Genomic DNA, 57671 nt, shown 5'->3' with positions numbered 1-57671 from the left:
TTGCGTCCAGTAAGTCGAGATAACCTCGCACAGAATTCTATAGCATCATTCCAACTTACTTGCTCAACAGGTAAATCATCACCTTTAAAATTAGAAGGATTAGCCTTGAGGTCAATCTTGACTTTTGGAAAACCGGCCACAGCACGCCATTGAGCCTGAGTCACCTCATATTTTCCCATCAAAAAAGCGGCGACATTAACAGTACGCTGTGGTCCTTCATTCTTCTCTCGTCTTGGTTCCGTATCGGGGGAACCCATGACGAAACTACCCCCAGGAATTGCCATCATGTCTAAAGTTATGCCATTGGCGATAGTTTCAGTAAAAACCTGTGCTTGACTTTGGCTGCGCTTGGTGATTTCCCCCTTTGAATTCACTGTCACCGTTTCAAATTGAACTGTTTTTAGGGTATTTGACGATACTTTTGGCGCTGGAGTTTTTGGTGGTGGTGGTTCTAGTTGTCGGATTTCTGAAGGTGGCAAAGGAGATGGTGTATCATTGCGTAATCTCGGTGACGATGGCTGAACCGTTGGAGTTTGAGAGGAGTTGTTTAGCAAGTTTTGAATCACAACTGAACCGACAAGTCCTACTCCAGCAAAACCGACTAATTGTAAAAAACCTCGCCTTGTCGGTGGCGGTGGTGGCGGTGGTGGCGGTGGTGGCGGTGGCGGCGGGGAAGACTGCGACAAAGATAAAATTGCCTGGAATGCTTCATCTGCATTTTGATAACGCTGACTGAAATTGTCGCGCACCATTTTATCTAAAACATTAGCTAAATTATTACTCACTTGAGCCTGATTTCGCCAAATTACCTCTCCTGTCCGCGTATCTTCTCGTAAGTTAAAAGGATGTTCACCAGTCAATGCTTGAATTCCAATCATCCCCACTGCATGAATATCACTGGCAAATCTAGGTTTGCCCTTCGCTTGTTCGCTCGGCATATAACCAGGAGTACCAATTGCAATAGTTAAGCTAGTTTGCTTTTGAGCATTTACAACTATTGTGCTAATTTCCTTGACAGCGCCAAAGTCAATCAAGACAATTTTACCATCTTGGCGACGCATTAAATTATCAGGTTTAAGATCGCGATGAATCACCTTTTGCTGATGAACAATTGCTAATATTTCTAAGATATTGTGCAATAATGTAATAGTATATGATTCGCTTAATTTTTTACCGGGAATCAGTTCTTTCGTAAGGTCATGTCCGGCGATAAAATTTTGCACCAAATAAAATTCCCCATTTTCCTCAAAGTGGGCGGAAAGCTTGGGGATTTGGTCGTGTAGACTACCCAATTTATACAGAGTTTGGGCTTCCGTCTCGAATAAGCGTTTGGCCATTAGCAAAAGGCCAGGGTCAGCGTTTTTCGGTTTAAGATGTTTGACAACGCACTGGGGATGTCCGGGTAAGTCTAAATCTTTGGCAAGGTAGGTGTGGCCAAAACCGCCTTTCCCCAAGAATTTGATAATTTGATAATGATTGCGGAGGGTACGACCCAGCATAGTTTTCAGGGAATGCAGTGGAAGTTAGGATATATTGTCGCACAAAAAGTAATGAGATGCTTAAACTCAGAATCGTTTCCACAATTGTACTGCTAGTTAGTGCCAGTTGTTCATCTCCCGCACAGGCGCAAAATCCTGCACAAATAAAGCCAAATAATTCTTTAGTTCAAGTCCAGCCAACCCGCGAACAAATCCTCAATGCTTGCGTGCTCAATCGTGCGGAAACTCTGCCAAATCCTTTTACCGATGTGCCATCAAATCACTGGGCTTACAAAGCTGTTTTGACGATGTATTATTGCGGCGCTTACCGAGAAGCAACCCCGCCTGCTTTAATTCAAGAATTGCTGGAATCAACACCAACAAATTGACTATCCCGCATTTCATCTGCGTTAATCCGCGTTCATCTGCGGTTAAAAAAACAAAAACCGCAGATTTCAGGCAGATAAACACAGATAAACGCAGATTATTTCAAGATTATTTGGGAATGAGTGCAAGAGGTTTATTCTCAAAATTCAGCCCGAACCGTAAACGAATAATCGCCGCCCGGTTCAAGCTGATAATCCCATTTCTCTAAAAAACGGTGCAGCGGTTCCTGAATCAATGCCCTACCCTGAGAAGGTTCCAGAATTAGTGTTTTTTCTTCCCGAAAACGCCATTGAAAGTGCCACTCAAAACTGCCGGCAGTCACTTCACCTTCAAGCGTGCCTTTTAGCCAAGATTGACCCGTAACTCGGACATGGGCTGTAGTTTCAGGCAAACGTCTCGAACTCACCTTTTTGTTTCCGCGTTTGTTTCTATAATGGTACGATTGTTGTAGAGACTCATGCTTTTTTCTATTCCTTGTTGCAGACTTAGCTCGATCGCCTCTACAACCAATTTCAGCATCTTCTCTACTAACTGACTTTCCTCTGAGGAAAATTTTCCTAATACGAAGGAAATCGTATCTTTATCATTTTTAGCAGGATCGCTTTGAGGTTTGCCGATGCCAATCCGCAATCGGGGAAATTTGTCTGTCCCCAAATGAGAAATTGTGGATTTCATGCCGTTGTGCCCGCCCGCTGAACCGGCTAGGCGCATTCTCATTTTCCCGATCGGCAAATCCATATCGTCGTACACTACTAACACAGCAGGCGCAGGTATTTTGTACCAATCCGCAGCCGCCCGAATCGATTGGCCCGACAGATTCATGTACGTCAGCGGTTTCAGCAAGCGAATTTTCTGTCCGCGCGGCCGATTTCCCTCGCCGAATATGCCTTGAAATTTGCGATTTTCCGACAGCGAAATCTGCCAAGCTTGAGCCAAAGCATCTACTGCATTAAAGCCGATATTGTGTCGCGTGCGATCGTACTTTGGTTCTGGATTCCCCAAACCTACAATTAGCTGGGGAATCACCAACTCTGCTGGAGTTTCCGACTTCTGAGTGTTGTTCATTTAAATGTCTGTGCTATCTTCCTTAACAGCCGCGAGTTTTTCCGGTTCCGGCTTTTTGATTGCGACTGCTTCTTCTAACTGCTTCGTTTCCCGCGTAAACTCCGACTCAAAATCCCGCGAAGCATCCTGAAAACTCCGCAGTGCTTTCCCGAAACTACGACCAATTTCTGGTAACTTTTTCGGACCGAATACCAACAGGGCGATAGTGAAAATTACTGCCATTTCCGGCAAGCCAATGCCAAAAATATTCATTTTGTTTCTCCTGCAATTTGTTTAATTAGTTAGAATTTAATTCCGACGCACTAACGGGAAAGGGCAAGGGGAAATGGGAAAACTTAGCTTTTACCCTTTCTCCTCTACCCTCAGCTTTTACTGTTAGTCTTAAATTTCGCTGCTCAAAGTTTAGCGGCCGAGACTCGACCAATCAACGTCCACATTCTCCAGAATCAGAGAAGAGTTGTAGATTTGCAAAATAATCAACAAGAACACGAAAAACAGTCCAATGAAAACGCTCATCAATAGGGTGGTTCCCCAACCGGGGGCTACCTTGCCGTATTCTGAGTTAAGGGGTTTGAGTCTGTCTCCCAACCAAGTCCGTTGTGCCATAAGTCACCTGCAATGAATCTCTACAGAAAAGTTTGACATATTTCCACCGCTAATTGCGATCGCAATTTCTCAGATCCCCCACTCGGACACTCTCCCCCTCTCCCTGTCCCACTCAGAGGCTGCCATACCGTACCGCGCCTCAAATTACTAGACTTTTAGACGAATTGTTATTTTTTGTAATATTATAGAGGGGATCACTCATAATCGCTCCTCAATATGGAACCAGCAGCAGTTCTCGGCATTTCTCTCGGTATGTGTCTGGTGGCAATCACCGGTTTCTCGATCTACACGGCTTTCGGCCCTCCTGCTAAGGAATTGAGAGATCCTTTTGAAGAACACGAAGATTAGAAATGAAGGAAGAAGGAAGAGGGAAGAAGGAAGATTTTCCCTCTCTCCCCATCTCCCCCTCCCCCCTCTCTCCCCATCTCCCCCTCTCCCCCTTTCCCAATTTTCCCCCTCCCCGCTGCGATCGAACTTCTGCGTTGCGCGAATCACCGTCTCCTGCTGCTCAATGCTATATTCTTTAAAATACGCTAAATCTATATTTGAGAAATCTATCTTCCAGTTAAAGTAAAAATTATTAAGTTTCAGGGAAAAGCATTATGGGCAATAGCTTTGGGCATCTATTTCGGATATCGACATTTGGGGAATCTCACGGCGGGGGTGTGGGAGTGGTAATTGACGGTTGCCCGCCTCTGGTGTCGATCGACCCATCGGAAATTCAAGCGGAACTCGATCGCCGCCGCCCCGGACAAAGCAAAATTACCACACCCCGCAAAGAAGCAGATACCTGCGAAATTCTGTCGGGTGTGTTTGAAGGCAAAACTCTGGGAACGCCGATCGCCATTTTAGTCCGCAATCAAGACACTCGTCCCCAAGATTATGGCGAAATGGCCACAACTTACCGTCCTTCCCATGCTGATGCTACCTACGATGCTAAGTACGGAATTCGCAACTGGCAAGGCGGAGGTCGATCGTCGGCGAGAGAAACAATTGGTAGAGTAGCAGCAGGGGCGATCGCCAAAAAAATTCTCCAACAAGCAGCAGGCGTAGAAATAGTCGGCTACGTCAAACGCATCAAAGACTTAGAATGCGTCGCCGACCCGGACACTGTTACCTTAGAACAAGTAGAAAGCAACATCGTTCGCTGTCCCGATGCCGAATGCGCCATTAAAATGATTGAACTGATCGAAAAAGTTCGCGACAGTGGAGATTCGATCGGCGGCGTAGTCGAATGCGTCGCCCGCAACGTACCCAAAGGTCTGGGAATGCCGGTATTCGACAAACTCGAAGCCGATTTGGCCAAAGCGATTATGTCATTACCCGCCAGCAAAGGCTTTGAAATTGGTTCGGGCTTTGCGGGGACTCTGCTTTTGGGCAGCGAACATAATGATGAATACTATACTGATGAACAAGGAGAAATTCGTACAGTCACGAATCGCTCCGGTGGAATTCAGGGTGGCATTGCTAACGGTGAAAATATCATTCTGCGCGCGGCTTTCAAGCCAACTGCAACAATTCGCCAGCAACAGCGCACAGTCACCCGAGAGGGGGAAGCAACGCTGCTGGCGGCAAAAGGAAGGCACGACCCTTGCGTTTTACCAAGAGCTGTGCCAATGGTCGAAGCAATGGTAGCTTTAGTGTTGTGCGACCATCTGCTGCGCCATCACGGACAATGTGGAACCTTAAAGTCTGAATTTTAAAATGGAAATCAGCTTGTCCTCTGTAGTGGCAAATCCCGTTGATTGCCCTCAACCCTCCGAAGCAATAAAAGGTATAGATGATTTTGTAGTACAGTTCTGGGGCGTGCGGGGCAGTGTTCCGACACCCGGATCGGAAACTGTTCGCTACGGTGGCAATACTTCTTGTTTGGAAATGCGAGTCGGTGGAAAACGCTTGATTTTTGACGGCGGAACTGGCTTGCGGATGCTGGGAGACCAGTTGCTGCAAGAAATGCCCGTGCAAGCTTATATGTTTTTTACTCACTATCACTGGGATCACATTCAAGGGTTCCCAATGTTCGCCCCAGCTTTCATTCGCGGCAATAGCTTTGATATTTATGGGGCAATTCCCCCCGATGGAGATTGCCTGAAACGGCACTTCGTCGAACGGGTTTTGCACTCCAATTCGCCGGTACCGCTGATGGGTTTGCCGGCAGATCTGACTTTTCACGAGATCGATCACAACCAGACGATGATGCTGGACGATATTGAGATTAGAACTGGTTCTCTGAATCACCCGAATACTGCTATGGGATATCGGGTGACTTGGCAGGGACGTTCAGTTGTTTACTGTTCGGATACGGAACATTTTCCCGATCGAATAGATGAAAATGTGTACAATTTAGCCCTCGACGCTGACGTGCTGATCTACGATGCGATGTACACCGACGAGGAATATCACAACCCCAAGTCTCCGAAGGTGGGTTGGGGACACTCGACTTGGCAGGAAGCGGTGAGAATGGCTAAGGAGGCCCGGGTGAAACGGGTGGTGATTTTTCACCACGATCCGGCTCATACTGACGATTTTCTCGATCGCATCGCCGAAGACGTGCAAATCGCTTTTCCCAAGGCTGTTATGGCCCGCGAGGGTCTTATTTTGCCGATCGGCTTCTGAACTTTCGTCGGTACGGTCGATCGTATCCTTTGTCAAATCATCATGATGATGATGATGATGATGTGGAGTAGGTCTCGCGGCCTGCTCCACAACTTTTTTATGTGTAGCAAAGAGTCTTGGTACGTGGTATAATTCTGACTTGGTAACTTTTTAGGAAGAATATTTAAGGTTTTTTTCATTGTTTGACAGGCTCTTATTTGAGAAAATCGAACAAAATTGGCAGTTTGTTATTCAAAGCGGGAGTTTAGCTGCTCAAGTCTGTAGACCCGATTACTGGACTTTCTGTGACTGTGATGGGTAGAAATATGCCGACCGGAAAAAATATCTAGTGCAAGCAAGGTCTCAGACTTTCGCCAAATGCCACGACAGAACTAACGTCGCCCCTAAACCAAAGCAAAAATTTATTGCGACGTGCTATTATTTGCGATCGAGTAACGACGCATCTGGCCCGATCGCTTCCGCAAAATGCACAGCAAGAAGTAAAATAACTGGAGGATTGCCAGAGGCGAAAAGGTCAACGTTTTGAGTGCCAACAAACACGGCAAAGCTCGTGAGAGCAGACTCTCGCGATGAGCGGCTGGTGGCAGCAAACTTCCCAAATCCCGATCGCCCAGTAATTTTCTGAGAATTCCTAAAGATAAAAGCTGAGGTTAGATTTACGAAAAAATACAGCATTGCGATGCTTTTTTCCGAACATGAATATTGGCAACTCTGAAAAGCCGATTTGAGAGCTTTTCGTTACAATCTGAGGAATTTTTCAGCAGTCAATTTCACTCAAAAGAAAGAGACTATCGCTCTTTGGTTTGGGACTAGCTGCAAGCAAAGTGAAAGTTATGACTTGACTATCAAAATGGGAAATTTACGTTTTAGATCTTCAGCAAATCAGTACAGATGGATTGCCTTAGGCAGTTTCGCTGTAATTATGGGTATTTCAGGGGCCCTTGCCTACCGCCTAGCTCCGCCACCCGGATTCATGGCCCAAGGCACTCTCACTTCTAACAATCCGCCAGTCAAATTTTCGAGCACGGGCACGACAATTCTCAAGCAGGGAGAGCAACTGACTCCGGATGTTCTACTGGCAGATAATGTTGTCAAAGCCGTGGCAGATGCAGTTAAACTGTCGCCGCAGCAAGTTCGACAAAATGCTAGCGTCCAGATTTCTAAGCCGGAACAACCGCTAGAGATTGCTGTTGGGTATCGCTCGCTCGATCAGCAGCAAGCAATCAAAACAGCGGATATGTTGATGAAGGGCATGGTTGAAAAAAGCCGGCTGATTAACAGATATCGCTGGCAATCAGTCAATCAGACGCTCAACCAACGCTTGGCACAAGTCACTCAAGACCTGAAACAAGCTCAGCAAAAACTCGACCAATACGAAAGAGAGCGCGCTCGCCTGTTGCAGCAAATGAAGCTTCAGCAAGACGTTTACAACAAAACTCAGCTTGCGATGGCGGATACGCAAGCCTCGGAAAAAGAAATGGTGAGCAGTTTGGCCGCCGCTACAGCGCCACAAATTGTGGCGACGCCCACGAGCGATCCAACTGTGCCTCTGATTGTGGGAGTTGGCCTGCTGTTAGCGATTTTGGTAAGTCGCGGTTTGATTCCTTCAGTGGCGGATTGGAGGAACAAAGCAGCTTTTCAGCGAGAAGAGAGCGAAAGGCTCCAAAGTGCTTTGTACCGACTGATCAAGGAAGGCAGCGGCGAAATCACTCTGGTACGGTTTGCGATGGAGACGCGGCTGTCGCCGGATGTCGCCCAGCGTTTTTTGAACCAACAAGCTGAAGTCTTTAATGCCAACTGTGAAATTAAAGACGACGGCAGCATTTTGTATCATTTCCACATTTAAAGGGCTGCGGGCGCGAGCCCTCCACAGAAGAGTTTAGCCGATCGAGCCACTGCTCGATCGGCTTGCTTTTTTGGGGCGAGCAGATGTTCCAGGAAGAAGGTTTCAGAGATACCTCACTTTTCGCGAGCAAAGATATATATGAAAAAAGGGAAAAAATAATAGCAATGGTTGCAGCTAGTTTTGGCGATCGGGCGGTCTTAACAGAACTTAATTAAGTTATATAAAAACACGGAAAAGCAATAAGAATAAGGGTTTTAGCAATTGACCACTCCTGATCGGCTGGCATTTGTGTTGATACTGGCTGGCATTTGTGTTGATTTGGTAAACTTTTTGGATTTGGTGTTCCGCTCACTTAAATATCTATATAATAAAAAATAAGTAAATGTACGGTTGATTTTACCTAAGTTTCCGGATAAAGGACTACTCGATCGTTAAATATTGTTGAGAGGGTTAACAAGCTCAGTAGAAATACTGTAATCTCAAGCAATAACTTGTTGAGGGAAGTTAGATAGTTTCACATAAGAGACTCGATCTAGCAAGAGCCAAGAATCAAACTCCCAGCCTGAAAGCGTGTGTTTTTACCTTCCACTTTTGCAATGACCTGTTGAGGCTAGACTTATGATGTTTGGAATAATTTGTTCTTCTTGCGTAGTATACTTTTTGCTAATGTCGATCGCCAATTACGGTGACACAGGAATGTAAATTATTGAAGGCACTCAGGCACTCTCGACAGAAGGCAGCAGACAAAAAAACAGTTTGACAACTTCGGTGAAGTCTCAGAAGCTGACTTGTGTGTCGTGGATTTGCTAGGAATAAAAATAGATGGATGAAGGAGTCGTTAAGTACCGCTGCGAATGGCAAGAGGCAAATCCTTTAGCTGCCGAGAACATAGCAGATTTGATGGACTGGCGCGATCGACTCCACTCTTGGGGACTAATAGGCGTCTACGAAAATAGTATTGGTTTTGGTAACATCAGTATCAGAATTGGCAATTCTTGTCAGTTCATTATTTCAGGCACCCAGACGGCACACTTGCCAAATCTGGGGCCTGAATTTTATTGTACTGTTACCGAATTTAACTTAGAACAAAATTTCCTCGGCTGTCGCGGCCCCGTACCAGCTTCGTCGGAGTCTCTAACTCACGCTGCACTGTACCTTCGCAGAGATGATGTGCGTGCGATAATTCACGTTCACAATCCTCAACTATGGCAGCAACTGCTGTTTAAAATTCCTACTACTAGAAAAGAGATACCCTATGGCACTCCTCAAATGGCGCTAGAAATGTTTAGACTTTTTGACGAGGAGAATTTGGCCGATCGCAAAATTCTGGCCATGGCCGGTCACGAGGACGGAATTATCTGTTTTGGCGGCACCTTGGATGAAGCTGGCAAAGTGCTCTCGGCGGCGATCGGGTAAACTGGAGATCTCGCACTCTTGCCAGAAAAAGCTCATCGTGATATGTAGTTAGAAACCAGGTTTCTACCAATTTTGCGACAGGGATAAGAAATCTACGCAGAAACCTGGTTTCTGAGGTAAGCGAGGCCACACAGATGAACTTGTCTCTCAAAAGCGGTTTTTTTAACCAAATATTTGACTCAAACCGCAATCATGCAACTGTAGGTGTGCGCTTCAATCCCTTATAAAATCTAAAATCTAAAATCTAAAATCGGCTGATGTTGGTGCCGATCGGGGTTAAACTGGGCTTGGTCGTTGATTTGTCACCGATCGCTCTAGCGACTGCGGGTTCAAAACTTTTCAAGTGCCTCTTGCCTCTGAGGTAAGGTAAAGATATTTTAAAGAAATATATAATGTAAAAACTGAGGGCCATTGTGAATCAGACGAAACTTGTAAGCTCAAAAGAACTGCAATCAGAGGTATCTCGTCTCACCGAAGAGCTGCAAATGCGCGACCAATTGGTGCAGCAGTTATCTCAAGAACTTTTCAGACTGGTCAAGGGAAATTCGAGTTTTGTCCCGGCGCCGGAAGTTTCCGATCGCCACCAAGCTCAAATGCAGGCGATGCGAGAACAATTGCAAGCCGTGGAAGAGCAAGTTGGTTTTTATCAAGAACAAATCGCCGAGCGCGATGCTGAGGTTTACCAACTGCGACAGTCGGTGCAAGAATTGACCGATCGCTCTAGAATGCTCGAACAGGTGGTTCAGGAATTGCCGGGAGTTTACCGCCAGAAGTTTGCCGAGCGGATCGAGCCGATTAAGGAAAAGTTGCAGCAACTGCAAAAGGAAAACAACCAGTTGCACACTGAGTTACAGAGCGTGACTTACCGTCTGGCGGTACGCAACCGCAAGGCTAAGGGCCTGGATCTGCCCAGCGTCGATCCTGAGGACGATCGCGGTATTCAAATGCCGAGCTTTGGCAATGCCTAAAGTTGTGATTGTAACAGGCTACGAACAAGGCTCGGCCGATCGCCTCAAGGCTGCGATCGCTCAATCCGATCCTTTAACTGAAGTCGAGATATGTGCGATTTCTGAACTCAATTCTGGCGCGATCGCTCTTTCGGGGGCGATCGTTTGCCCTTTGACGCTGGATGTTCCGTCCAATCTGGTTTTTCCGGGTCAAGATGTGTTTCGATTTGGCGCTAATGTTGCGGCGGCGCGCGATCGAGTGGCTCGGGAACTACAAGTGTCCGTCGGCGATGGCAATTTTTGGCTGCCGGTGGTGTTGACGGCAAAGGGGCCGCTGTATGCTGAGGCGATCGCTGGGGAATCTGACAAGTTGTCGAGCGAGTTGAGTTACTCTCAACCGCTGCATTTGTCTGATGTTTGGCGGCAGCAGTTGTACGAGTTGGCTTTCCGCTTGCTCGTGGATCTTTTAAATGCGCCGCCGGCGACTTATTTGATGCAGTTCGGGTTCGTTGGGGACAGGATTTGTTTCGATCGACTTTTGCCTTTTCCGGCTGCACCTGCGATCGCTTCTGTCGGCGTTCAAGTACCGGATTTATTTGTCTGTTATTGGTATTGCTTGACAAATAAGCCTATTTACGATATGCAAATTACTTCTTTATGTTCGTAGTGAGGACTTTAGTCCTTTCTTGATGAATCAATTAGGACTCTTCGTCCTTACTACGAACCTAATTATGGGTAATTAACGGGAGATAGTAGAATTTTTATTAAGCAACTAAAGCGGGAGTTTGTATTGAAATAACTTGCTCGAAAGTGTCAAAAATTTCAAATAGTTGGTCGAGTTGAGTAATTTCAAAAATGAGCCTGACTGTAACTGAGAGGTTGCAAATAACCAGGCGGCATCCCCGGTGGCGGGCGGCGTTGAGCCCGCCGACTAAAGCGCACAGCCCCGAACTGTCGATGAAATCGACGCTAGTCATGTCAATTACCCACAGATTGTGGCGATCGGGCAAAATTTCTGCTAGCTGTTGTTGCAGGAGACTACCGGCTTGGGAGTCGAGGCAGTTTTGAGGCTGAAGCACGATGTGTTGGTGGAAGTTGGGAAATTGCATAACTGTTACCCTAAGATTGTAAAATGCGACTAAGTAAATTGATTTGCTGCTTCTGTCAAAAGACAGAATAATTTCAGCTAAAGTTTCAAGAGGCGATCGGGCTGACTAAATAATCGGAGGCGATCGCACTTGTGGTAGATTAAGTAAGATGACTGGCTTTCGATCGGAATGCAAGCGCAACAATTCCTGATTAATTGATTATCTCTGAAAGGTTAGTTTTTGCTTGAGCGGGCGATCGCAAGTGTAGTGTGTTTTTCATCACAGCGAAAGATTGCACTATTGGCCGAATCGAGCCAATATATAAAAGTATTGAGCTTTGCAAAAGTTTACGAAGGCAATATCGAAATGTCTTTTGAGTTTTTATCGTTAGAGACTATTCAGCAATTGGCGCGAGATTACGGCTACTGGGCTGTATTTTTCGGGATTTTGCTAGAAAATCTGGGAGTCCCTCTTCCAGGCGAGACAATTACGATTGCTGGCGGATTTTTGGCTGGCAGCGGGGAACTGAATTACTGGTACGTGCTCGGAAGTGCGATCGCCGGTGCGACTGTGGGGGGAAATTTCGGTTATGCGATCGGCAGATACGGCGGCTGGCCCCTGCTGCTGAAGCTGGGAAAAATCTTCCGCTTTCGGGAAGAACAACTGTTTGACTTAAAAGAAAAGTTTAGCGAAAATGCAGCTAAAGCCGTATTTTTGGGCCGTTTCATCGCACTGCTGCGAATTTTTGCCAGCCCCCTAGCGGGAATTGCAGAAATGCCCTTTTTGCAATTTTCATTCTTCAATATTTTGGGTGCCGCAAGCTGGGCATCCGTAATGGTAAGTTTGTCATACTTCTTAGGACAGGTTGTGTCTTTAGAGAAGTTAGTAGGTTGGGCTGCTCAATTTGCGGTAGTTGCTTTGCTATTAACAGTTGCTTGGATTGCAATTCCTATTTGGTTGGAGTCGCGGAATTTGGACAAGACTAAGTAGGGTTGGAGACTCTTCTCAAAAAGACTCAATCTTCTTGTGGAACGGGCATCTTGCCCGTTCTTAAAATAGTGTAACATCTGAGGTTAAACTTATATTTTACACCAATGTCAGGAACAGGCTAGAAGCCCGTTCCACAAACAATAAAACTTATTCTGAGGTAGACTTCGATATCTCTACATTTATAATAGATAGAAATCATGGGATACACTACAATCTTTGAAGGCACATTTCATTTAAATCAGCGGTTATTGGATAGCGAAACTCTTTATTTATTAGAGTTTTCTCGGACGAGGCGAATGAAGCGAAATCCTGAAATTTTGCAAGATGTTCCCGATGCGGCGAGAACAGCCGTGGGTTTGCCTGTGGGCGAAGAAGGCTGCTATTTTGTCAATGAAAAGTGGGATGAAGAGTCGGAATTGTCGATCGTAAATTACAACCGCCCGCCGAAGACTCAGCCCGGATTGTGGTGTCAGTGGATTCCGACTGCTGACGGCGGGGGGATTCAGTGGAATGGCATGGAAAAGTTTTATGATTATGTGGAATGGTTGCAGTATCTGATTGACAATTTTATCGAACCTTGGGGTTATGTTTTGAGAGGCGAGGTGAATTGGCAAGGGGAAAGGGAAGAGGATGTGGGTATGATTTGGGTTGAGAATAATGTCATTATTTCACCCGAGGATGCACAGGAATTGCTGAGGTATGCGGTATCGCCGGTATCAGTGCCAAAGGTGGTTTGGGATTATTTGCAAGCGGTGGAAGCGACGGGGAAGCCTCTGACACATTGGCATGAATTAGTCGATCGGGCGGTGGAGTTGGGACACGGGGAAGCGGCGCTGTGGTTCAAGCCTAATATGGATAAGTATTTGGATGGTTGGGAGAGGGGTTTTGAGTTTGAGGGGAAGGTAATTAAAATGAAAGATAGTGAACTGTAAGCGGTTGTTTTGATTGCGGATAATCCGGTTATAATTGTTAGTACGATCGCAGGAGGATGTAGTATGACGGCATCAACAGAAATTCGCGAAGAAGTAATTGAGAGTAAGCCACAACCTTATTACACTCCAGCCGAGTATTTTGCTTTAGAAGAAGCAGCAGAGGACAAAAGTGAATATTGTCGCGGTCAAATATTACCAATGCCTGCGAATTCCGCCAACCACAATATGATAGTAGGTGATATTATTACTCCTTTGAATTTTGCTTTTAAAGGACAGAAACATTATCATTTATTTGCTTTGGGCTTGCGTTTGTGGATACCACAAAAGCAATTTTGTACTTATCCTGATGTGATGGTGGTTGCGGGTAAGCTGGAGTTTGCGGAGGGGAGGAAAGATGCGATTACTAATGTGGTGATGGTGGCTGAGGTTTTATCGAAATCGACAGCAAATTACGATCGAGGTGAAAAATTTAAACTTTTGCGATCGATTCCCACTTTGAGGGAGTATATTTTGATCGATCAGTACGAGATGCACGTCGAACAGTTTTCTAAGACGGATGACAATAAGTGGGTTTTGTCTGAGTATGATGGTGCTGAAGCGGTTCTGGTGTTGAGCTCGGTGCAGTTTGAGATGTCTTTGGGCGAAATGTACGATCGCGTGGATTTTGAGTCGGAGTCTGATTAGTAGCCATAAAAAACATGATTAAGTAAGATCGAATTAAGCGAGTAAATTTAATCATAAAAATCGAGGAAAACGTAATGATTGCCAGCAAAAATCATCCTGACGTTTCAGTTAAAGACTATTTAGAAGGTGAACTGGTAAGTCCCATCAAGCATGAATACAGGAACGGACAAATCTATGCAATGGCCGGCGCAAGTAATCCCCATGTTTTGATTTGTCTAAATTTAGCAACTCTGCTGAGAAATCATCTGCGCGGGACTGGTTGCCTGGTTTTTATGGCCGATACAAAAGTAAGATTTGAGACAATTAATACTTTTTATTATCCAGATGTAGCTGTATCTTGCGATGAACGAGATACTACTTCTGTTGCCGATTTTATCTGCTATCCTTCGCTAATTGTGGAAGTCCTATCTCCAACAACTGAGGCGTTTGACAGAGGAGATAAATTTGCGGATTATCGATCGCTCTCAACTATACAAGAATATGTATTAATCGGTCAACAACGGATGAATGTAGATTGCTACCGTCGCGATGTGGAAGGGCGTTGGGTTTTTTCTTCCTGCGGTGAGGGGGAATGTCTGGAGTTGGCTAGTATCAATTTTCAGTGTCCAATCTCTGCTTTGTATGAGGATGTTCCTGGATTGAGTTAAGATGTCGTTGGGTGAAATGTTCGATCGCGTGGATTTTGAGTCTGAAGAGTGAAGTGATATAGTAGAATCCCGGAAGCATTATGAAATCTGAAAAGTCGGCTATTACCTACAATATCGGTCAAAAATGGGCTGTGACACTTTGCTGCGAAGCAGAGGAAAAACTGGAATTGAGAGTTGCAAAAATCCTTGAATATTTAGACAAAAATTATCTCTTAAAGCAATGGGAAATATTTGATATTGAAGCTACGGGCAGTTATGGCAATTGCTTGACTGCGCGGTGCAATAATCAGGAAATATTTCAGGTATCTACTTCTGATTTGTTGGAGGTAATGAGGGAAGAAGGTCAAGTTATTGAATTAGATGCTAGTTTGATCAAAGATGACGAGGAATTGTTTAAAATACTGATTCGAGATGGGGTTTCAATTGATTTGCTTGGCAGCGGGGAGATGATGCCACTGACGGTTTTGGGCAAATATGTTTATGTTGACAAAGAACTGTTTATGTGGTAAAGATAGTAAGTGTTCGCAACTCTCAGACGTGATTCTAAGAGTTGCAAACACTTACTAAAACCCAAACGCTTTAGTAATCAATGGCAGTAGATTATTGCAGAATTCTAGTAGTTCTGTCGCTTTTGGTACACTTTTCATAATTCGTTCTAGCATCCTATTTGCCTGTTTGGCTTTAGTCTTCATTTCTGCATCATTAGGATTTGTAGCAGCTTCAGCTAATTCCTTTACTTGTTTTAAAGCATCTTCTTTGTCATCTTCACTTAAATTTGGATCGGCTGAAATTGCTGCTTCGAGTTCAATCAGTAACTCTTTGATTCCGGGTTTATCAGGTTCAGAGGATGAAGGTAACTCGTTTATAGCGAATGAAACATCTCCTCCAACGTGACTTGATGAAGTGCCTTGAATATTACCTCCTGTAACAGCACCTCCAACACTTCCTCCGATTTGAATACCTTGTTTATCTTCCATTATTCCCTCCTAAGTTGATTGATATTTGGATAATACTGTTATTTTTAGTCATTTCGCGAAACATTTCCTCCAACATTACTTGATGAACTGCCTCCTATATCACCTGCTGTGACAGAACCTCCCACACTTCCTTCTATTCGGATAGATCGATCGGTCGAATAGACTACATAACTACCTTCTGCATTACTTTCCATGAAGTTGTATAAGAAATCAACTACTTTTTTTAATCCTTTCATATCGGTTGTCACAAATATTGGCATAGGAGAACCGGAATTCAGATATAACTTAAGACCGTATTTTTCGGGCGAAAAAGTATTTACAATTAACCAGATAATTGCTACTATCGCCATAATTATTCCTGCCGCTCTCATCTCAGCATTATTAAAATAAGTAGCTACAACAAGTCCAATGACAAACAATCCCAAAATCCATTGAAATGGAATTTTTGGGGTCTTAACTGGTGATATACCAAAACCTGTAATGTTGCGAAATTGATAGACATCAGAACCAAATTTAACTGTATTTTTGGTAATATATATCTTGGTGTCATCCCAGATAGGTCGGTCATTATCTTGTGATGATATGTTATTTGCAGCCATCATTCCCCCCTTTTTTTAAAACTGTGAACCCACCAGGTAATAAGAATTAATTCTATCCCTACATAAATGAAGTCCTTGGGACTGCTGATGAGTGCTATTGATATTGACATCCCTGTGTAGTTAGAAGTATAATAGCGACTTAATATGAGCTTCAACAGTGAGAAAAAGTAATAAAAAAGTAATAAAAAAGTAAGATTTGTTCCCTGTTGCGGTACAATCTATACTCAGCCTACCTTAACGCTCCGCTAGTAAGGGACTTTAACATATGACCGTTGACGAAGCCATAGCGATCGCAGAAACAGCCCTCAACTACGATCGCCTCAACAAAGTTCAAGAGCTAGTGTTTCGTCAATCTTGGGAAGGGGTGTCTTATATGGAAATTGCTACAAGCACAGGTTATGATTATGATTATATCAAAGATGCTGGTGCTAAATTATGGAAACTACTTTCAAAAGCACTAGAAGAAAAAGTCAAAAAAGATAATCTCAAGTCAGTATTGAAACGATATTTAAGACGAGGTAAAGTGAATCTACAGCGAAATCTGACCATCGAAGTTAATCTCACTGGTGCAAATCTCAGTGGAGCAAACTTAAGCGGTGCTAGATTATTCGCAAACTTGAATGAAGCTGATTATGTTCAAACCGATTTAGATAAAATAATAAATGCTGATAGTGAAACTGAATTATCTGACTCAGAAAACGAAATTAACTGGAACGGTTTTTGCTTCCACTCAGAAGCACAAGTGAAAATTGCCGAAATACTCGATCGCACTTCCACTCTCTTCATCCCCAACTCCCAACTCCGACTCACAACACCGGAAGGGAGACAAAACCAAGAAGCTGACTTTCTTATATTCCACCAAAACAAGTTAGGAATGCTGAAAATTGACCGCGAATCATCGCATCAAAACACAGCAGAAGATGAAATGTGCGGACTTTCGATAGATTCTGGCATCAGTCTTGTCAAACATTACGATGCTACCCGATGCAGCGAACAACCGGCTCTAGTTGTGCAGGAGTTTTTGGAAATATTGAGTCAGGCATAGCTATGATACCAAATCCTGCCATAATATCCATTCTACTCTTCAGTCCGCGCAGGCGGACTTCGTTTGTGTAGTCGCGATTTCAATCGCCGACTGACTTTCGTTGGTAAAGATTACATCCTCATAGATAGAATCCATGCTAGTGCGAAAATCCACACTAGCCAAGTGAATTTCGCTTCCTTGGGTGTAAGAATACAAAACCCACAACCCCTCAGCATTGCGGCGAAAACACTCAACCCGCTGCCGCTTTTGACTAATTAACACATACTCCTGAAGCGTTTCTAATTCTTGATAGTCAGCAAACTTATCACCGCGATCGAATCCTTCAGTTCCTGTTGACAAAACCTCGATAATTAAACAAGGATGTCTTTTAAAAGATTGAAATGCTTTGTCCCGTTCATCGCAACTTACCATCACGTCGGGATAGTAGTAAATATTCCTAGATTCAATCCTAGCTTTCATGTCTGACATATAAGCACGACAGCCACTACCCCGAACATGATTTCTCAAAAGTGCAAATAAGTTGCCAGCAACTGTCACATGAGCATCACTTGCACCTGCCATTGCGTAGGTTTCGCCCTGAATATACTCATGTTTAACCTGGCTGAGTTCTTCTAATTTCAGATACTCTTCCGGTGAGATGTAATTTTGGCTTTGATTTGCAACCATTGGCTTTATATTGAGTTTTTTATGATACTAGATTCAGACCACTTCTATTGTACCAAACCCACTAGGATTTTTAAATTATTTGATCCATATTTTAACAAATAAGGTGGGCATTGCCCACCTTACTCTTAGTCCCACTCTGCTGGGACTTTGTTTGTCAGTCTTGCTGGATGCCGAGGCCAGAAACCGGGTTTCTTCCTAAATCTCTAGTTTAGAAAGCAAAGATTTTTGATAGAAACCCGGTTTCTTTGCACAAGTCCTGTTAACACATTCTAACCCCGATTCTTCTCCGACCAAATGCGGGTTGGCAATCCCCAAACGTAGACAAATCCTTCGGCTGCTTTGTGATCGAATTCATCCTCGGCGCCGTAGGTTGCTAAGTCGAAACTGTACAGCGAATTCTCTGATTTGCGGCCGACAATTGTGGCGTTTCCTTTGAACATTTTTAGGCGCACGGTTCCAGTTACTCGCTTTTGCGTGTCTAGAATAAATGCGTCTAAAGCTGTTTTTAAAGGGTTGTACCAAAGGCCGTTGTAAATCATTTGGCTGTAGGTTTCTTCGATGCCGCGCTTGTATCGCGTGACATCTGCTGTCAAAGTCAAACTTTCTAAGTCTCGGTGCGCGTGCATCAAAACTAAAATGGCTGGTGTTTCGTAAATCTCCCGCGATTTAATCCCGACTACACGATTTTCAATCATGTCGATGCGGCCGACTCCGTGATTTCCAGCTATTTCGTTGAGTTGGGTAATTAGGGCGACTGGTGCTAATTCTTTGCCGTTTAAACTGACTGGTTTTCCGCAGTCAAAACCGATTTCGATGTATTCGGGTGTGTCGGGAGTTTGTTCGATCGCCTTTGTCATCAAAAACACCTCTTCCGGCGGTTCCGCCCAAGGATCTTCGAGAATGCCGGCTTCGATCGCCATTCCTAACAAATTGCGATCGATACTATAAGGTGAAGACTTCTTCACCGGCGACGGAATACCGCATCTTTCACCGTAGGCGATGGTTTCCTCGCGGCTCATTTTCCATTCCCGCGCTGGTGCTAAAATCTTAATCTTGGGATTCAGTGCGCCGATCGACACATCGAACCGTACTTGGTCATTTCCCTTACCAGTACAACCGTGGGCGATCGCATCCGCACCGTATTTTTCGGCAGCTTCTACCAACAATTTAGCAATCAGCGGGCGCGCTAGCGCCGTAGATAGCGGATACCGATTTTCGTAAAGCGCGTTAGCTTGAATTGCTGGGAAGGCATAATCTTTGACAAATTCTTCCGTAGCATCAATCACCAAAGATTCCGAAGCACCAGATGCTAAAGCTTTCTTGCGGATGGGTTCTAATTCGTCTCCCTGTCCCAAATCCGCCGCCAGAGTAATTACCTCTTCGACTCCCCACTCCTTCATCAGGTAAGGAATGCAGACAGAAGTATCGACTCCGCCGGAATATGCTAGGACAACTTTTTTAGCGCGACTCATTGCTATTTACATCCTGAATTTAACTGACATCTTGCACCATTATCACTAAGCTTTTTAGGGCGGGCAAGATGCCCACCCCACCATAAAATTAATTTTTTGTGGAACAGGCATCTTGCCTGTTCTGGATAATGGTGCAAGATGTGATATTTAACCAACTTTGTATTATGCACCTAATTGACATCAATGCTCGTCAGACATAGTACAGATTCAGATATTATTTTTTTGCTCAACTTGGCTAAGCTGTGGCGCATTTAAATTGTATATTTCCATTTCCGCTCAAAACTCATCAATCCTCTCCCATTCTCCCATTCTCCCATTCTCCCCCTCTCCCATTCTCCCCCTCTCCCATTCTCCCATTCTCCCATTCTCCCCCTCTCCCCCTCTCCCCTCCAACATCGCCGATATCGCCGCCATCTCTCGGCGTATTTCCCGGCCCAGTTGCTGCGAAAAATCTGCTACCGTGGGATACGGTAACTGTGGCGATGGGGTAAAGCCGTGTTTTTTAGTGTTGTGATTCCGACGTACAATCGTAAACCGATTTTGGCAAAATGTCTACAGGCTTTGGAAAATCAGCAGTTTGATAATATTGTCACAGATTATGAGGTGATTGTAGTCGATGACGGTTCGACGGACGGGACGATCGACTGGTTGGCCGCAGATGCTGAGTTTTTGCCGCACGTGCGATCGATCTGTCAATCTCATCAAGGCCCCGCCGCCGCCAGGAATTTGGGCGTTGAAGATGCTAAAGGCGAGACAATTATTTTTATTGATAGCGATTTAGTCGTTACAAAGGATTTTTTGCAAGCACACGCAGATGCTTTGCTACAGGCTTACAAAGATACTGATGCGGTTTTTACTTACGGCAGCGTGATTAATACTTGCAATTTCGACAATCCCACTGCCGAACCTTACAAAATAACTGATTTTTCGGCTGCTTATTTTGCTACGGGAAATGTCAGCATCGCCCGTCACTGGCTACTGGAAGCTGGACTATTTGACACTCGCTTTCAACTTTACGGATGGGAAGATTTAGAATTGGGTGTCAGGTTGAAAAAATTAGGTTTAAAATTGATTAAATGTCCGACTGCTGTTGGCTATCACTGGCATCCACCTTTTAGTTTAGAGCAAATTCCTGGGATGATTGACCGAGAAATTCAGCGCGGAAGAATGGGAGTTTTGTTTTATCAAAAACACCCCACTTGGGAAGTGCGGCTGATGATTCAAATGACTGTTTTGCACCAAATACTGTGGGGAGTTTTATCTTTGGGCGGGATGCTGAACGAGCGCACTATGAAACCTTTTTTGCAGTGGTTGATTGACCGAGGTAAGTCGCAGTTAGCTTTAGAAATTGCTCGAATTTTTCTGAATTGGTATAATGTCAAAGCCGTGTATGCTGCTTGCGATGAATTGCACGCTCCTACAAAGATGCCATAGATCGTGCCATTTTAGATTTTAGATTTTAGATTGATATTGACTGATGAGTAAGCTGTACGGCATTTAAATTGTAGATTTCAAGGCCCTATTCCCTACTCGTCAAATCCTCTCCTCCTTTAAGATCGCAGACAATCTAGATGCTGTACAGGCGATCGCGCCAACGCCTCAACAAAACTTAAGATACGGTAGCAGGTTGTCAGGCTAGATTTGCTTGCCGTGCAGAGCCAGTAGATATACTTAAAAACAAACATTGAGCAACTGGCCCAATAGTAGCGAAACCGCGTTCTAATCACTGTTTGAATTTTATATTTAATGAAATTTGCCGGATTTATGCCTGATTTGAGGAATATCGGCTGTTTTCTCGATCGCCTGCAATAATTTGCTGAAACAAAGAATTAAAGATGCAGACATTTTTGATAGACTGAATACAAATTAAGGGGTGCGCTATGTTGGCAGGCGATCGGACAGTGCCACTGGCATAGCACAAAAGGGAAGCTGTGTGTCTGATTTATGCTGCCATAGCTAATAAAAGCATCGCATACAGCCACTCATTGACTCCTGTCCAAAAACGGATACCGTCTCACATTCTTCTGTCACGAGCATTCCAAAATTTTAGATAAAAGTTCAATCTCCCAGATTCATCTACCCTTGTAAATCTAAAATCGTTGGACGATTTCCCTGATCGAACGTCTGATCCCGAAATCTCCAATCTAAAATAGAATGACCAGCGATTGATAAACAGGATGCGGAGCTGATAGAAACTTATACTGCTCAAATTCGCGCCATAAATCAACATCTACCCAATTTTATTGTTGCCGCAAGCTCATAGTTCTACCTATAAGCACTTGCGCTTTAATGATTCTTACAATTTGATTAATACACACTATATTACGCAGCAAAATTATCATATGAAAACAAAATAGTAAACGCTATAGATAGAAAAGCTGCGTAGATATTCCTAAGACTCTGAGGGGTTATCGTGAATAAAATTGACCAAAAATACGCCAAAATAACAACAAAAAAATCTGAAATATCTGGCTTAAAACAAAACATTTTAATTGTTGACGACCACCCAGAAAGCTTGCGTCTTTTATCCAAGTTGTTGTCCGAGCGGGGATATCAAGTGCGGCCAACACTAGATGGAAAATTAGCCCTTAAGTTTGCGCGATCGACTCCACCGGATTTAATTTTGCTGGACATTATGATGCCCGGTATAGATGGCTATCAAGTCTGCAAACAGCTAAAAGCTGCTCCTGAAACCAAAGATATTCCTGTAATTTTTATCAGCTCTTTAAATGAAACTTTTGATAAAGTTAAAGCTTTTTCGCTGGGAGCTATAGACTACATTACTAAACCATTTCAAATAGAAGAATTGGTCGCTCGCGTCGAAAGTCAAATGCATCTGAGCAGGCTTTCTCGGCAAGTAGTAGCACAAAATGCGCGGCTGGAAGCAGAAATAGAAGAACGCAAGCGGGTCGAAGCACAACTGCGAGAAAGTCAGCAATGGCTGTCGGCAGTAATTAAAATGAATCCTAATGTTTTGTACGTTTACGATGTGATAGAACAGCGAATTCTGTATCTCAATCGCGAACTATATATCGATCTTGGCTACTCGCTGGAAGAAATACAGCAAATGCCAGCAGCATTTCTTCCTAACTTAATACACCCTGACGATTTGCCAGCATTCTCAGAACATATGAGGAGGATTCAGACATCAAAAGATGGTGAAAGCTTTGAGTTTGAATACCGAATAGAACACAAAAATGGTGAATTTCGCTGGTTTTTTAGCCGGGATACGGTGTTTTCAAGGACGGTGGAGGGCAAACCTTGGAAAATTCTGGGAACTGCTACTGAAATTAGCGATCGCAAACAAGCAGAATTCGATCTTAAAACAGCTTTGTCTGCTTTGGAGCGGCAAATCAAGCAAAGATTTCTGCTAGAAACAATTACTCTCGAAATTCGCTACAGCTTAAAGCAAGACCAAGTTTATCAAACAGCGGCTGCTCAAATAGGTCGAGTTTTTAATGCCGATTCTTGCTTGATTCACACCTACAAAGAACACCCACTGCCCCGCATCTATTGTATGACTCAGTACAGGAAATCTGAATCAGCAACGCTGTGCGATGTAGTAGAAATTCCCGTCCTGGGAAATCCTCACGCTCAGTTGGTGTTGTCTCAAGATAAACCTGTAGTTTCTGACGATGTTTTTGCTGAACCGCTGCTGGAAAATGTTACTGATTTGTGCCGTCAAATAGGTTTGAAGTCGATGATAGCCATCCGCACTTCCTACCAGGGAAAACCCAACGGAATGATGTGCTTGCACCAGTACGATGAGCCCCGCCACTGGACGCAAAATGAGATCAGATTATTGAAAGCTGTCGCTGCACAAATGGGAATTGCGATCGCTCAAGCCAATCTTCTGGAACAAGATAAAGAGCAGCGACTTAAATTGCAACAAAGCGAAGCTAGTCTAGCAGCAGCCCAGAAAATTGCCCATATCGGCAATTGGGAATTCGATCTCGTCACCAATAAAAATATTTGGTCGGAAGAAGTATTCCGCATTTTTGGTCTGGACTCAGCCGCACCTGAACCGACATATATCGAACTTTTACAGATGTATCATCCAGAGGACAGAGAGTTGTTTCAACAAACTGTCAGCCTTGGTATCTCACAGGGAACTTCCTACAAAAAAGAGTTGCGAATTTTGCATCCCAGCGGTCAAATTAGATACCTCGAAACAAGGGGAGAAGCTATTTTTAACAAATCCCTAGAAGTAATTAAACTGTTTGGAACAGTAATGGATATCACCGATCGCAAAGAAGCGGAAGCAGCGCTGCAAATTAGCGAAGAACGTTTTTACCTGGCATTTGAAGCCAGTGCGACGGGATTGTGGGATTGGAATCTTGCCACGGGAGAAGTCTATTTGAATTCACGGTGGAAGACGATGCTGGGATATGAAGTAGAGGAAATAGAAAATAGTTATGCAGCCTGGGAAAGACTTGTACATCCAGATGATTTGCCTCTGGCTACAGCAGCGATAAATGCTCATCTGGTAGGCAAAAAACCGACCTACGAAGCAGAATTTCGGATGCTGACAAAAATCGGTGAATGGAAGTGGATTTTGGCTCAAGCTAAGGTGATGGAACGTGATGATTCGGGAAATCCTTTGCGGATGACGGGCACGCATATCGATATTAGCGATCGCAAACAAGCCGAAGCAAGTTTGCGAAATAGCGAACAGCGAGAACGAGAAAAAGCCCAACAGTTAGAACAAACTCTGGAATACTTAAAAAATGCTCAATCACAACTGATTCAAGCCGCAAAGATGTCAAGTATTGGGCAAATGGTGGCGGGAGTTGCCCATGAAATTAATAACCCCGTCAGCTTCATCTACGGCAATATTATTCCCGCCGCACAGTACGCTAACGATTTGGTAAAATTGATCCAGCTTTACCAGCAAAATTATCCCGAACCAGTGCCAGAAATTGCCGAAAGATTGGCAGAAATAGAAGTGGATTTTATCGCTGAGGATTTCCCCAGAGTGCTGGCTTCAATGCAAGCAGGTGCTAACAGAATTAAGCAGATCGTGTTGTCCTTGCGAAACTTTTCGAGACTCGATGAAAAAGAGCGCAAAGTAATCGATATTCATGAAGGGATAGAGAGCACTTTGGTGATTTTGCAGCATCGATTGCTGTCACAGCCAAAACGTCGGGAAATTCAAGTTGTTAAAAATTACGGCGAACTGCCCAATGTTGAGTGTTATCCGGCGCAATTAAATCAGGTATTTATGAATTTGCTGTCAAATGCGATCGATGCTGTGGAAGAGTCATCAGCAGCCTGTAATGACAAAGTTAATCAGATTCGCATTATTACGGAAGTCAGCAGCGAAAATCAAGTGTGCGTGCGGATTGCTGACAGCGGGCCCGGTATCTGTCCTGAGGTTCAGTCAAGGATGTTTGACCCATTTTTTAGTACAAAGCCGATCGGCAGTGGCACTGGTTTGGGATTGTCGATTAGTTACCAAATTGTGAAAGACCGCCACGGCGGTAATTTGTGGTGTCATTCAGAAGTTGACCGAGGTACAGAATTTGCGATCGAACTACCGATTTCGCAAAAAAAGTTGAAAGTAAAATAGGTTTGTAGTGAGGACTAAAGTCCTTCTTTCGGGAGCATCTCAGTTTTGCATTTGTAGTGCTGTCCCCGCTCGCGTGCTTTATAAAGCACGCGAGCGGGACGCTCGCACTGAAAGAAAAAATGCTTTTTGCAAAAATGAGATGCTCCCCTCAGAAAGAAGGACTTTAGTCCTCACTACGAACCTTTTATGAAGGCTAATTTACCGAAAATAATGTCAAAACCTGAAATTTTATCCGATATTTCATGCAAACCGTCTGTGGCTGAGTTTGATTTTAACCTAACTGTGATATAATTAAAGGCTACTTTTTTCGCTGCTAGACGTTGCACTCTTTCTCTTGGGAGTGAATTTTACAGTTGATTTCATACATACTATCTCAACTTAAGTCTGTAGCATCTACCACATTTTAACTGAATTATGACCGACTCAATTCGCTTCCTGATGTGCGCTCCCGACCACTACGATGTAGATTACGTGATTAACCCTTGGATGGAGGGTAACGTACACAAATCATCGCGCGATCGCGCCGTCGAACAGTGGGAGAAACTTTACCACGTGTTGAAAGACAACGCCGTTGTAGACCTGGTACCGCCCGAAAAAGGCTGGCCGGATATGGTGTTCACCGCCAACGCTGGCTTACTTTTAGGCAATACTTTTGTCCTCAGCCGCTTCTATCACAAGGAACGCCAAGGCGAAGAACCCTATTTCAAAGCATGGTTTGAAAACCAAGGTTTCACCGTGCACGAACTCCCGAAAGACTTGCCGTTTGAGGGTGCTGGTGACGCTTTGCTCGATCGCGAAGGACGCTGGTTGTGGGCAGGATACGGCTTCCGTTCCGAACTCGACTCGCATCCGTTGCTAGCAAACTGGCTGAACATTGAAGTGCTGTCGCTGCGTTTAGTAGACGAACGTTTCTATCACCTAGACACCTGTTTTTGTCCGCTCACAGGCGGATATTTGCTCTACTATCCAGCAGCATTTGACTCTTACTCGAACCGCTTAATTGAAATGCGAGTAGCGCCGGAAAAACGGATTGCGATCGAAGAAGCAGATGCCGCTAATTTTGCTTGCAATGCTGTCAATATTGACAAAGTTGTGGTAATGAACAAGGTGAGCGAAGGCTTGAAAACGCGCATCACTCAAGCGGGCTTCAAAGTCATTGAAACGCCGATGAGCGAATTTTTGAAAGCGGGCGGCGCCTGTAAGTGTTTGACGCTGCGGGTGAATGAACCTGTGCAAGAAGATCGATCGGCAAACGTGATGGTAGAAAGCCGTGCCATTCGCATGGAAGGTCACCTGCTTGATGCCGGTTTAATCAGCCGCGCTTTAGACTTAATTATCGAAAACGGTGGCAGTTTCCAAGTGCTCAATTTCAATTTAGGAGAACAGCGCCAAAGCACATCATCCGCGGATGTGAAAGTTTCGGCACCTTCCCACGATGTGATGGAAGAAATCATGGGATTGCTGATTGACTTGGGTGCAGTGCCACCGCCGCAAGAGATTTGCGACGCTATTTTAGAAGATGTCGTGCAAGATGGTGTCGGCCCAGACGACTTTTACGTTAGTACCATTTATCCTACAGAAGTGCGGGTAAACGGTCAGTGGGTGAAAGCGCGAAATCAGCGGATGGATGGTGCAGTTGCAATTACTGAAACCGCAGAAGGCCCGGTGGCTACGTGCAAATTGTTGCGCGATTTAAAAATAGGTGAAAAAGTCGTTGTTGATGTGGTTGGTATCCGTACTATCCGCAAAACAGAATCGCGGGAACAGCGCAATTCTCAAGAATTTAGCTTTATGTCCGGTAGCGTTTCTAGCGAGCGCCGGGTAGAATTGGTAGTGGAACAAGTAGCGTGGGAATTGCGCCAAATTCGCGATCGGGGCGGTAAAGTTGTGGTGACGGCGGGGCCTGTGGTGATTCACACCGGCGGCGGCGAACATTTAGCGCATTTGATCCGCGAAGGTTACGTACAAGCATTGTTAGGTGGAAATGCGATCGCAGTTCACGACATGGAACAATCTAGCATGGGAACTTCTTTGGGAGTTGACATGAAACGCGGCGTAGCTGTGCGCGGCGGACACCGCCACCACTTGAAAATGATTAACACTGTGCGCCGTTATGGCAGTATTGCTAAAACCGTGGAAGCAGGCGTGATTACTAGCGGTGTAATGTACGAGTGCGTGAAGCATAATATACCGTTTTCGCTGGCTGGTTCGATCCGCGATGACGGGCCGCTTCCCGACACGCAAATGGATTTGGTGAAGGCTCAAGAAGAGTATACTGAGCTGTTACGGGGCGCGGATATGGTGTTAATGCTGTCGTCTATGCTGCATTCGATCGGTGTGGGAAATATGACGCCGGCGGGTGTAAAGATGGTCTGTGTGGACATTAATCCGGCTGTGGTGACGAAATTGAGCGATCGGGGGTCGATCGAATCTACTGGAGTTGTCACCGATGTGGGATTGTTCCTGAGTTTGTTGGTGAATCAATTGGATAAGTTGACTAGCCGCCATCATGTAACTCAATCGGTGTAACTGAATCGATTTAGAATCGGCGATTTAAACCGTGTAGACTCGGCGGTTGAAACCGCGTCTACACAAACAATGTCCGAGCTCAGAGGGACTGAATAATAGAGGCTGGTAGGGTGCGCCACAAGCACCTTCCTTAGCCGATAATGCTGATTATTTTCGCTCAAAAAGCGCCCCAATAAATTGAACTATCGCCCTTTTTATCGCCGCTGGAACTTGGAGGGGATTTAATTTCCGAATTAGCTGCGGTGACGGGAGACAAATCGCCCGGTAAAGACCGAATTCGCAACTCGTTGAGCAAACCATTAATATGATGCGGCTCAGCATCCAGAATACTTGCTAACGGGAGCAGATTTTGCACTGCATATTCGCCGAGTTGAGCGTTAATACTTTCTGCTAAATAGCATAGCATAATGTATCTGCTACCGCTGCTGATAATATGAAATATTTTCTTGAACTCGTCAAAGTATTGAGTTCCCGGTATAGCTGAAGCGATTTTTGTTTCACCCTTCCAGAATAAATCTACATCTATTTGACTGGCTGGCAAAACTTGAGCTTTAGCAATCCAGACGATATCGAGGATTGGTTCAGAGTCATACTCGTGAAAAATCAGCCGCTTTAAACCAGAGATTAATTCCGGAGAATTGAGAGTTTTTTGCCATTCCCGACACCAATCATTACTTTGAGCATTTAAGGCATTTTTGACTGCCGCCGGACGTTCAATCACATCTTTTAATAAAGAAAGACTTCCGGCTAATTTGGCAAACTTTGGGGAGATTTGCTGGTGCAGTATCTGATTGGAGTCAATATAATCTTTGCGCCAAGGTGCGTCCGGGATGAGAACTTGACAGGCGGGAGCAAGTGTGTTGTTTGCAGTAAGAATCGGTGGATTTTTAACTGGACGGCCTTCTAATGACTGTTGAGATTCTAGGCGACTGATTACCTCGATTGCATAGTTTTTGTCTGCTGCGTTTAACGGCGTATTGCTGTATTCGGCTGCTAATTCTTCGAGAAAATCTAGGTAATCTTGCACAACGGGCGATCGCCCTTGTCCTAAAAGCTGATAGACTTCGGAAAATGGATGAGAAACATCTATCGTTGTGCGGCGGTTCCCGAAAAAAGGCACGTCATCCAAAAAAGCGTGTTTCGGCCGCCAAAACTTGCCCCTAGAATCATCCCACAGACATTGACGCCCAGCAAATCGCTGTTGAATTTGCTGGCGTTGTTCGCTGGAAATACTGCCTTTGATGAAAGTCTCATCAAGATATTTGTAAATTGCCTTGACTGATTGTATTTGTGCGTTTAAATCGTCGGATATTGTGATTTCAACTGTCATTTTCCCAAGTTTTTATTAATGTATCAAAGTGGTCAATAACTGTACTTGTATCTACAGGCATAAAACCAAGTGCTGTTTTGATTTCGGGTTTCAGCAAATCCCGCTGAGGGCGTGCAAATACGAATTTTTGGCTTGCAACTAACCAAACATCTTGAATGAAACAGACATCTTTAGCGCGATACAACCTCGGTTCAGGTATCGCAGCGGCGGGATATTGGCTTAACTTTTGAGGATTTTGCTCAACAGGAAGCCAAGGTTTATCTGCGAGTGTTTCAGCCAGTGTTTTGTTGGTGTTTCCAATTGAGGTATATTTTAGTGCATCCCAATTATCAATGATATAGTTAAAAACCGCAATCGAAGCATCGGTTACTGCGCCTGCACCTGAACGATTCGCAGTTTGAATTAGATTGTCAACACAAACTACAATGTCATCTGCACTCAAGGTTTTTCGCATTCCCAAATTCTCAAAGAATTCGAGCCACAGTGGATAATCCTGCGAGTAAAATTCCATATCTGGAATAGCTGCTAAATTTCCGAGAATGTTGCGGATTACTTGACTTTCGGGATTGTAAATTAGTTCGACAGAGCGCAATCTGCGATCGCTACAGCGTACCAAACGCGCCTTTTTCAGCTCTTCTTTGAATGAAAAAGCATCCTCTCCTGCCTTTTCTAGTTCTTTATAAGCTTCAGTGAGATGCTCTCGAATCCACGCCAGCGCGATTAATTGTTCTTCCGGCGCTAATGAGGCATACTCAGGTAACAAACACTCGCGAATCAGTCTAGCACGATTGAGTACCGGAACTTGCAAAAATTGGAACAGTCGCAGCCATTCTTGGTTTTTTTCTGTCCGTAAAAGCCTCAACGTACCTGCAATTTCCGGCGGTTCGTATCCGCCGCCCGGAAGGTAGACATTTTCATCGTTGAGGGAAACGATTTCGTGGGAAGTTGTGGGGTAAATTGGAAGTTGACGCAGCTTGTGGAGGCTATCTTGGTCGTAATTTGTTGGTTCTGAAGCTGCTAGGAAGTTGAGGAGAGATGTATAATGCTGTTGGTGGTAGGGTGGCAAACCTCGATCGCACCGCGAAGATACCGTGTCTAGGACATCTGGGCCTGTCAGAAAATAGACTAACAGATTTTTGTGTCTTTGGGCAAATTGGGCGATCGCACTTTCAAGTTTTGCCGGTGCTCGGACAAGCGTCACCCCAAAATACTGTACAGCCTCGATGATTTCCGCTGCAATATTATCACCGCACAACAAAGGAGTTCCCGCAGTTCCTCCTTTGTGGAGCTTACCATCATTTCCCGGAACCAGCGGAACCTTCTTTAATTCCTCGACTGTTTCTGACGACAGATATCTAGGCGAGATATTAGAAAAATAATTGTATACGAGAGTCAACCAGTCTGTATTTGGTGGATGTAGTGCATCAGCTTGCCAATCGCATTCTGACTGCGTTGAACTAATGACATGAATCAATTTTTTAGCTACTTCTGTAGCATTCATTTCTGACACACCAATCATGTTATGTCGAGGCACTACATTAGTTAAATCTCGGTGCAAAAACCATTCTAGATGATTGGCAAATATCTGCCTTGATGTATCCTCGGAAAAGTAAATAGTGCCTATCGGGTTGTAACCAAATACTTGTAAAGTATTATTCGCGAGAATAGCTAGCGGCAAACCGCGCAAATCTCGATGATTGTCGCTGATGCAATAGCGCAGCATATTCGCAATCCACTGTCTATTTTGCAGGCTGGGTTTCGGTGCATCTTGCAACGGCACACCTAGCTGTTTGTTTTCAGTTAAGTGCTGGCGCAGATTAGCCGGAGTGAATGTTTGTAATGGCAAACCTGCATCTTTAAAAGCTGCCAAAATCGACTCTGGTAATGGCGGTTCGGGAATGTCGATATTGTCGGCGCGCATTGCTGGTAATAATTCGTCCCACCACTTTTTCGAGGGTAAATTTTTAACTGTCGGAGGTGTCACCCATTTTGTTTGTGACATCGCTACCCCGCTGAATTGACGTTCAGTTACAGTGTGTTCTACAGCCGATCGCACAACTAATCTCTGATACAATAACTGTATGACACAGCGGTGCAGTTCTTCGAGAGCTTTGCTGACAGTAATTTTGCCAACAGGCCAAAACTTGTAAAATTCCTCTGGCTGATACCGGCCGATATCTTGCACTAAATCAACAATTAAATTAGCATAAGCGTGGGACAAAACGTGCTGTGCGAGTAGATGGTTCCAAATAGCTCTCGGTCTATCTTTTCCAGTTTGTCCGCTGTCGCTGCTGAGGTTGTCGCGCGAACTATTTAAGTTGAAAAAACCATTAATGTGAATAGGTAGCCCGGTTTCGAGGGGAAGCGGCAAAAAACAGTAAACTTTTCCGTTGACAGGTTGAGGATTTCCCTCGGTACTCACAGCATTAATTCTCGCAGCAGCGCCCGCCCAAGGCAATACTTTTTCTTGGCTTTCGTACATTGCTTGTATGACTTTTGCCAACTCCCCGCCTTCGTCTGTCCGAATTAAACTGACTGTTCTCCAATTTGATTTGGTATTTCGATTCCGGCTAATTGTTTCTATGTCGTGGCGGTATGAAACTGATACTAAACCTGCTGGATTATGGTGGCACAATTCCAGCAATTTGTCTGGTGTATCGGGAATTGCATCGAGGAGTTGTTGGCGTGCTTCTCGTACTTCTTGCTGGTTCTGGGTAACAATTGCGAGAATTTCTTGCCTAGTTTCTTGACTGTTGGCGGGAATTTCGTAAACTCTAATTTCCTGAACAGATTTCAAAAATAGCAGTAACTCTTCACCTGAATTAATCAGTTCGTCTAGCAGTTCTTTGATGTTGGATTCGGTGAAAGCTTGTTTGCGAATTTCGCTATTTTTCGCGTGTTCTGCGGTTCTTAAAGGCAAGCGAAACAAAGTGCCTTGAAAATTTGTCTCTCCTAATGGCAATCCTCCCGCTGCGTAGACTTGCATAAAATCGGGATATTTTTCGTACCATTTAGTGTTTGCTAAATTCCACTCGCGCCCGGGTTCTTGTCTGGAAGTGCCGGGGATAGCTGCGCCGTGGGGGTCAAAAAAAATAATGCGATCGCGCGAAACGAAACTGGGATAATCTGTAACGTGATATATGGCATTAAACCCGACGCCAAATCTACCAGTTTTCTGCAAGTCTCGCGCTTTTTTACTTTGTCCCAGGCTGCGGATGCTGTCAAAGTCTTTATCTGTAAAAACGCGATCGTTGTAGACTAGCATCGCCGGCCCCATGAGCTGTATCATGCGATCGTCAGGCAATTGTTTAGGCTGATGCTGCCGCCAATCCAGAGTAATTTCTACCCGCGTTGCTTTAGCATCGTCAGCATTTTGGATCAACTCTTTGATAATGCCAACGCCTTCGGGATAATCTCGGATAATCCCTCTTAACCGGGCGATTAAGGGTTCGGATTGGTAGAAAGATTTGCCCTCAGTTTCGCTGTTGCTATAAGCCATAGATGTTATGTTCGCTTTCTACCAAATACTATACAAGCAAAGCGTAAATACAAGCAGGATTCCCACTGAGTACCCTACCGAAAGCTATTCGTAATATTCCCATAAAAAACCTCAGACCCGCAAGCCTGAGGACCGGAGTTCCTGAAAATCGTCATTTCTTACTATTATCGTCAACGAACAGCATAAAATACAAGAGGGGTGAAACCCAGCACGGCAGTTGTTGGCAGACTGAGATTTCTTCCTGACTCGCAACGTGGAAGCGGTTTTTGATTCAATACTTCATATCATGTCCGATCGATCGACCGCAATAAGTAAGGTTCGTAGTGCGGACTTCAGTCCGCATAATGCTGCGGACTGAAGTCCGCACTACGAACTGTTTTTGCGATCGAGCCACCGGACATAAGATCGCGCATACATTCACCAGGACGATCGCCATTTATCGACATCGCACTTGATAATTATGCTTTAAGATGGGAGCCTGTCCTCGATCGCAATATAAGGCTCACCGTGAGTACCCGTATAGATTTGAGTCGGACGGTAAATGCGGTTTGTCTCTAGCTGTTCCTTCCAGTGGGCCAGCCAACCGGCAACTCGGGCGATCGCAAAAACTGGTGTAAACAAGTCCGTCGGAATTCCCATTTTCCGGTAAACCAGACCAGAATAGAAATCTACATTAGCATAAATTCCTTTGTGAGCCAATTTCTCTTCAACGACTTCTTCCAACTTGACAGCAATGTCGTAATAATCATCGCGACCAAAGTTGTCAAACAACTGTTCCGCTAACCCTTGGAGAATAGTTGCTCTCGGATCTTTCACCTTATAAACTCGGTGTCCGAAGCCCATGATTTTGTCCTTATTTTCAACGCACTTCTCGACAAAAGGCCGCACGTTTGCTACAGAACCAATTTGCTCCAACATCTCAATCACTTCTTCATTCGCTCCCCCGTGCAGCGGCCCCGCCAAAGTGCCAACTGCTGAAGCAATCACCCCGTAAGGATCTGTTAGCGTCGAAGCTGTTACCATTGCCGAAAATGTAGAGGCATTGATAGTATGTTCGGCGTGCAGAGTCAGACAAACGTCAAAAATATTAGCTAACAGCGGATCTGGTTCTCGCTCGTTTAGCATATAAAGAAAGTTAGCCGAGTAGTTCAAGTCATCCCTCGGCCGCACGGGGTCATTACCTCGCCGCATTTGCTGGAACGCTGCTACCATTGTGGGAATCTTAGCTAGCAGCCGCACTACAGCTTCTCGAATATATGCTGGGTTAGCCAGAGCTCGGCGCGAGTAAAATAAACCTAAAGCCGCTGCTGAAGCTTGCAGGGCATCCATGGGATGTCCTCTTTCGGGAAAGCATTTCATCATGTCGCGGATGCGATATTTGATCCGGCGGTGATAGCGAATTTCATGCTCGAAAGCTTCTAGTTCTTCCTTTGTTGGAAGTACACCCCAGATTAATAAATATGACGTTTCGACAAAGGAACTTTTGAGTGCTAGTTCCTCGATGCTAATCCCGCGATATTCCAGCACCCCTTTTTGTCCATCTACGTAACTAATACTGGACAAGGTGGCGGGAACACCTTCTAAACCTGGTTTGAATTCGCCGACGACCATTGCGATACCGTGTTGTGTGAGTTGAATCTAATCAAATTACATTAGCAGAAAGCAAGATCGTGTCACCGTCTTGACCAATAATAATTCGATCGCGACTCAGGCACTCCGGCGCTCAGAAACGGGATTTTTCAACGAAGTTATCAATCGCGCCGCTAGATATTTTCGCCCCTCCCACCCGCTTTCTGCGCCCGAAAATCTGGGTTTAAGAGGGCGATTCGCCGTTTCTAGCAGAGCAAAAACTTGGGCCCAGTCAGCCAGAACATTTGGCTGCGGCCGACTGGGGAACCTGTTTCGGGGAGAATTAAACCGATGATACCTGCTTTTTTGAGAATGAGGGTGTCGTGCGATCGCCCCCAAAGCAAAGTTTCAGCCCAATTGCCCAAATCTGGTTGGTGCCCCACCAGGGCCAAGCTGCGGTTCCCTGTTTCCTGCCACTGCTTGTACCACCTCAGCCAGTCCCCGATGTCTCCTGAAGGTGCGAGGGGGAGGGATTCTTCTATTTTGGAACTCAGACCCGCTGACAGCAGGATTTGGGCGGTTTGTGTGGCGCGTAGTAGGGGACTGGAAAGAATCAGATCGAACTGAATTTCGAGCTCGTACAGCCGCTGAGCGATTTTTCGGGTTTTACGATCGCCCTCTTTAGTTAGGGGCCGTTCCTCGTCTGTATCATATTCTTCGGGTTCCGCTGCGATGCCGTGACGGACTAGGTAGAGATGCACGCTTGGCTGTCCTTTTTGATAGTTGTGCGATGGCTACGCCCCGGCTTACGCCTACGTACTTCCTTTGAAATTGGGTGCGATCGCATTTTCGCCCCATTGTACAACTGCCTTACAATCCTGCGCTGTCGTCAGGTTTACTTCAAAAGTACGTTAAAGGTACGTTGTTGCGCTTTAGCGCTCTATTCTAGACTAATAGAGCGCTAAAGCGCAACAACGTACCTTAGATATCGGTTGAAAAACTCGGCTTATTCAGCCTGCGTGCCTAAATCCCGAGTGCAATCTAAACCAGAAGGAAATCTGATTGAGAAATCAAGTTATTTGCTCCAATTACCGTCGCCAAGACTTCCCCAGTGCTGGCAAATTTCAGGAAGGTAGTGTTAGCACTTTGGCTGATTTGTAACTGCGACAAATTCAAACCACCTGTGATGACAAATTTATCCGAACCAACCTCAAAATTAACAATCGTATCCGCGCCACTGCCGGGGTTTAACACAAAGCGATCGCTGCCAATACCTCCAATCAGAGTATCGTCACCCATATCGCCAATCAACCAATCATCACCCATACCACCGGTGAGTAAATCGTTATCTTTACCACCGATTAAAGTATCGTTACCTTCACCGCCAGCGAGCGTATCTTGTCCTTCATTACCGTTGATCCAATCATCGCCAGCACCGCCATCAATACAATCTTGCTGACCGATCGCACCGACAGCAACAGAGATACCTTTGTTATCTCCAAAAATCGTATCGTTGCCATCATTGCCACAGAGCATATCATTACCATTATCACCGAACATCAAGTCATTGCCTGCATCACCGTGAATAATGTCATCATCCTTGCCACCGCGTAGGGTATCGTCGTCTTTGCCGCCACTAATAGTGTCATTCGCTTCATCTCCGTTGAGGAAGTCGTTGCCACCACCACCAAATAGCAAGTCGCGTCCTTGTGTATCTCGCACCAACGAATCTGTCGTACCGCCGTACAGGATATCGTTACCGCTATCGCCGATCAAAGTATCGGAACCTATTTCGCCCCAGATCAGGTCGTTGTCTTTGCCACCGTAAGCTTTGTCGTTACCTTTACCGCCATATACGGTATCGTTGCCATTGCCACCAGCGATTAAATCCGCACCTCGATCGCCAAATATTAAGTCTCCTTCGTTAGAAGTATCAGCCATCGGGTTGCCGTAATCGCCGACGATGGTGTCTCCATCTTCGCCACCGTAGAGGGTGTCGGAACCGAGCTCGCCATATACCAAATCGCTGCCTTTTCCTCCGAAAGCTTTGTCGTTTCCCTCCCCTCCAACTAGGGTGTCGGTTCAGTATTAATGGTTGGCGATCGCGATCTACTGTCACCCTCATCCTTCGCCCTACATAATACATATTTCGTTCTTTTTGTCAAAATATTCTACTGTACCGGCGCCCTAGAGGTGCTGGTAATGCGATCGCACCGAGTGTCGCGGTTGCAGGGCTGGTAGCACCTTTGTCATCGGTAGCGCTGTAAGTAAAATTAGCGCCGTTGAATGTGCCTGTCGATTTGAAGAATAACTGACTAATTTGAGCCGGAGTCAGGGTTTGACCTGCTATGACTGCCACTCCACCTGTTGCCGGATCTCCTAGAAATAAGACGCCTTGGGCTGCTGGCGGTAGCGTGTTGACGGTGTAAGATGCGATCGTCCCGTCAGCATCTGTAGCACCCAATCCGGTTACAGGGACGGTGCTACCAGGATTGACTGTAGTGCTGGGGCTAGCTGTAACAGGAGGTTGGTTCGCAGCAACAGCAGTTAAGTCAGTCGCACTGTTGTTGTTGCTAACGATCTTATCGACGATACCTTCTGGCGGAGTTGCCGTAGCTGTGTTGCTAATCGTAGTGTCGATCGCGCTATTAGCAACAGTACCAGTAACAATATAGGTAGCAGTCGATCCAGCATCTAGATCCAGTTTCGTATTGATGTTGTTGCCCGAACCCGATCGATCCGCAGCAGTCGGGAAAGCACCTACACCTGAAAGCGAAGCAGTCCAAGTGACTCCCGTCAAGCTAGCAGGAAGGTTATCGGTAAAGGATATACCTTTTATGTAGCAGGAACTGTTGTTTGTAACAGTAACTGTATAACTCAGAAGAGTGCCTGGTGTTGCAGTAGTCTGCCCGTCAGTTTTTGTGACTGCTAAGTCAGCATCGGGAGTTGGTGTCGGTAGGGTTATGCTGCCTCCGGTGTTGACACTGGTAATTAAGACGTTACCGTTGGCGATCGCATAAATAACGTTTGGCTGGCAGTCAACCGCTAGCGTGGACTGATAATCCGCGATCGCATCTACTTGAAAAGCTAAGGGAGATTCGATCGCTCCTGTTAATTTCTCTAAATTCCAGTTGCCGCCCAGTAGTGCGCTGCCCGTCAAATCTGTTGAAGCTGCAATATCAGCACCAGTTAAATAGCCTATTTTGTTTACGAAGTTTTCGCCTAATTCGCCAGCCGCCACATCGCAGCCGTAAATCAGAATATCGGCATTAGTAGTAAGTAAGTGAGTTTCCCCACTGTTGCAACTGTTCGCTATAGGTATTTAGTGTCTCAGAGTTGAGTCTTGTTGCACCCAATTGCAAGTTTCCAGAACCCCCGTGAGAAACAATATGAACGCTTTTAATATCACTCCGGCTGGCTAAAACTTCGCTAATTTGTTCTACTCCATCCCGCGCTGAATCTAAGATAAATACTTCTGTTCCCGGTCTGGCTCCGCTGGCGAGACTCTGATAATTATCTACATTTCCATCTATAAGTAGTAGTTCTTTTTTTGGTTTTACTTGTGGAATTAAGTTTATGGCATTTACATAGCTAGCAACAGTAATTTCCGAAAAATTAGAACCATTATTTTGATCGCTTGTCTCAAGAATATTCATTGTCTTTGATGGCGGATGTATTGTTTTTTATATTTAACCTACCCCTTTCTTTGGTAAGAACCTTCAGTATATTCCACATACTTTTGAATTGCATCAATTGATAATATATATGCAATTTAAAAAACAAAAAGAGCAACTATTGCGTAAAACCATTATTCTGCAATGGTTTTGCCGCAAGTTAGTTACCCTTTAACACAAAGATATTTTTTAGAGTACCCACAAAAGACTCAAGAATTTCAGGATGTGTTTATTACAAGCCTTTGGGTTTTTGCACTATTTGAAATTAAGTTAGCAAGCTATCTAAAACCTGATGGGATTTAAAACTTTTACTAATTTAATTATCAAATTGTTGTCTTTGATACAATTTTGTCAGATTTACCTTGCTAAGTCATTGGCCATTATGCTTATCTATTTTTTCACTCGTAAGCCATTTATCGGCAGTAGATTTACTTACATCAAATTTCAATAATGGTTCGATACTTATAGCGATCGCCAAAACGCTGAAAACTTTATTAATTGCTGAAACGTTTGTTTTTATTGGTTAGTGGTTATTGCTTCTTGCCTGTTTCTTCTTACTTCTGCTACGGATACTTATGTGTTTTCCCCTACGTATTTCTGTGATGACTCCACTTTATTTGCATCTAGAAGCCGATCGACTCCTGTGCGATCGTACTTTTGATCCAAATTCTGTCTTTGCCTTCGTGGCTGCGGAAGTTAGTAAAACCTATAGCGGATCTAGCTCTCATATTCGCGGACGTTGTTGGGAAGAGAGCCCTATACGTTTAAGCGGTTCTATAAGTTGTCAGTCATACCCCACCTTTTTGAGAAAGGCTATATATCGTATATAACTATTTATTCATTTAGTCGATATTGACGCTAAATTTAGTAACCAAGAGATAATTTCTCTGGCAAAATATGAGAGGCCGCCAAAAATCTATGGCAACCCCCTTTTTTTCTGGCTTATCCTATAACGGTTCTCATAAAGATCGCGTATCACAAATTATGGTACGACGATATGATTGCGATCGCACACACGCCCGGAGATCGTCTTTACTTCCACAAATCTCAGAAAGTTTATAGGAACTATCAACAGCAATTACCAATTACCCAGGATTAGATATACTTCATCTTTCTCAAAAAGACGAAGTATGATTGTTATTGGAGTTTTTGGTGCGTCCGCAAGTTGAGTGTACCATCACCACAAGAGGGCTCTCTTCCCAACAACGTACCTTCTCAAAAAGACGAAGTATGATTGTTATTGGAGTTTTTGGTGCGTCCGCAAGTTGAGTGTATAGCGGTTATCACAAAGATGAGGTATGTTGTTGGGCTTCAGCCCTCTGAGTTTAGTGGTTATATAAGTTGTCAGTTATACCTCATCTTTTTGAGAAAGGCTATATCATCACCAAAAGAGGGCTCTCTTCCCAACAACGTACCTTCTCAAAAAGACGAAGTATGACTTTTATTGGAGTTTTTGGTGCGTCGGCAAGTTGAGTATACAATCACCAAAAGAGGGCTCTCTTCCCAACAACGTACCTTCTCAAAAAGACGAAGTATGACTTTTATTGGAGTTTTTGGTGCGTCCGCAAGTTGAGTGTACCATCACCACAAGAGGGCTCTCTTCCCAACAACGTACCTTACTCTTGGAGAGAAAGGCTATACAAACTTTAACGATCGTAAACTGGATTATCGGTAGGACTAATTAAACTCATTAATTTTTGCTTAATTTGAGAATCGAATACTTCCCATTTGTGCCTTGCATAATCGCTATTCTCATTTCCACCCGAAAGAAATCCTACCGGAATTTCAAAACCGCCCGCTTGACTTCTTCCACCGCCAAAAAAGCGTCCTTGAGCATCTTGACCGAAGGCTTCTTTAATAAATTCGTCGGGGTCTAGAGTCAGTTTATTCGTTCGCAGCGATCCGATTACTACTTCGATTTCTTCGTCTTTGTCGTGCACAATTGCGTAGACAACGGCTGTATGTACGTTCTCTTCTGTTACTAAAAAGTCCGCTGCTTGGGGAATGGAATCCCGATCGTCATAGCGGAGGTAGCCGATGCCCGCGATCGAGAAATTGTTCTGGACGATGCGGTGTTTGAGCGATCGCTCGATCGCATCCATCACCCATTTAGAACGAGACGACTGTAACACCGCATTCAGCAACTGCGGGTCATAAAATCGGCTCAAATAAGCCGCAGCTAAGAATTCCTCCTCCTGTGCTTGTCTGAGGGCATTGGTATCCGATCGCAAACCGTGCATCAAAGCCGTAGCACACTTGACGTGCTGGCTGACACTACCGTCAAAAGCCACCATTCCAGCCTGCAAATACTCGGTAAAAATCGTGGCTGTAGCGCGGATATCCGGACGCAAATCGGTAAATTCTGCGTTCATTTCCCCCTGCAAACTGTGGTGGTCGATTACTGCTGCGATCGCAACTCCCGCCCCTAAAATAAACTCGGTTAAGTTACAAGTCGTGCCTTGGTTGTCGATGAAAACGCAACCCTGATACGCCGACAAATCCTTCGTTTTTGTCGTTTCCAGCGTCCACCGCTGCAACGGTAACCCGGTCAATTTAACTAAGGCAATATTTTCTTGGTGGCTGAGGGCGCCGGCGTAGATAATCTCGCATTGAATATCGTACTGTTCGGCGATTAATTTGTAAGCCCAAGCGCTCGAAAGTGCGTCAGGGTCGGGAAAATCTTGCAATAATATTAACTGGCGATCGCCTCTGTGCCGATCGAACATTTGGCGCAATTGCTCAACTTTGCGATCGAGTAATTCTCCGCGGAGACTGGCGCGATTGTCTTCCGAAGCAACTTCGGCTTTGCTGCGCCGTTTCCCAGGTACACTCGCGGATGGTACAACCTCAGCTTCGTGGTTGTCAGATACTTCATCTGAATTGGTAGGCTGGTGGTCTTTCATTGTTAAAAATACACAATCTAATTTTTTCAGTATTTGCGCGCCAAAAGCAATTAAACCCGGTTTCTTTGTAGATACCGCGCTGTCAAACCGAATATTTCCGAAGAGAAACCGGAGTTAAGAGTCTTTAACTATTTAACTTTTCAACTCAAAACTATTGGCCCGGCGCACTCATGGCCCCACGCCTACAACTCAAAACTTCCGCAAAAAACCCCCGCGCTTTCTTGCGACAGGGGGTTTCAAAGGCCGATTACATATTTTTGCCATTCTTGGTGCATACCACTCTTAACGTGTCTAGTCACTTCAAAATAAAGACCGCTGTGAGGTTTCCTGGGCGGATAGCGCAGCAGCATTCCCGCTTCTTTCGGGGTGCGACTGCCTTTATTGACATTGCAGCGCACGCACGCCGTAGCGAGGTTTTCCCAACTTTCGCCTCCCCCGCGCGATCGAGGAATCACGTGATCCAGGGTCAAATCGTCCCCGGTATAGCCACAGTATTGACAAGAGTGGGCGTCCCGGTGCAAGATGTTCCGGCGGGTAAGCGGAATATCCTTATAGGGAACTCGGACGTAATGCCGCAGTCGAATCACAGTTGGTAGCGGGAAGTTTGGCGCAATAAATTTCCCGTTATGTTCTACCTGTTCTGCTTTTCCTTTCAGCAACAAAACTACCGCTCTTCGCCAATTGGTGATGTTGAGCGGTTCGTAGGAGGCATTCAGCACCAGAACATTGCCCATTGTTGATTATTAAAGAGAAGATTTTTATTGATGCTAACACAGGTTTCAGTTTAGGGGGGCGGACTCAGGAAGGGCAAGGCTCAACAAAAAACGGCTAAAAACCTTACCTTTACCCTATACCTTCGCGCCTGATCCCCTGCGGCTGCACCTATTTTGTGCCACAACGTTTGTCAGCCAGGGATTTTCCGTGGGTTTTGGTCTGAATAATGGCAGTATGGGCGATCGTCTCCGTTGGCGTAGCCCCCGTAGGGGGCGGGCTTCGCTAACGGCAAAACTTTACAGAATAAATTTTATTTTTTTCCCTAAATGCCTAATCTTCCCGGCAAGCAGAAGTCTAACTTTTTAGAGTATTAGTAACCATAAATGAAAAAGCTTATTACCGCCCATGAAATTTCGGCTTTTAAAGTCAGCTTTTAGTGTGTCAATTATTGCCCTTGCAGCTCCGATTTTAGCAAACAGTCAGGCTTTTGCCCAAACTCCGTCATTTTTCTGTGGCGCTGCTGGTGGCCGCCCGGCCACAATTGCTGTCCAACAAGGCAAAAATATTCCCGTTATTCTATGGGTAGCTGATAACTATTTCAATGAATCAGGAGAAGACGCCATTACTCGCTGCACCCGAGTCTCGGGAATTCTCAACAACTCGCAACCCCAAGGAAGCTGGGACAATATTGTCACAGCAGGTGCATCTTCCAGCGGTCAACTAATTATTTGTGCAGCTAATCCTCAAGACGGTTCCTGTAGATTATTATATCAAGTCCCAAAAGGGCAAAATCCCGAACAAGCCAGACAAGAACTTTTAAGAAGAGTTAAAAATCCTAATGTAAGTGTTTCGCCTGTTAAGGTAAATTAAACAGTTGACAGTTGACAGTTGACAGTTGACAGTTGACAGTTGACAGTTGACAGTTGACAGTATTTGTAGGGTGCGTCGCCATTGCTTATCCCCAAAAAAGAGTGACAATCTCATAGCGACGCACCAAACACACCCTACAAACCAGGAGCATCTCAGTTTTGCATTTGTAGTGCTGTCCCCGCTCGCACTGAAAGAAAAAATGCTTTTTGCAAAAATGAGATGCTCCCTACAAACCCAGGTCAAAAAAGTCCATGGATAGGGAAACGACATTACCGCGTGCGTATTTCCATGTTTTATTACTACTTGCAAATAGTGGAAACCCTTCTCAAATACTCCGGTTTGCTGCTGAGAAAATCGCAGCTTTGCTTCAGCAATTCTTCCAACCCTTCAACCTGCCTCAACCAGACAGTACCATTGCTTCCCGCTACAGCAATTTGCTTCCCATCTCCACTCCAACCGACACTAACAACATTCTCCTCAAACGTAAATTGAGCAACCGGGCGCCCCGCTAAATTCCACAGCCGCACAGTCTTATCAATTCCCACAGTAGCCAGCCTTTCTCCGTCGGGACTAAAACTAATTAATTTCGCATCTAAATGCAAGGTTTCAAATTCACTAACTAATTCTTTGGCTGACAGATTCCACAGTCCGACTTTGCCATTTAATGTTACTGTAGCAAAGCGATACTGCTGTCTATCTGGACTGAAACTAATCCCAATTGCCTGCACCGGCAGCGTTTTTTCCAGTTGTCCCGACAAATCCCAAACTCGCACTGTAGATTTGCCGTCTAAAGTCGTCAAAAAATCGCCGCTGGGGCTAAAATTAACGCTTCTCACTAAACCATTGTGACCGGGAAGCTTCAGGCTAGATGAGATTACTTGCGATCGTTTTGACAAGTTCCAAATTGCCGAACTGCTATCGATTCCTGCTGCCGCAAATAACTTTTCTTTCGGACTAAAACTAATACTGTTAACAGAGCCTTCAATTCCTTTCAACTGAGAAATATTTTTTCCTGACAAATTCCAGAACTTAACTGTGCTATCGCTTCCGGCAGTTGCTAAAAATTTACCATCTGGGCTAAAGCTTACCATATTCACTGACTGCTGTAAAGCTTTCCATTCAGCAACTTTCTGCCCGTAAAAGTTCCAAATTCTTACTCTATCGTCTATTCCTGCGGTTGCCAAAATTTTACCGTCAGGGCTGAAACAGATGCTGGTAACAGCACCTGTATGAGCTTGCCAATTCATCTTTCTTGGTGGAAGTGATGGTGCTTTAATCTGCTGTTTTTTGCTAATTTCGTCGAGAATAACTTGTAAGGCTAACAGCGGTCTAGTTGCCGGATATTGTTCGAGATGTTGTTTGTTTTCAACTAAGGTTCTTAATTTTTTACCAGAGGCGATCGCCCTTAGCAAAGCTTCCGATAAAGCTTCGCTGCTCTCGTTTTTTTGAGATACTGCCAACAGTAAAGCATCGCTGCCATTTTGTTCGATTTCAATACTTGCTTGTGCTAGTTTAAACCGCTGGTAAGCGAGAGTTGAAAAGCCGATCGCCCCAATCAACGATCCGGCCAGTACCGCTGAACCGATGCCGATCCACTGTTGGGCTTTTTGCTTGGCTGCGCCAGCTTCACTCAAAGCTGTTTCGGCATCGCGCGTCGCTTTTTGGGTTTCTAGTTTAGCTGCCAGCAGCAGTTGATTTTGGTCGCTCAAAATCAGTTTTTGGCTGGCTGTCAAAAATTGAAAGTCTTCGTTTCTCAAACTTTTGTCTGCCGCCCAAACTAATGCTGATTGCAAATCTTCGCCGCGCAACAGTTGGGAGTCATCTTGAGAGTTAGAATTCAGCCAGACTTTGATAGCTTCCGAGTAAGGTAAGAGTTTTTCTAAGTTTTTGGCGATTAAGTCTTTGTTAAAGACAGCTTGATAAATAGGATTAGAAATAGTTAATTTTTCCCGGCGCTTGACGATTAATCCGCTTAATCGCAATTCCATTTGTTCCGCACTACCATCGGGGACGATTTCAACTTGCTGTAAAATTTGCTGATACAATCCGAGTCTTCTGACAATCCGCTGGTTTTCTCGAAAAAGCCGATCGCGAATTGTGGACAAATGTTCGGGAACATCCTGAGATTCCCAATTCTCCACAATCTTCAAGCGCACTACTTTCTCAACCCACTCTCGCGGATTTTGAATGCGATCTTGCTCCCCCCCTTGACAAGGGGGGGCTGGGGGGGGTGCATTTTCAAATAAAAGTTTGCACAGCTTTTGACTCAAAAACGGTTGCCCGCCCGTCCAATACAAAACCTCTCTCAACACTTCAGCAGAGCGATCTGTCAGCTCTGCCAACCCGGCTGCTAGCGGTTGAGCTTCTGTTTCATCAAAACCAGTTAATTCGATCGCCCTACCGATATTAAAAGGCGTGTTGCTGGCAAGATTCTTGTCGCGGCACAAATCCGTCGGCGATGCTACGCCCAAGAGTGCCCAGGTTAGGCGATCGAACTCTGAGTTATTGGCGCGCTTGTTATAGCACGATCGAATTAGGGCTAGGAAATCATCGGCGGGAAAATCCAGGGCGAGAATGCTGTCGATTTCGTCGATAAAAATGACAATATTGGTGGAAATATTGGCTAACAGCACGGTTTCGATGAATTCGCTCAATCTTTGCACCGGAGTTAAAAAATTGCGATCGCGCCACCAAGTCCGCACGTTGACAATATCCGACAGATTAAAGTTATTTTCGAGAATGCGTAGCAACCCAGCATACCACTGTTCGGGAGTCACGCCGCGGTTGCCAATTTCCGAAATGTCGATCGCAGCACAAGCAATTCCCTCATTTCTCAGCCGCTGAATTGTCCGCACCTGCAAGCTAGATTTGCCCATTTGGCGCGAATTCAAAACATAGCAAAATTCCCCCGCCTTCAATCCGTTATAAAAGTCGTCATCTGCTTGGCGCTTCACATAATTCGGAGCGTTATTGGTGAGACTGCCGCCGACTTGATAGTAACTGGGTTTTGCGGTAAAATTCATATAATTCATTCGGCGGTTAAAACCGCTACTACACAAACAAAGTCCGCGCAACGCGAGACTGAAGAATTCAAGTAAAATTTTGGATGATATATTGTACCATAATATAGCATGAAAACAGATTGGATTGGATATCACCGCGACAAAGACAAGTTAAGAACTGAAATTTGGTCTTTGCTGAAAGATCAAGCCGCATCTGTTGGCGATCCGTTTGGTCATATTCCCAATTTTGTCGGCGCCGAGTTGGCGGCTGAAAAATTGGCGAGTTTACCAATTTGGCAACAGGCAAAAACGATTAAGTGCAATCCAGATTCGCCACAAATTCCGGTGCGGATGCGGGCTTTGCAAGACGGAAAACGCTTGTATATGGCAGTACCGCGCTTGACAGACGATCGCTGTTTTGTCGAGTTAACGGCAGAAGATTTGCACAAGCACAATATGCCACTAGCCGAAAGTGCGTTAGCGAAGCCCTCGAAGAGGATCGCCCGTAAAGCCCTCAGTTGCGGAAAATTGGTAAGCTTTGAAGAAATGGAGCCGATCGATTTAGCAATAGTCGGCTGCGTAGCGGTGGCGCGCAACGGGGGAAGAACCGGCAAAGGTGCAGGATTTGCTGATTTAGAATTGGCGATGTTGACAGAATTCGGGTTAGTAGAAATCGATACGCCGATTGTGACTACAGTGCATCCTTTGCAAATTGTAGAAGATTCGCGTTTGCCGATGCAGCCTCACGATTGGGCGCTGAATTGGATTGTGACTGCCCAGGAGGTAATTGAGACTAATACGAGTTATCCGCGTCCAACTGGGTTAAACTGGGATAGTTTGCGATCGGAACAGTTGGCACAAATTCCGATTTTGCGAAAATTAAGAGAAGAAAACTAGATAACGAGTTTCTTTGCTAAACTTGTCTACAGTTTACTATTGCAGAAAATATGAAAGTTATTTTGGGCGACATCACAAAACTCGAAGTTGATGCGATCGTGAATGCTGCAAATACCAGTTTACTTGGTGGTGGTGGAGTAGATGGAGCAATACACAGAGCAGCAGGATCGGAACTGTATGACGAATGCCGATTGCTGGGAGGATGTAAGACTGGAGATGCTAAACTAACTAAGGGATATAAATTGCCTGCACGCTTCGTCATCCACGCAGTAGGGCCAGTATGGCGGAAGGGTAATGATGGAGAACCAGAACTCTTAGCCGAGTGTTACCGTAAGTGTATGCAAATTGCCGCAGAACAACAGTTTGAGAGTTTGGCATTTCCTTGCATTAGCACCGGCATTTACAGCTTTCCTAAAGCTCTAGCAAGTGAGATTGCAGTGAAGGTATGCTGGGAATATATACAAAATAATGGTGGTTCTCAAAAAGTAATTTTTTGCTGTTTCGATCAAGAGAATTATGAAATCTACGAAAGGATTATATCTAAATACAACCCTAAAAAACCTCTCTAAAACTTCGTCTGATGCACCCTACAAGTTAAAACTCCTTATCATATAGAGGAGACGGCATTGCCGTGTCCCTACGTGATGAATTGTAGGGACAAAGGCCAAGCCGTCTCCTCCGTCTTCTCCGTTGATATCATTCCGATACAAACGGAATTGATATTATTTCATAATATATCTAATTTGTAGCCAAAATGCGCCAGATAATGAAAGCAGTAAGGCCTAGATAACCAAACACGGTTATCCAATCTAGCCAATTATCGGAAGTTATCAAAAAAATATCGTTCATGGGCTGTTTTAATCTAAAAAGATGTAGATTGTGATTTTTCGTTGGGTGGGGGCGGGTTTATGAGATTGTCGGTTTTAGGCAATTATTGTCGGTGAACCCGCCCCTACAATATTGTGATTTTTCGTTGGGTGGGGGCGGGTTTATGAGATTGTTAGTTTTAGGCAATTATTGTTGGTGAACCCGCCCCTACAATATCTGGAATTATATGATACCTAATCGCTCAATATTTTACCCGATCGCGCTCAAGTGCGATCGGAAATATTGCCGGTACAACTCGCACCTCGGCACGCACTCGTTTCCCTGCAACTTTACCAACCCCAAACTGTCCAACTTGAACGCCTGAATCGCCTTTAATTGCACCCCAGAATCCGCCGCCGCAATCTCTCTCATCCCCGCAGCTAACTCTGGATATTCTTCTAAATTCCACAGTTGGCGGCGCAAGTGATCGCTGTAAATTCCCGCATCGGCGATCGCACTTTCTTTTAATTCATCAATAGTCAAATCACCTCGCGAAATGTGATATAGTGCAACTCGTACTAAATACGGATGACCGCCGACTATTGCCGTAAGTTGCTCAACTTCGGCATCTGACCAATGCAAATTGTGCCGCGCTGCTAAGTCTTGGATTTGCCCAGCGTTGAATTCGGGCAAGTCTACGGGTAAGCCGACGTTGAAGGGTGATTGATTGATGTTCATCGGGATGTAAACTTCGGTGGAATGTACTACAATTAATCGCAGTTTTTTCCAGATATCCCGCCGCTTCGATTCTTCGTGCCACGCCCGCAGCAGTCCTAAAAAGTCTTCGGCTATGTCGGGATATTGGAAAACGCGATCGATCTCGTCTAATCCTAAAATTAGAGGACTGTCGATTTGGGGTAAGATGTATTTCTCAAAGTAATCTTTGCAGTTGACTTTGCTGCCAAAAATATCATCCCAATAATCGTCTAGTTGATTGGCTAAGTGCAATTCGCGTCCGACGTAAGCGCAAAACCATTTTAAGAATTTATCTAAGTTGGCGAATACACTTTTATCTACTAACTGAAAAGTTAGTGGCACTGTACAATAACCTTGACGGGTTCCGTGATGCAAAATTCTTGCCATCAAGGATGTTTTGCCCATTTGTCTCGGCGCTTTAATTCTAATTAACGCGCTGGGCTGCAAAATAGTTTGATAGCAACGTTCTTCGATGGGCGGGCGTTCTACATAAAATTGAGAAGCGACATCGACTTGTCCTCCGGGTAATTCCGGTTCGGCGCTGGGTAGAGGTATTTCGTCGCTGCTAATTTCTAATACTTGGTTTGGTGTTAAATCTTCCGGTTGTTCTTTGACTGGTGCGGGAGTTTCTGCTAGCAATTTCAACACTTCTTCGATCAGAATTGGAGTGTCGCCGTCCTTTTGCCATTCCCTCTGTTCGATTCGGTACAGATAGCCCCGCAAATCGTGGTTTAGAGGCACGTTTAAGGGAAAACCGACGCGAATCGGTAAAATTATTGGTTTCTTGTCAGGGCGAGAGTCTTGCAGTTCTTTGGCTTGCTGGACTTGATATGTTAGCAGTTCGCTTTGGCTGACTGTTGGCGGCAATAGCAATAGCAAATAATCGCATTCTTTGAGGAAGTAGTTTATGCGATCGAACCAATTATCTCCCAATCTAATGTTATTTTCGGCTGTGAAGACTGTATGACCGATCGCACTTAAGGCCGTTTCTAACTGTTTTCCCAATTCGCGATCGGGTTCGGCGCTGCGATAACTCACAAATACTTTAACACTTCTGTTGCTGCGGGCTGTTTCCCTTGCCGCGGGCAAATTGTCCGACTCAGCGACATCTTCGGCATCGTCTAGTTTAGCCGATCGATGGTCGCCATTTGTCAGAGTCAACTCAAACGCCGCGAACAACTGTCGCAGTTTGCTGAGATCCGCACCTTCTCTACCCTGCTTAATTTTGCTGACAGTATCCGCGCCAACGCCCGACTCGGCCTCGATTTCCGTCAGAGTACCTCTAATGTTATATCGGTCAGACCATTCTTGGAGCGCCTCATTAAGTTTCTTTAAGCCAGGGGCTGTGAGAATTCGACCGCGATCGCGTTTTGACTTGAGCACTTCTGTTGCACTGAAATGGGAAGGAATCTAGGAACTTTAACGCCTTAAGTTCCTATTTTAAGCGATTTTAAGGGAGATAGTCAGCCCGCCGGAATTTAAGGAATTTTACTTGTAGAGGGTTTTTAGGCGATCGACTTTCTCAAACTCTGTCCTGATAACGGCTTCAACCTGTGAATATATTTGAAAAGAAAAAAAAATCTTAACTCCCCAATCTCCCCTGCGAGCAACCACTGATTTTTTTTAGAGTAGATACATCAAGGAAAACCCAGGAGCATCACCATGAACAAAATTCTACACCGATTGGCAATGGCCGCCTTAGGAACTGCTTCAATTGTGACAATTAATACACTTAATAATTTAACAGAAGCATCGGCCGCTGGTAAATTTGACCAACCGCAAATTCATCAGAATACCATTTTTCCAATTCCTGTCCCCCATCAGTTGCATAAATAGCATAAATCCATTTATTTCATTCAGGAGAATTTATGAAGTCTACACTTTGCTCGCCACAATCTACCACTACAGAATCTAACTCCGTTGATGCTGATGCGATCGATGCCTGCACTGCATTAGCGTGGGTTGAATTGGTAGCCTTAGATAACAGCGCTCTCACGGGTGATGATTGGCTGGTGCTGTGCGATGATATTGATAGCGGGGAAATCTACCGCGGCTGGTTTCTGTGGCACGATCGCGAAGTTAGCGGTAATTGGGAAGCTTACGACCATTTGAACGATCGCCGATTTGTTGCCAAAAGCCAAGTTTTTGCCAAAAGTGCGATCGACTGCATCGAAGATGCGAGAAATCGCGCGATCGCACAACTAGAATTTGTACTCTAACACAAATACAACTCGTGCCGAGCCAACAATAATTCTGGGAATTATATTCCCGACTGAATGAACTTTCCGATCTACGCAAGACGAGAATAAACAGGTTTAATATAACCGGATGCAAGATAATTCCCGGAAACCAAATATTCTCAAAAATAATAATAAAAATTACGGGTGCATTCGTATGTAGTTGCGCTTCAGCGCTCTTTTAAAGCGCAACTACGTACCTTTTATAACTCTGGTATGTAGTTGCGCTTCAGCGCTCTTTCTTATTATATATGTAAGGACTGAGAATTAAATATAGCCTTTATCAAAAAGATGAGGTACGATTGACAGGTTACATAACCAGTTCCACTAAGAGGGCCCAAGCCCAACAACGTCCGCAAATCTTTTTGAGAATCGCTATAACTTACAGTTTGATGGTTCGTGGGATGGGCCACCCGAGCCCATCCCACAAATTTGTGTAAATTATTTAATTTCCGATCCTAAGAGCGCTGAAGCGCAACTACGTACCTATTACTCTTTTCGCTCGATAACCACAGTCAAATGAGCGACAACTGCCCCAACTGTTGCCAATACAGCAGCAATTGGAAAGACTACACTCCCTGCAACGCCACCTACCAATCCCGCCATCAGCGGAATGTCTGCTAAAATCCGCCCTTCTGAGTTTTTGATCACGAGGCGGCGGAGTTTTCCTTGCTCAATTAATTCTTTGACTTTACCAATTAAACTGTCGGCGCTAATCTTAAATTCTTCCACTCTAACTTTTTCCTCTGTTACGAACTCTGAGGTGAATAAAGGAGTTTCAACTGTTGGGTTGGCTGAATTTCCGGAGGCGGCTGTTTCGTCTTGGAGGATTGTTACTTGTTGTTCTAGTTGTTGTGAGTTCATTTTGTGTAGGGCGGGCGAACACCAGCCGTTTAATTTCTATACTTCTATCTTGTGCGATCGCACTTCGCACCGACAGGCAAGAAAACCCTACAAGCTACATTCGTACTTTCCGCCCCCGCCTTTTCACCCAAAACATTATCTCTGTTGACAGTTGACAGTTGACAGTTGACAGTTGACAGTTGGCAGTTGGCAGTTGGCAGTTGGCAGTTGACCAATTACCCATTACCAATTACCAATTACCCATGACCAATGACTACTGACTACTGACCAATGACCAATGACCAATGACCAATGACGGGAGCATCTCAGTTTTGATGTTTTGATTTTATAGTGCGAGCGTCCCCGCGAGCGATTATAGATCGCGAGCGGGGACGCTCGCACTGTAAAGAAATTGCTTTTTTGCAAAAGTGAGATGCTCTCCCAATGACTAATTACCAATGACCAATGACTAATGACTAATGACTACTGACTAACTTATTTGTGTCGAATTAGTTCGTAAATTTCCACATAGTCTTTAGCTGGATATTTCCACGAATTATCGCAATTCATCCCTTGAATCATGAGTTTTTCAAAGTCATCATGGTAGTCATACCACAATCCGATCGCCCGATCGAGCGCCGACTCTAAAGCGCAGTAGTCCGTTTGGTGAAATACGTAGCCGTTGCGCTCTTCCGGTAAGTGGTTGGTGTCGTAATCGCGATCGAACACCGTATTCACCAAACCGCCCACGCCCCGCACCACAGGCACCGTACCGTACCGCAACCCGATCATCTGAGTCAGCCCGCAGGGTTCGTAATTGCTCGGCACCACAATCATATCCGCACCCGCGTAAATTAAGTGCGACAGTTCCTCATTAAAACCAAGTTCTAAATGGCAGTCAGGATTGTCATTTAAAACCCATTTTTCGTGCTGAAAATGCGCGTTAATTCCCGCTTCCGTCGCCGAACCCAAAAGCACGAATTGCGCGCCTTTGCTCAGACAGTAATAAATGGCGTGGTGGACGAGGTGAACGCCTTTTTGGTCGTCCAAACGACCGATAAAGGTAATCAGAGGCTTGTCAGCATCGCGCATTAACAGCCGATCGCGCAAAGCTGTTTTAGTTTCGGCTTTTCCTGCCAAATCCTCCGCAGTGTAGTGTTGCGGAATATAGCGATCGCTCTCGGGATTCCACACATCGTAATCGATGCCGTTGAGCACCCCGCGAAACTTGTCTTGATATATATGCAAAGTATGTCCCAAACCGTAGCCGAACTCGCCGACGTGAGCTTCCCAAGCGTGATGCGGCGAAACCGTGGTGACAAAATTCGAGTACACAATGCCGCCTTTCATAAAATTGATGGCAAAAGGGTTAAAATTATCTCGCAGGCGATCGTACTGAAAATAATAATCATCTCGATTCAAACCCGTTGCTTGCAACACCTCGCTTCCGCCCATACCTTGATGTTTGAAATTGTGAATGGTATAGCAGACTCGCTGATTTTCCATCCAATTGTATTTGTAAATTTCAAACAGCATGACTGGAATCAAGCCAGTTTGCCAGTCGTGACAGTGAATCACATCCGGGCGCTTGTTGCTTCTGAGCAAAAATTCTAAAGCAGCTTTGCTAAAAAATGCAAACCGCATATTGTCATCGTTGCAACCGTAATAACAGCCGCGGTTAAAAAAGTTATCTTGCGATCGAGGTTCGATGAAAAAACACAACACCCCGTGCACCCAGCCGCAGTACACATCGCAAAGGATTTCGCCGCCGTACCAGGGCACCGCCAAATCCCGATAGGCATCGTGCAGCCCCCAAATGTGGTCGTACCTCATGCAGTCATACTTGGGCAGAATAATCTCGACGGCGTTACCGGAATTCTGCAACTCCCGACTCAACCCATAAACTACGTCGCCCAAACCCCCTGCTTTGATGACGGGGGCGCACTCTGAGGCAATTTGTACGATGTACATTTTTTTTGCTTACTCCTGGATCAATCAAAAAATATTTTCTTAACTTGACAAAGTATATGATTTCTCAGCAAATAAGCAAGTCGCTCGTTAGACATAAAAGGGCGATCGCGCTTTCGACTAGCAGAATTCGGGGCTGTTGCCCACAAACGCAGAGAAGACAAAGGACGCATACGCGGCACAGCCTCAAAAATCGACATTTACCTTATTCGATGGCATTTGTCAACTAAATATTTCAAAAATTTTTGTGGAATTTTCGCGAAAATTTCTCGCAGGATGCTGATAACTGATTATCAGACAACACTTGTTTGGCTACCAAACATCAACTCAGCGATTCTATTGTGGAAACTCAACCCGCAAATGCCGTGTCTAGCATTCATCCAGAGACTCTTCAGGAGGCCCTCGCCGATGTCCGAAACCAAGGATGAAAAAAACAATTTAAGCCAACAACTGCAACAGCTAGTTGCTGAAGCTTGTTCGCATCCGCCCAAAAGCTTGATGCGGCGGCAAAAACTCAGCGAGATAGTGAGGCTGATTGTGAAATCTGGCAAACTTTGGCAAGAAGCGACGCCTCATTATAACGATGCTTTGCAGCAAACTTGGGTGTATTTTTGTCGCAATGTTTGTGTTTGCAAAGACAATACCACAAACAAACCTTACGATCCGAATCTGGGCAGCGTCATTACTTGGCTAGACAAATATCTCAAGATGCGGCTGAAAGACTTCTCAATCTCACAAATAGAACACCAAAATAGAGTTATTTCGCCGTCAATTTCCGAAGAGTCAGAAGCAATTAACATTATTTATAATGTCGAAAATCCGCCGACTCATTCTGACAGTCCGCTAGTTATCCTAGAAGAGACTAAAAAATGGGTGCTGGCAGATCCCGAGGGAGAGTTAAAAAGCGTTCACATCAAAAAACGTCCCGATGTCACTTGCCAAATCTTAATTTTGAAGCGTCTTCCTCCGGAGACTTGCTGGGAAAAGATTGGTCTTGAATTTAACTTGCCACCGTCAACTGCGCCCAACTTTTATAAAAGAGAATGTCTGCCCCGCTTGCGAAATTTTGCCAAAAAGCAAGGATATCTGGAATAACAGTTGACAGTTGACAGTTGACAGTTGACGGTTGACAGTTGACGGTTGATAGTTGACAGTTGACAGTTGACAGTTGATAGTTGATAGTTAATAGCGATGTTTGTTAGACTAAAAGTAAAATGTCGCTCTTCAAAAAGCCTAGAAATACGGGGAGTAACAACCCTTACTATTGGGTAATTGGTAATTTCTAATAGTTGCTATAGCGGTTCTCAAAAAAGTGAGGTATGCACCATGCCCTATGCCCCATGCCCTATGCCCCATGCCCTATGCCCTATGCCCTATGCACGTCGGGTACCTCATCTTTCTGAGACTCGGCTATATCTGTAACTGAATTACCTGAGGAAGGCTAGAGAAAAGTATGTTTTTGAATTTTCATCCTAAAACTATAGTTCACAGAGGAGAATCCCGATGAATGGCAACCTTAACAATATCAGGCAATCATCTATTCCACTGCCCATTACCACCGCAGCGCTGCGGCTGGCAGAGAAATTTTCAAATATTAAAGGATTGAGCACAGCAGAAAAAAGAGACCAAGTTTATTTCAACACTTTAGCTGTATGTGCAGTGAAAGATTACATGGAAATGATGGATATTCCTACAGATTTGAAAGCCAGCGACAGTTGGAACCCTGCGATGCGCCTTTACACCGATGCAGCAGATTTGAAATTAACTCAATTTGGCTATTTGGAATGCCGCCCTGTGAAGTCTGGCAAGTTTTGTGACATTCCGCTGGAAATACCGGACGATCGCATTGGTTTAGTCGCAGTTGAAATCGATACACAGCGGCAAGAAGCTACTTTGCTGGGATTTATGGCAACTGCAAGTGCTGGCGAGTTGGCGATCGACAAATTACAAAGTTTTGAAAAATTGCTGCTACATTTGGATAGTCTGAAACGCAGCAAAAAAGCTGTACAACTCAGTCAGTGGCTGCACAATATTTTCGAGGCCAGTTGGCAGTCTGTAGCAGAAGTTTTAGCGCCGCCAGAACCTAGTTTAGCTTTTCGTTACGGTAGCGCAGTCGTGCGGGCTAAGACGATCCATCTGACACCAGATATCTCGGAACCAGTATCAACAACCCTCAACTATTTTCGGGGAAAACCTAATTTAGATAGGGGTGTAGGAGTACCCGCCGAATCTGTAGCTTTGCTGGTGGCGATCGCACCAACGACTGATACTGATATTAATATTAAAGTACAAGTGCATCCGATCGCCGGTGCGGACAGCTTGCCGCTCAACCTGACTCTGAAACTCATCGACGGCGAAGGAACGACTGTCATGGAAGCTTGTGCCGTCAAAAAAGACAACGGCTGCATGACACTGGAATTTGCTGCCGATCGCGGAGAATGTTTCAGCGTTGTGGTAAAACTGAAAGAAGTCTGTATTGCAGAGAATTTTGTCGCTTAAATCGGCCCGCTGGTTATAAGCTGTTCAGCATTAAAATTGAACCTTTACCAGGAAGTTGGCTTGGGGAATCAAAAATCTCAGTGTATCAAAAACCTGAGAGTGTCAACCATGGAAAAATTAGTTGTCTTAAAGCTAGATGATAACTTGACAAAAGGCGTGCGAGCTACTCTGGAAATCGGCCCGGAAGGAGAACGGGCCACAGTAGAAATCCAAGGTTTCCTGCCTCCAAAACTAGAAATAGCTGACAACTACGATCGCTGGCAGTCAGTCTACCGCAGTTTGGGAGATTTCCGCATTAAGCCGATCGCAATTACCATTAGCGAATCTCGTACAGCACAGTTGTCCAAGTGTCGCGAGTTGGCGGAACAATTAAGCCTGCAAATCAATAGCTGGCTTGACTCTGAACCGTTTCGTAAACTCAAAGACACATTACTCGTACAATTAAACCCATCGGATACAGTTCGATTTTTAATCAAAACTGATGATATCGTTTTGCGGCGTTTACCGTGGTACTGTTGGAATATTTTCAATGGGTATCCGAAAGCCGAAATTGCCTTGAGCGCCACAGCTTATAAAAAACCGCCACTTGCCAACATAAATGGCTCTAGAAATTGCGTAAAGATTTTAGCAATTTTGGGGAATAGTGAAAATATTAATATTGAACAAGACTGCAAACTTCTGGAAGGATTGCCATCAGCAGAAGTTACTTTTTTGGTCGAACCAAATCGCAGAAAAATCTGTCAAGAACTTTGGGAAAACAACTGGGATATCTTATTTTTTGCGGGACACAGTGACAGCGACGCATCCGGGCGATCGGGAAAATTTTATATCAATAAAACCGAGAGTTTAACAGTAGAAGAGCTGAAACAAGGCTTCAAGCTAGCGGTTAACCGTGGCTTGCAGTTGGCTATTTTGAATTCTTGCGATGGATTGGGCATAGCGCGGCAGTTTGAAGATTTGGGCATCCCGCAAACGATCGTAATGCGAGAACCTGTATGCGATCGAGTTGCCCAAGATTTTTTAAAGTATTTTCTCGCCTCTTTTTGCAGCGGGGAATCTTTGTATGTGTCAGTGCGCCTCGCGAGGCAAAGATTGGCAGAATGCGAGTCAGAAATTCCCGCTGCGGATTGGCTGCCGGTAATTTGTCAAAATCCTGCTGCCAATCCGCCGACTTGGCAAGAGTTGGCAAATAAACCAGCACCTTTTCCTTGGAGGCGGCGCTTACAAATCGGGTTGTTGGCGATCGCAATTAGTGCTGTTTCTGTCACGGGAATGCGATCGCTGGGCTGGCTGCAAATATGGGAATTGCAAGCTTTTGACCAATTGATGCGCCTGCGTCCCGCCGAAAGCTCGGATTCGCGTTTGTTGCTGGTGGAAGCAACGGAAACGGATATCGAAAAATACGGCTTTCCGCTGCCGGATGGGACGATCGCCAAAGCAGTAGCAAATTTAGCACAGTATCGGCCGCAAACGATCGCCCTGGATATCTTTCGCCCTCGCCCTGTAGGAGTCGGTTATGCAGCATTGGCTGCTAGCTTTCAGAGCGATCGAAGTTTAATTGGTTTGTGCAGCGTCAAAGAAAGCGGCAAACCGAACAAATGCGGCATCAAACCGCCACCTGCACTGCCAAAAGAGCGCCTCGGGTTCAGCGATGTGGTGGCTGATGCCGACGGCATTCTCCGCCGCCACTTGCTGTTTATGCAGCCGCAGACAACCGATCTTTGTGCTACAGAACACTCTTTGAGCATGAGGGCTGCGCTCCATTACCTAGCAGCAAAAGGCATCACACCAGAAACTTTGTCAGGAGATAAGATAGGGCTGAGAAAGGCAGTTTTTGCACCAATTCACGGCAGTACAGGCGCTTATCAAAACCTGGACAATCGCGGCTTTCAAATTATGCTAAATTATCGATCGCCCCGAACTTTTATTCAGCGAGTTAGCCTGACAGAACTGTTAGAAGGAAAAGTTAGTCCCAATTTGATTAAAGACCGAATTATTTTTATAGGTGTGACGGCGCCCATTTCCAATCCCGATGATTTTTTTACACCCTACAGCGCGCGAGAAATACCTTACCAGAAAATGCCGGGGGTGTTACTTCAAGCACAAATGTCGAGTCAAATTATCAGTGCTGCTTTGGATGGGCGCCCGCTGCTACAAATTGTGCCTGTGTGGCAGGAAATGCTGTGGATTTTGGGCGGCGCAGCAGTTGGTAGCGCGATCGCGATTGTCAGCCGGCGCAGGCTGTTTGCGGTGTTGCGGGCGATCGCTTTTGCGGGGATTTTGGTCGGAATTTGCTGGTTTTTGCTAATCCAGGGTTGGTGGGTGCCTTTGGTACCGTCGGTTGTGGCAATGCTGGGGGCGTGTGGTATTGCGATCGTTTGTAAGCGAATCTAGTACCATCTCAGGGTTAAATAGGTACGTTGTTGCGCTTGAGCGCTCTTAATATATATAAGATCGGAGCGCTCAAGCGCAACTACATACCTTTGTTTTAGAAGGTGACATTATTTATTCAATAGACTTGTATTGCCACAATAATAGCGCTCT

Annotated in this window: 53 protein-coding genes and 1 pseudogene (1 of these 54 running past the window's edge); 25 read left to right on the top strand and 29 right to left on the bottom strand. The window is 45.0% G+C overall.

Annotated features, from left to right (window positions below; all coding sequences use genetic code 11):
• Positions 1-1499 carry the 5' portion of a bifunctional serine/threonine-protein kinase/formylglycine-generating enzyme family protein gene (locus JGK14_RS02005; RefSeq protein ID WP_293180048.1) on the bottom strand. The gene continues 442 nt to the left of window position 1, outside the view, so 1499 of the gene's 1941 nt are visible here — the first part of the coding sequence; its start codon is at positions 1497-1499; the stop codon falls past the left edge of the window.
• 56 nt (positions 1500-1555) lie between these two features.
• On the opposite strand from JGK14_RS02005, the gene JGK14_RS02000 reads away from it, so the two are divergent.
• A complete protein-coding gene (locus JGK14_RS02000; RefSeq protein WP_293180045.1) occupies positions 1556-1867 on the top strand; it encodes an S-layer protein in 312 nt (103 codons plus the stop codon).
• 137 nt (positions 1868-2004) lie between these two features.
• On the opposite strand, the gene JGK14_RS01995 is transcribed toward JGK14_RS02000, so the two are convergent.
• The 4 genes from JGK14_RS01995 to psbH form a co-directional block, all read right to left on the bottom strand.
• On the bottom strand, positions 2005-2271 hold the full coding sequence (locus JGK14_RS01995; protein ID WP_293212197.1) for a DUF3146 family protein: 267 nt from the start codon (positions 2269-2271) through the stop codon (positions 2005-2007).
• Entirely contained in the window at positions 2268-2930 is a 663-nt protein-coding gene (pth, locus tag JGK14_RS01990; RefSeq protein WP_293180039.1) for an aminoacyl-tRNA hydrolase, read from the bottom strand. The genes JGK14_RS01995 and pth overlap by 4 nt, the downstream gene beginning before the upstream one ends.
• Positions 2931-3182 carry a TatA/E family twin arginine-targeting protein translocase gene (locus tag JGK14_RS01985; RefSeq protein WP_293180036.1) on the bottom strand — a complete coding sequence of 84 codons (252 nt, stop codon included), beginning with the start codon at positions 3180-3182 and terminating at the stop codon, positions 2931-2933.
• A gap of 150 nt (positions 3183-3332) precedes the next feature.
• On the bottom strand, positions 3333-3536 hold the full coding sequence (gene psbH / locus JGK14_RS01980) for a photosystem II reaction center phosphoprotein PsbH (protein WP_293127124.1): 204 nt from the start codon (positions 3534-3536) through the stop codon (positions 3333-3335).
• Positions 3537-3752: 216 nt separating this feature from the next.
• Between psbH and psbN the strand changes: the two genes are divergently transcribed.
• The 3 genes from psbN to JGK14_RS01965 all read left to right on the top strand — a co-directional run bounded on the left by psbN (position 3753) and on the right by JGK14_RS01965 (position 6152).
• Positions 3753-3884 carry a photosystem II reaction center protein PsbN gene (psbN, locus tag JGK14_RS01975; RefSeq protein ID WP_193971847.1) on the top strand — a complete coding sequence of 44 codons (132 nt, stop codon included), beginning with the start codon at positions 3753-3755 and terminating at the stop codon, positions 3882-3884.
• A gap of 254 nt (positions 3885-4138) precedes the next feature.
• Positions 4139-5239, top strand: coding sequence for a chorismate synthase (gene aroC / locus JGK14_RS01970; protein ID WP_293151084.1), 1101 nt, complete (start codon positions 4139-4141; stop codon positions 5237-5239).
• Position 5240: 1 nt separating this feature from the next.
• Positions 5241-6152, top strand: a complete 912-nt coding sequence (locus tag JGK14_RS01965) for an MBL fold metallo-hydrolase (RefSeq protein ID WP_293180031.1) — start codon at positions 5241-5243, stop codon at positions 6150-6152.
• 417 nt (positions 6153-6569) lie between these two features.
• Here JGK14_RS01965 and JGK14_RS01960 read toward each other — a convergent pair whose 3' ends face one another.
• Positions 6570-6827, bottom strand: a complete 258-nt coding sequence (locus tag JGK14_RS01960) for a hypothetical protein (RefSeq protein ID WP_293180028.1) — start codon at positions 6825-6827, stop codon at positions 6570-6572.
• Between the two features lie 247 nt (positions 6828-7074).
• Between JGK14_RS01960 and JGK14_RS01955 the strand changes: the two genes are divergently transcribed.
• The 4 genes from JGK14_RS01955 (at position 7075) to JGK14_RS01940 (ending at position 11028) form a co-directional block, all read left to right on the top strand.
• Positions 7075-7998, top strand: coding sequence for a hypothetical protein (locus tag JGK14_RS01955; RefSeq protein WP_293151072.1), 924 nt, complete (start codon positions 7075-7077; stop codon positions 7996-7998).
• Positions 7999-8820: 822 nt separating this feature from the next.
• Positions 8821-9414 carry a class II aldolase/adducin family protein gene (locus tag JGK14_RS01950; RefSeq protein WP_325314712.1) on the top strand — a complete coding sequence of 198 codons (594 nt, stop codon included), beginning with the start codon at positions 8821-8823 and terminating at the stop codon, positions 9412-9414.
• Between the two features lie 413 nt (positions 9415-9827).
• Positions 9828-10382 carry an Npun_F5560 family protein gene (locus JGK14_RS01945; protein WP_293151059.1) on the top strand — a complete coding sequence of 185 codons (555 nt, stop codon included), beginning with the start codon at positions 9828-9830 and terminating at the stop codon, positions 10380-10382.
• Complete coding sequence (locus JGK14_RS01940) at positions 10375-11028, top strand: hypothetical protein (protein ID WP_293180019.1); 654 nt, start codon at positions 10375-10377, stop codon at positions 11026-11028. The genes JGK14_RS01945 and JGK14_RS01940 overlap by 8 nt, the downstream gene beginning before the upstream one ends.
• Before the next feature lie 97 nt (positions 11029-11125).
• On the opposite strand, the gene JGK14_RS01935 is transcribed toward JGK14_RS01940, so the two are convergent.
• A complete protein-coding gene (locus tag JGK14_RS01935) occupies positions 11126-11470 on the bottom strand; it encodes an STAS domain-containing protein (protein ID WP_293180016.1) in 345 nt (114 codons plus the stop codon).
• Between the two features lie 345 nt (positions 11471-11815).
• Between JGK14_RS01935 and JGK14_RS01930 the strand changes: the two genes are divergently transcribed.
• The 5 genes from JGK14_RS01930 to JGK14_RS01910 all read left to right on the top strand — a co-directional run bounded on the left by JGK14_RS01930 (position 11816) and on the right by JGK14_RS01910 (position 15211).
• Positions 11816-12439: a DedA family protein gene (locus JGK14_RS01930; RefSeq protein WP_293151269.1), complete on the top strand. Its 624-nt coding sequence runs from the start codon at positions 11816-11818 to the stop codon at positions 12437-12439.
• Between the two features lie 197 nt (positions 12440-12636).
• Positions 12637-13371: a hypothetical protein gene (locus tag JGK14_RS01925; protein WP_325314711.1), complete on the top strand. Its 735-nt coding sequence runs from the start codon at positions 12637-12639 to the stop codon at positions 13369-13371.
• Positions 13372-13434: 63 nt separating this feature from the next.
• Entirely contained in the window at positions 13435-14055 is a 621-nt protein-coding gene (locus JGK14_RS01920; protein WP_293180010.1) for a Uma2 family endonuclease, read from the top strand.
• 74 nt (positions 14056-14129) lie between these two features.
• Positions 14130-14702 carry a Uma2 family endonuclease gene (locus tag JGK14_RS01915; RefSeq protein ID WP_293180007.1) on the top strand — a complete coding sequence of 191 codons (573 nt, stop codon included), beginning with the start codon at positions 14130-14132 and terminating at the stop codon, positions 14700-14702.
• Positions 14703-14782: 80 nt separating this feature from the next.
• Positions 14783-15211, top strand: a complete 429-nt coding sequence (locus JGK14_RS01910) for a hypothetical protein (RefSeq protein ID WP_293180004.1) — start codon at positions 14783-14785, stop codon at positions 15209-15211.
• Positions 15212-15265: 54 nt separating this feature from the next.
• Here the strand turns inward: JGK14_RS01910 and JGK14_RS01905 are convergent, their stop codons facing one another.
• Positions 15266-15679 carry a hypothetical protein gene (locus JGK14_RS01905; protein WP_293180001.1) on the bottom strand — a complete coding sequence of 138 codons (414 nt, stop codon included), beginning with the start codon at positions 15677-15679 and terminating at the stop codon, positions 15266-15268.
• A 44-nt stretch (positions 15680-15723) separates the two neighbouring features.
• A complete protein-coding gene (locus JGK14_RS01900) occupies positions 15724-16281 on the bottom strand; it encodes a DUF6232 family protein (protein ID WP_293179998.1) in 558 nt (185 codons plus the stop codon).
• A 262-nt stretch (positions 16282-16543) separates the two neighbouring features.
• Between JGK14_RS01900 and JGK14_RS01895 the strand changes: the two genes are divergently transcribed.
• Positions 16544-17323, top strand: coding sequence for a pentapeptide repeat-containing protein (locus tag JGK14_RS01895; protein WP_325314710.1), 780 nt, complete (start codon positions 16544-16546; stop codon positions 17321-17323).
• Between the two features lie 39 nt (positions 17324-17362).
• Here JGK14_RS01895 and JGK14_RS01890 read toward each other — a convergent pair whose 3' ends face one another.
• The gene (locus JGK14_RS01890; protein ID WP_293179992.1) at positions 17363-17989 is read right to left on the bottom strand and encodes a Uma2 family endonuclease; all 627 of its coding nucleotides are present in this window, start codon (positions 17987-17989) and stop codon (positions 17363-17365) included.
• Between the two features lie 269 nt (positions 17990-18258).
• Positions 18259-19461 (bottom strand): argininosuccinate synthase, encoded by a 1203-nt coding sequence (locus tag JGK14_RS01885; RefSeq protein ID WP_293179989.1) that lies wholly within the window; start codon positions 19459-19461, stop codon positions 18259-18261.
• A 495-nt stretch (positions 19462-19956) separates the two neighbouring features.
• Here JGK14_RS01885 and JGK14_RS01880 point away from each other — a divergent pair, with 495 nt between their 5' ends.
• The gene (locus JGK14_RS01880; RefSeq protein WP_293186321.1) at positions 19957-20895 is read left to right on the top strand and encodes a glycosyltransferase family 2 protein; all 939 of its coding nucleotides are present in this window, start codon (positions 19957-19959) and stop codon (positions 20893-20895) included.
• Positions 20896-21874: 979 nt separating this feature from the next.
• Entirely contained in the window at positions 21875-25030 is a 3156-nt protein-coding gene (locus JGK14_RS01875; RefSeq protein WP_293207318.1) for a PAS domain-containing protein, read from the top strand.
• A 173-nt stretch (positions 25031-25203) separates the two neighbouring features.
• Here the strand turns inward: JGK14_RS01875 and JGK14_RS01870 are convergent, their stop codons facing one another.
• A complete protein-coding gene (locus JGK14_RS01870; protein ID WP_293241403.1) occupies positions 25204-25356 on the bottom strand; it encodes a hypothetical protein in 153 nt (50 codons plus the stop codon).
• An 88-nt stretch (positions 25357-25444) separates the two neighbouring features.
• Here JGK14_RS01870 and argZ point away from each other — a divergent pair, with 88 nt between their 5' ends.
• Positions 25445-27559, top strand: a complete 2115-nt coding sequence (argZ, locus tag JGK14_RS01865) for a bifunctional arginine dihydrolase/ornithine cyclodeaminase (protein WP_293213184.1) — start codon at positions 25445-25447, stop codon at positions 27557-27559.
• 157 nt (positions 27560-27716) lie between these two features.
• Here the strand turns inward: argZ and JGK14_RS01860 are convergent, their stop codons facing one another.
• From JGK14_RS01860 to JGK14_RS01810, 11 genes and pseudogenes are all read right to left on the bottom strand, one after another.
• A complete protein-coding gene (locus JGK14_RS01860; protein WP_293190124.1) occupies positions 27717-28889 on the bottom strand; it encodes a hypothetical protein in 1173 nt (390 codons plus the stop codon).
• On the bottom strand, positions 28879-32388 hold the full coding sequence (locus JGK14_RS01855) for a sacsin N-terminal ATP-binding-like domain-containing protein (RefSeq protein WP_325314709.1): 3510 nt from the start codon (positions 32386-32388) through the stop codon (positions 28879-28881). Before JGK14_RS01855 ends, JGK14_RS01860 begins: the two co-directional genes overlap by 11 nt.
• 271 nt (positions 32389-32659) lie before the next feature.
• Positions 32660-32824: a hypothetical protein gene (locus JGK14_RS01850; RefSeq protein ID WP_293190126.1), complete on the bottom strand. Its 165-nt coding sequence runs from the start codon at positions 32822-32824 to the stop codon at positions 32660-32662.
• 29 nt (positions 32825-32853) lie between these two features.
• Complete coding sequence (locus JGK14_RS01845) at positions 32854-33999, bottom strand: citrate synthase (RefSeq protein ID WP_293190127.1); 1146 nt, start codon at positions 33997-33999, stop codon at positions 32854-32856.
• Positions 34000-34223: 224 nt separating this feature from the next.
• A complete protein-coding gene (sixA, locus tag JGK14_RS01840) occupies positions 34224-34718 on the bottom strand; it encodes a phosphohistidine phosphatase SixA (protein ID WP_293186333.1) in 495 nt (164 codons plus the stop codon).
• Between the two features lie 280 nt (positions 34719-34998).
• Positions 34999-35898 carry a calcium-binding protein gene (locus JGK14_RS01835; protein ID WP_293186335.1) on the bottom strand — a complete coding sequence of 300 codons (900 nt, stop codon included), beginning with the start codon at positions 35896-35898 and terminating at the stop codon, positions 34999-35001.
• A 60-nt stretch (positions 35899-35958) separates the two neighbouring features.
• A pseudogene (locus tag JGK14_RS01830) lies at positions 35959-36024 on the bottom strand (hypothetical protein); the annotation flags it as partial.
• Between the two features lie 94 nt (positions 36025-36118).
• Complete coding sequence (locus JGK14_RS01825) at positions 36119-37198, bottom strand: DUF4347 domain-containing protein (protein WP_293213180.1); 1080 nt, start codon at positions 37196-37198, stop codon at positions 36119-36121.
• 28 nt (positions 37199-37226) lie between these two features.
• On the bottom strand, positions 37227-37613 hold the full coding sequence (locus JGK14_RS01820; RefSeq protein ID WP_293213178.1) for a DUF4347 domain-containing protein: 387 nt from the start codon (positions 37611-37613) through the stop codon (positions 37227-37229).
• Positions 37614-39277: 1664 nt separating this feature from the next.
• The gene (locus JGK14_RS01815; RefSeq protein ID WP_293213176.1) at positions 39278-40534 is read right to left on the bottom strand and encodes a DHH family phosphoesterase; all 1257 of its coding nucleotides are present in this window, start codon (positions 40532-40534) and stop codon (positions 39278-39280) included.
• A gap of 236 nt (positions 40535-40770) precedes the next feature.
• Positions 40771-41268, bottom strand: coding sequence for an HNH endonuclease (locus JGK14_RS01810; protein ID WP_293148535.1), 498 nt, complete (start codon positions 41266-41268; stop codon positions 40771-40773).
• 385 nt (positions 41269-41653) lie between these two features.
• On the opposite strand from JGK14_RS01810, the gene JGK14_RS01805 reads away from it, so the two are divergent.
• A complete protein-coding gene (locus JGK14_RS01805; protein ID WP_293185661.1) occupies positions 41654-42118 on the top strand; it encodes a COP23 domain-containing protein in 465 nt (154 codons plus the stop codon).
• A 299-nt stretch (positions 42119-42417) separates the two neighbouring features.
• On the opposite strand, the gene JGK14_RS01800 is transcribed toward JGK14_RS01805, so the two are convergent.
• The gene (locus tag JGK14_RS01800; protein ID WP_325314708.1) at positions 42418-45141 is read right to left on the bottom strand and encodes an AAA-like domain-containing protein; all 2724 of its coding nucleotides are present in this window, start codon (positions 45139-45141) and stop codon (positions 42418-42420) included.
• A 108-nt stretch (positions 45142-45249) separates the two neighbouring features.
• Here JGK14_RS01800 and JGK14_RS01795 point away from each other — a divergent pair, with 108 nt between their 5' ends.
• Positions 45250-46017, top strand: a complete 768-nt coding sequence (locus JGK14_RS01795; RefSeq protein WP_293185665.1) for a 5-formyltetrahydrofolate cyclo-ligase — start codon at positions 45250-45252, stop codon at positions 46015-46017.
• A 50-nt stretch (positions 46018-46067) separates the two neighbouring features.
• Complete coding sequence (locus tag JGK14_RS01790) at positions 46068-46586, top strand: O-acetyl-ADP-ribose deacetylase (protein WP_293185667.1); 519 nt, start codon at positions 46068-46070, stop codon at positions 46584-46586.
• Between the two features lie 508 nt (positions 46587-47094).
• Here the strand turns inward: JGK14_RS01790 and JGK14_RS01785 are convergent.
• Positions 47095-48963, bottom strand: a complete 1869-nt coding sequence (locus tag JGK14_RS01785) for an AAA-like domain-containing protein (RefSeq protein ID WP_293214218.1) — start codon at positions 48961-48963, stop codon at positions 47095-47097.
• Between the two features lie 279 nt (positions 48964-49242).
• Here JGK14_RS01785 and JGK14_RS01780 point away from each other — a divergent pair, with 279 nt between their 5' ends.
• Both JGK14_RS01780 and JGK14_RS01775 read left to right on the top strand, forming a co-directional pair.
• Complete coding sequence (locus JGK14_RS01780; protein WP_293185671.1) at positions 49243-49416, top strand: hypothetical protein; 174 nt, start codon at positions 49243-49245, stop codon at positions 49414-49416.
• A gap of 32 nt (positions 49417-49448) precedes the next feature.
• Complete coding sequence (locus JGK14_RS01775; protein WP_293185672.1) at positions 49449-49799, top strand: hypothetical protein; 351 nt, start codon at positions 49449-49451, stop codon at positions 49797-49799.
• A 507-nt stretch (positions 49800-50306) separates the two neighbouring features.
• Here the strand turns inward: JGK14_RS01775 and JGK14_RS01770 are convergent.
• The 4 genes from JGK14_RS01770 to JGK14_RS01755 all read right to left on the bottom strand — a co-directional run bounded on the left by JGK14_RS01770 (position 50307) and on the right by JGK14_RS01755 (position 52828).
• Positions 50307-50681, bottom strand: a complete 375-nt coding sequence (locus JGK14_RS01770) for a DUF4342 domain-containing protein (protein ID WP_293185674.1) — start codon at positions 50679-50681, stop codon at positions 50307-50309.
• A 44-nt stretch (positions 50682-50725) separates the two neighbouring features.
• Entirely contained in the window at positions 50726-50896 is a 171-nt protein-coding gene (locus JGK14_RS01765) for a hypothetical protein (protein ID WP_293193630.1), read from the bottom strand.
• 259 nt (positions 50897-51155) lie between these two features.
• Entirely contained in the window at positions 51156-52631 is a 1476-nt protein-coding gene (glgA, locus tag JGK14_RS01760) for a glycogen synthase GlgA (RefSeq protein WP_293327818.1), read from the bottom strand.
• A 20-nt stretch (positions 52632-52651) separates the two neighbouring features.
• On the bottom strand, positions 52652-52828 hold the full coding sequence (locus tag JGK14_RS01755) for a hypothetical protein (protein WP_293219853.1): 177 nt from the start codon (positions 52826-52828) through the stop codon (positions 52652-52654).
• 208 nt (positions 52829-53036) lie between these two features.
• On the opposite strand from JGK14_RS01755, the gene JGK14_RS01750 reads away from it, so the two are divergent.
• The 3 genes from JGK14_RS01750 to JGK14_RS01740 all read left to right on the top strand — a co-directional run bounded on the left by JGK14_RS01750 (position 53037) and on the right by JGK14_RS01740 (position 57521).
• On the top strand, positions 53037-53723 hold the full coding sequence (locus tag JGK14_RS01750) for a sigma-70 family RNA polymerase sigma factor (RefSeq protein WP_293274490.1): 687 nt from the start codon (positions 53037-53039) through the stop codon (positions 53721-53723).
• A 408-nt stretch (positions 53724-54131) separates the two neighbouring features.
• Complete coding sequence (locus JGK14_RS01745) at positions 54132-55127, top strand: DUF1822 family protein (RefSeq protein WP_293185682.1); 996 nt, start codon at positions 54132-54134, stop codon at positions 55125-55127.
• A gap of 108 nt (positions 55128-55235) precedes the next feature.
• Positions 55236-57521 (top strand): CHASE2 domain-containing protein, encoded by a 2286-nt coding sequence (locus JGK14_RS01740; protein WP_325314707.1) that lies wholly within the window; start codon positions 55236-55238, stop codon positions 57519-57521.
• Positions 57522-57671: the final 150 nt, after the last annotated feature.

The organism is Microcoleus sp. PH2017_28_MFU_U_A (assembly GCF_020738035.1).
Classification (GTDB): Bacteria; Cyanobacteriota; Cyanobacteriia; order Cyanobacteriales; family Microcoleaceae; genus Microcoleus.
Note: the sequence above shows the minus strand (reverse complement) of the source record. Positions and strands in the feature narration are given on the sequence as shown.

Excerpts from the sequence above, each read along its gene's own strand:
- JGK14_RS02000 (WP_293180045.1), top strand. The coding sequence starts at position 1,556 with ATGCTTAAACTCAGAATCGTTTCCACAATTGTACTGCTAGTTAGTGCC.
- pth (WP_293180039.1), bottom strand. The coding sequence starts at position 2,930 with ATGAACAACACTCAGAAGTCGGAAACTCCAGCAGAGTTGGTGATTCCC.
- JGK14_RS01985 (WP_293180036.1), bottom strand. The coding sequence starts at position 3,182 with ATGAATATTTTTGGCATTGGCTTGCCGGAAATGGCAGTAATTTTCACT.
- psbH (WP_293127124.1), bottom strand. The coding sequence starts at position 3,536 with ATGGCACAACGGACTTGGTTGGGAGACAGACTCAAACCCCTTAACTCA.
- psbN (WP_193971847.1), top strand. The coding sequence starts at position 3,753 with ATGGAACCAGCAGCAGTTCTCGGCATTTCTCTCGGTATGTGTCTGGTG.
- aroC (WP_293151084.1), top strand. The coding sequence starts at position 4,139 with ATGGGCAATAGCTTTGGGCATCTATTTCGGATATCGACATTTGGGGAA.
- JGK14_RS01965 (WP_293180031.1), top strand. The coding sequence starts at position 5,241 with ATGGAAATCAGCTTGTCCTCTGTAGTGGCAAATCCCGTTGATTGCCCT.
- JGK14_RS01960 (WP_293180028.1), bottom strand. The coding sequence starts at position 6,827 with ATGCTGTATTTTTTCGTAAATCTAACCTCAGCTTTTATCTTTAGGAAT.
- JGK14_RS01955 (WP_293151072.1), top strand. The coding sequence starts at position 7,075 with ATGGGTATTTCAGGGGCCCTTGCCTACCGCCTAGCTCCGCCACCCGGA.
- JGK14_RS01950 (WP_325314712.1), top strand. The coding sequence starts at position 8,821 with ATGGATGAAGGAGTCGTTAAGTACCGCTGCGAATGGCAAGAGGCAAAT.
- JGK14_RS01940 (WP_293180019.1), top strand. The coding sequence starts at position 10,375 with ATGCCTAAAGTTGTGATTGTAACAGGCTACGAACAAGGCTCGGCCGAT.
- JGK14_RS01935 (WP_293180016.1), bottom strand. The coding sequence starts at position 11,470 with ATGCAATTTCCCAACTTCCACCAACACATCGTGCTTCAGCCTCAAAAC.
- JGK14_RS01930 (WP_293151269.1), top strand. The coding sequence starts at position 11,816 with ATGTCTTTTGAGTTTTTATCGTTAGAGACTATTCAGCAATTGGCGCGA.
- JGK14_RS01925 (WP_325314711.1), top strand. The coding sequence starts at position 12,637 with ATGGGATACACTACAATCTTTGAAGGCACATTTCATTTAAATCAGCGG.
- JGK14_RS01920 (WP_293180010.1), top strand. The coding sequence starts at position 13,435 with ATGACGGCATCAACAGAAATTCGCGAAGAAGTAATTGAGAGTAAGCCA.
- JGK14_RS01915 (WP_293180007.1), top strand. The coding sequence starts at position 14,130 with ATGATTGCCAGCAAAAATCATCCTGACGTTTCAGTTAAAGACTATTTA.
- JGK14_RS01910 (WP_293180004.1), top strand. The coding sequence starts at position 14,783 with ATGAAATCTGAAAAGTCGGCTATTACCTACAATATCGGTCAAAAATGG.
- JGK14_RS01905 (WP_293180001.1), bottom strand. The coding sequence starts at position 15,679 with ATGGAAGATAAACAAGGTATTCAAATCGGAGGAAGTGTTGGAGGTGCT.
- JGK14_RS01900 (WP_293179998.1), bottom strand. The coding sequence starts at position 16,281 with ATGATGGCTGCAAATAACATATCATCACAAGATAATGACCGACCTATC.
- JGK14_RS01895 (WP_325314710.1), top strand. The coding sequence starts at position 16,544 with ATGACCGTTGACGAAGCCATAGCGATCGCAGAAACAGCCCTCAACTAC.
- JGK14_RS01890 (WP_293179992.1), bottom strand. The coding sequence starts at position 17,989 with ATGGTTGCAAATCAAAGCCAAAATTACATCTCACCGGAAGAGTATCTG.
- JGK14_RS01885 (WP_293179989.1), bottom strand. The coding sequence starts at position 19,461 with ATGAGTCGCGCTAAAAAAGTTGTCCTAGCATATTCCGGCGGAGTCGAT.
- argZ (WP_293213184.1), top strand. The coding sequence starts at position 25,445 with ATGACCGACTCAATTCGCTTCCTGATGTGCGCTCCCGACCACTACGAT.
- JGK14_RS01860 (WP_293190124.1), bottom strand. The coding sequence starts at position 28,889 with ATGACAGTTGAAATCACAATATCCGACGATTTAAACGCACAAATACAA.
- JGK14_RS01855 (WP_325314709.1), bottom strand. The coding sequence starts at position 32,388 with ATGGCTTATAGCAACAGCGAAACTGAGGGCAAATCTTTCTACCAATCC.
- JGK14_RS01850 (WP_293190126.1), bottom strand. The coding sequence starts at position 32,824 with ATGGCGATCGTCCTGGTGAATGTATGCGCGATCTTATGTCCGGTGGCT.
- JGK14_RS01845 (WP_293190127.1), bottom strand. The coding sequence starts at position 33,999 with ATGGTCGTCGGCGAATTCAAACCAGGTTTAGAAGGTGTTCCCGCCACC.
- JGK14_RS01835 (WP_293186335.1), bottom strand. The coding sequence starts at position 35,898 with ATGGCTGATACTTCTAACGAAGGAGACTTAATATTTGGCGATCGAGGT.
- JGK14_RS01820 (WP_293213178.1), bottom strand. The coding sequence starts at position 37,613 with ATGAATATTCTTGAGACAAGCGATCAAAATAATGGTTCTAATTTTTCG.
- JGK14_RS01815 (WP_293213176.1), bottom strand. The coding sequence starts at position 40,534 with ATGAAAGACCACCAGCCTACCAATTCAGATGAAGTATCTGACAACCAC.
- JGK14_RS01810 (WP_293148535.1), bottom strand. The coding sequence starts at position 41,268 with ATGGGCAATGTTCTGGTGCTGAATGCCTCCTACGAACCGCTCAACATC.
- JGK14_RS01805 (WP_293185661.1), top strand. The coding sequence starts at position 41,654 with ATGAAATTTCGGCTTTTAAAGTCAGCTTTTAGTGTGTCAATTATTGCC.
- JGK14_RS01800 (WP_325314708.1), bottom strand. The coding sequence starts at position 45,141 with ATGAATTTTACCGCAAAACCCAGTTACTATCAAGTCGGCGGCAGTCTC.
- JGK14_RS01795 (WP_293185665.1), top strand. The coding sequence starts at position 45,250 with ATGAAAACAGATTGGATTGGATATCACCGCGACAAAGACAAGTTAAGA.
- JGK14_RS01790 (WP_293185667.1), top strand. The coding sequence starts at position 46,068 with ATGAAAGTTATTTTGGGCGACATCACAAAACTCGAAGTTGATGCGATC.
- JGK14_RS01780 (WP_293185671.1), top strand. The coding sequence starts at position 49,243 with ATGAACAAAATTCTACACCGATTGGCAATGGCCGCCTTAGGAACTGCT.
- JGK14_RS01775 (WP_293185672.1), top strand. The coding sequence starts at position 49,449 with ATGAAGTCTACACTTTGCTCGCCACAATCTACCACTACAGAATCTAAC.
- JGK14_RS01770 (WP_293185674.1), bottom strand. The coding sequence starts at position 50,681 with ATGAACTCACAACAACTAGAACAACAAGTAACAATCCTCCAAGACGAA.
- glgA (WP_293327818.1), bottom strand. The coding sequence starts at position 52,631 with ATGTACATCGTACAAATTGCCTCAGAGTGCGCCCCCGTCATCAAAGCA.
- JGK14_RS01755 (WP_293219853.1), bottom strand. The coding sequence starts at position 52,828 with ATGTCGATTTTTGAGGCTGTGCCGCGTATGCGTCCTTTGTCTTCTCTG.
- JGK14_RS01750 (WP_293274490.1), top strand. The coding sequence starts at position 53,037 with ATGTCCGAAACCAAGGATGAAAAAAACAATTTAAGCCAACAACTGCAA.
- JGK14_RS01745 (WP_293185682.1), top strand. The coding sequence starts at position 54,132 with ATGAATGGCAACCTTAACAATATCAGGCAATCATCTATTCCACTGCCC.
- JGK14_RS01740 (WP_325314707.1), top strand. The coding sequence starts at position 55,236 with ATGGAAAAATTAGTTGTCTTAAAGCTAGATGATAACTTGACAAAAGGC.